This window comes from Bacillales bacterium, assembly GCA_035700025.1.
In the GTDB taxonomy this organism is placed as follows: domain Bacteria; phylum Bacillota; class Bacilli; order Bacillales; family DASSOY01; genus DASSOY01.
In genome coordinates this window covers 1-57,671 of sequence record DASSOY010000063.1, presented here as the reverse complement: position 1 = coordinate 57,671, position 57,671 = coordinate 1, and the positions used below count along the sequence as shown (strand labels likewise).

Genomic DNA, 57,671 nt, shown 5'->3' with positions numbered 1-57,671 from the left:
CGAAGAAGAACTTGAAGCGTTGTGCAACGAACTGTCGCAAATTATTGCTTTCGCGGTTTCCCCGAAAATCAAAGTGCCGACGGGGAATCCGTTTTTCGACAACATGCGTTGCAGCGGGGGATGCGGTGCAGGCGGTAAATGCAATTGTCGTTAAATCCATGTTATACTGACAATAGAAACATTCAGTAAGGGGAAGTCGTATGTTTAAGGAGCGAGTCGGATTAATCGTTTGGATCCGTTCATTAAAGCCGTCAAGATCGCTGCGGAAGTACGGAAATGTTCATTACGTTTCGAAACGTCTGAAATATGCCGTGCTCTACTGCGATGCCGACAATTGCGAACAAACCGCAGAGCGTTTGAACGCGCTTCCTTATGTGAAGGACGTCCAACTCTCGCAGCGTCCGTTTTTGAAAACGGAATTTGAGCAACCGAGTTCAGACAAAGCGAAAGAATATGATTACAAGTTGAAAATTTGAGTCGAACTGCCCCCGAGTTGGGGGGCAGTTTTTTTCGTCAACATAAAAATACCCACAGGAATCGACCTGTGGGTGCCTTTACAACCTTATTCAGGTCAAAGGCAATGGGAGAGGAGAAACCGGAGGAAGAACTTATGGGGAAACGTAAGCCTTCTCCGCGGTTGGCAACAACATGATTCAATAACCATGCTGTTGTCCCTAGTATGAACGGGGATGTTGTCGTTTATACATGAACTTGAAAAAACCATCTTCCGTTTGGTGTCGAATTCTTTTTATGATAGGATAGATCTGAAATCGCATACACAAGCACTGTCCATCGGCACTCGGATGGACGTTTGGGCAGCAGCCGATTGTACTTGAGCATCTTGACACGAGCGTATTCGGATCGAGAGGCCTAGGACGTTGTGCGACTAACGAAGAAGGTGAGCGTCATGAGAGTCATCGCCGGGGTTTGCAAAGGCCGACCGTTAAAGGCGGTTCCGGGAAAGAAGACGCGGCCGACGACAGACAAAGTGAAAGAATCGATTTTTAACAGGATCGGCCCTTATTTCGACGGGGGAAGCGGGCTTGATTTGTACAGTGGAAGCGGCGGCTTGGGCATTGAGGCGTTGAGCCGCGGCATCGACGAAATGATCTTTGTCGACCGCGATCCGAAAGCAATCGCAGTCGTGAAGGAGAATGTGGAGCGCTGCGGTTTCCAGGACAAAAGCGAAATTTATCGAAACGCGGCGAAGACGGCGCTGAAAGCGATTGTAAAACGAGGCTTGAAGTTCCGCGTCATCTTTTTGGACCCTCCGTACATGAGGCAAAACCTTGTCGAAGAGTTGGAACAGATTGATCGCGACCGTTTGTCAGAACCGGACGGATTGATCGTCGTCGAGCATCACGAAAGCGTTCGACTGAACCGTACATATGGGGAGCTCAAGCTTGATCGATCGGAAACGTACGGCGGGACGACAGTCGTTTCCGTTTACAGAAATGCGGCCAATGAGTGAAACGAGGGGGGATTTTCATGGACAGAATTGCCGTGTGCCCGGGGAGTTTTGATCCGGTCACGTATGGTCATTTGGATATTATTAAGCGAGGAGCGAAAGTGTTTGACCGCGTGTATGTCGCCGTCTTGAATAATCGGAACAAACACCCGTTGTTTTCCGTGAATGAAAGAGTCGGCTTGCTCGAGCAGGTAACCAACGAATTCGACAATGTTTCGGTCGAATCGTTCAACGGACTTTTGGTTGAATATGCGAAATCGAAAAAAGCGAACGTCATTTTGCGCGGACTGCGGGCCATTTCCGATTTTGAATACGAGATGCAAATTACATCGATGAATAAGATTTTGAACGAGGACATTGACACTTTTTTTATGATGACGAACAGTCAATATTCATTTCTCAGTTCCAGCATCGTTAAAGAAATCGCTAAATATCACGCACCGGTGTCGGAACTCGTGCCGGGACCGGTTGAAAAGGCGCTCCGCGAAAAGTTCCAAGCATGAAATGAACGCCTCACCCGGTTTCGATTCCCCGCCGTTATGTCAGGGGATTTTTTTTCATCTTTCCGATTGTGATCGCCATATACGCTAATAGAGCAACGAACGAAACCAAGGCGCCGTAATGAAGCAAGTGTTCCCACGCCGATTGCAAAACCGGGAATGCGGTTTTCGTTTCGAATGTATCGACGGTAACGGTCGATTTTCCCGCCGTGCGTTCGACAAATAGTGGATTCCAAAGGATAAGCGTAAATAAGGACGCAAAAATTCCGTGCAATCCTCTTGCAAGGAAAAAAGGTTTGAACCGAATATCGGTGTCGGCGAGAATGCTGGCGACTTGCGCCTGTACGGAAAACCCGCAAAAAGCGAGAATGAAACTAGTGACCATGATTTGGTAAAACAGAAACGTATCGGTTTGGCTCGCCGTTTGGGCGCCGAGCGTAATCTCAAACAAGCCGGAAACGAGCGCATGACTTAATTCGGGAGGAATGTGCAGTTGGTTCAAAATGAACGAAACGATCGCTGCCAGGCCGTCGGTAATGTGTAAAAGTTCAAACACTCGATTGATGACGGAAAATAGAATAACGAATCCACCGATCGTCAACAAAGTCGAGACCGATGAAGAAACGGCGTCGCCCAACAGCTTACCGAGCGGGCGGCGATCGCGTTGGCGTTCATGATGGATGAGATCGATCGCTTTTCGGATCGAAGCTTTGCGATATCCCTTGAAGGCATAGACGCGTTCTTCGCCTTTTCCGTAAAAACGCATGACGAGGCCGACGCAAAAGTTTCCGAGATAATGGCTCGCCGCGAGAATAAGACCGAGTGAGGCATTATGAAAAAAACCGACCGCGACAGCTCCGAACATAAATAAAGGATTGGAGAAGTTCGTGAAAGAGGCGAGTCTTTCTGCTTCAAGTTTCGTCAGCTGGCCTTCCTGACGCAAGCGGGCGGTCAGTTTCGCACCGGCGGGGTAGCCGGAGGCAATTCCCATCGCCCACACGAATCCGCCGGCACCAGGCACACGAAACAAAGGGCGCATGAACGGCTCGAAGACGGCCCCAAGCAAATGTACGACGCCGAAGCCGATCAACAATTCGGACATGATGAAAAAGGGCAACAAGGATGGAAACACAACGTCCCACCACATCTCCAATCCACGCAATGATGCTTCGTAAGCTGCCTTCGGAAAAATCATCAAGGAAGCGGCGATGGTGAGTGCGCATGTTGTCATGAACAATGTTTTCCATTGGGCAGTATGGCTCCACACGATGTTTTGGCCTCCTCGTGCAACGCGGTTAACCGAGTTTCGGCGGATGCTCAAATCAAGATCAAATGGTTACGTGTCGTTTCTTTAAGCTTTGAAAAGGGAAAACAAGAACAAGCCCTCTTGCTAAATTATACGTATCGAGACGCCTTTTAGACCATAAAGTGAAGGAGTCAAGGGAAACACTCCGGAAGGAAGGGAAGCATGTGAGACCGAAAGTTGGTTTGGCGCTCGGATCGGGCGGCGCCAAAGGGTTTGCCCATGTCGGGGTGTTGAAGGTGCTTGAGGAAGCCAACATTCCGATCGATTATATTGCCGGCAGCAGTATGGGAGCGTTGACGGCGGCATTGTACGGGGCAGGACACAACGTGGAAAGCCTGTTTAAAATGGCGACGACGTTTCGGCGCAAATATTACCTCGATTTCATTGTACCGAAGATGGGGTTTATCGCTGGCGAGAAAGTGACGGAACTGTTGAAAGTGATTACTTTCGGAAAAAGAATCGAACAGTTGACGCCGAAGACGGCGATCATTGCGACGGATTTGATCGCGGGTGAACGAGTGGTGTTTACGGAAGGTTCTGCCGCGGAAGCGGTGCGGGCAAGCATTTCGATTCCCGGCATTGTCGTTCCAGCGAAAATTGACGGAAAACTGCTCGTGGACGGCGGAGTGATCGATCGTGTTCCCGTTTCCGCAGCGAAACAGATGGGCGCCGATGTCGTGATTGCCGTGGATGTCTCCTCTTTTAAAGGATCTTCAGAAGTTCATTCGATTTTCGACGTAATCATGCAGACCATCGACATTATGCAAGAGGAAATGGTTCGCCTGCATGAAATGGAGGCGGACGTCATGATAAAGCCGCCGTTAGGTTCTTATAATTCTCGTACATTTACGAACGTCGCGGAAATGATTAAACTTGGGGAAGAAGAAGCGAGGAAACATTTACCTGAAATCGAAGCCGCACTTTCGAAACGGAGGATATGAATGATGGATGGGAGAAAGAAAACGTTCGGTTATCTAGGGTTCGTGATTGTTATGGCGCTCGTGGTTTTTTCAATTTTTTACCGTTTACCGTACGAAGTGATGAAACCGGGTAGTGCTCATAACCTCGATCCAGTCATTGACGTAGAAGGAGAACATGAATATAAACACGGTCAATTTTTGTTCATGACGGTTCGGCTTGTTCAACCGAATATCTATCAATATGCACTTGCCAAAGTATTGAAATACCATGAACTCATTCCAATGGATCGGTTGCTGCAAAAAGGTGAGTCGCAGCAAGAATACGAAACGTATCAGCTCCATTTGATGGACACATCCCAGTTCGCAGCGACGTATATTGCCTACAAACATGCCGGAAAACGTCCGGAAATTCATCATAAAGGATTGATCGTCATCCGAGTCATCGATGGGATGCCGGCGGCGAAAAAGTTGAAACCAGGTGATTTGATCGTGGCTGCCGAAGGAAAGGAAATTCATACGTACAAAGATCTTTCTTCGGTTATGAAGGGGAAAACAAAAGGGGACAAAGTGTCGCTGACGGTAAAACGGAACGGAAACAAGAAAACGTTGACCGTGGCCATCGGGAAATTTCCGGATCGCATTATAAATCAAGATCCCGACGGCACGAAATACGGCATTGGGATCATGCAAGTTCCGAACCTTGAGTTAAAGGTAAAGCCGAACATTCATTTTCATACAGAGAACATTGGCGGTCCGTCCGGCGGTTTAATGTTTACGCTCGGCATCTTTAATCGGTTAACGGAAAAAAACTGGACGAAAGGGTATAAAATCGCAGGAACGGGCACGATGAACATGAAAGGTGAAGTCGGTCCGATCGGAGGCATTAAAGAAAAAGTCGTCGCTGCCGACGAACAAAACGTGGAAATTTTCTTCGCGCCGGCCAAAGACAACAATTACCGGAACGCGGCGGAAACGGCGAAGGACATTGGAACGGATATGAAAATTGTCAAAGTAGACACGTTTGAAGACGCGCTTGATTATTTGAAAAAGCTGCAGCCGAAAGCCGGCAGCGAGCAGGAAAAAAGCAAAGCGTCGTAATGCGCTTTGCTTTCATTACGAAGTCGGTGTCCATTGAATCGGAGGTGTGGCGTACTCGGCCGCCAACAGTTCCGTTTGCGCCGCACCGCTGTACCCGAGTGCATAACAATCGGAGGCGCGTATGTCGAGCTCGAGAAGCGGGTTTTCGAAGCGGGACACTGTCGAGACAAGCGGAATTCGCAAGTCTTTCTTGATCGCGTTCAAATAATCGCGTCCTTTATCGGACATGCCGAGCAGTCGGATGTATGTCGCCCGCGGCTTGTTGATGATGTTCTCCATGTCCGTTTTCGTCGTTGCCGTCAATAGATGCACGCAAAACCGCTGCAATCGCGTCCACGTGTATCGTTTCGTTTTCACTCGGTTCATGAACTCGTCGAACGTTTCGGCTTGTTTACTGTGCGACTGCAATCGATGTTCCAATCCTTCTTCCGCCTCGTAAAGAGCGGCAAGCTCATGCGGGCGGCTCGTCAACAAACGGAATTTCAAGTACGGAAACAACTGCTCCCAACTGTTGAAATGGCGATGCCGGTTTCGGAATTCTTCTAATATCTGATAAGTGAAATCGGGAACGAACCGCTTCACCGATTCGAGCGGTTTGCCTTCTTCGACGATGGCTGTGCGAATTCCCGTTGCGCTGGCAATCGGTCGCATGCCGAGTTCACGGTCATGGTAATCGGCACCGGTTCTCGCGATTGTTTGCGGCCGAATCGGGCTGTTTTGGTCTTTGATTGCCTTAACGTAATGAAATCCGAGAATGTTGTTCGGTTTTGACAAATCTACGAGTTGCGAATGATCCGGTGTGAGCTTCTGGAAGGCAAGCGATGCAGCTTTCGGGTAGCTGCAGCCTTCGGCAAGATAGGTTTTCAACGTTTCGTTATAGGCCTGTTCATGGTTGTCGAGAAATTCGATCGTTGTTTCAAACGGTTCGATTGAACCGTTTTCACTGCCGAAACTGACGATGTCGGCACCGAGTTCGGTCAATAAGGATATCGCGCCGTTTGCAAAGATTTCCGCTTTCCCGGTGGAAAACGCATAAGGTAATTCGACGACCACATCGACTCCGCCGGCCAACGCCATTTTCGTTCGCTGCCATTTTGATACGAGCGCCGGTTCGCCGCGCTGCAAGAAAGAACCGCTCATGACAGCGATGACGACATTCGCGTCGGATTTTTGCACCGATTGTTGCAAATGATAATAATGTCCATTGTGAAAAGGGTTGTATTCCACGATGACACCGACAGCCTTCATCCATTTGCATCCTTTCCGTGTCACTGGATTTCTTTTATCATAGGCGGTTTTAACGTTGAAGTAAAGCGGGCGAAAGAAACGATCGGATTTGACATTCACGGATAGGAAGACTATAATAACATTTGTTGTTTTGAGGTGATCTCATGAAATGGACCTTGCAACAATTGGAGGCTGAAAAGGAAACCGGACTGTCGTTTGAAGAGACCGTTGACGTCTCGGATCTGAGAGAAGCGGATCCGGAAATTCGTGAGATTTCTCCGGTTCAGGTGACCGGGCATGCTTGGTTCGAGGATCGCAAAATCATTTTTGCGCTTCAGATTTTCGGGAAGATGGTGTTGCCAAGCTCAAAGACGCTTGAAGACGTCGATTATCCGATTCATCTGCAAGCGACGGAAGTGTTTCGACTCGATTCCGGCGTGGAAGAAGACGGGGAAGAAGAAATTCTTCACGACATTGAGCATGATACGGTAGATCTGCTTCCGTTCGTCAAAGAAGCGATTTTGGCAGACAAACCGATACGGGTCGCAAACGAGGATGAAAAGCCGTTGGCTTCCGGAAACGGATGGACGCTCGTTTCCGAATCCGAACGGCAAAACCGTGTCGATCCGAGATTGGCAAAACTGGCCGAATTCCTGGAAGAAAACAATGATTAGGGGAGGTGTCGCACATGGCAGTGCCGAAGAGAAGAACATCCACCACTCGCAAGAAAAAGCGCCGCACGCATTACAAATTGAGCGTGCCGGGCATGGTGAAATGCGACAATTGCGGAGAATATAAACTTTCACACCGTGTTTGCCCGGAATGTGGAAACTATAACGGGAAAAACGTCGTAGACAAGTAAGAACAGAGACCTCATCGAGTGTCTCTGTTTTTTTGTGTTTTGATCAGGAAATGGCGGAAGCTTGGCGTACGGCCGGGCTTCTTTTTTTTGTCGATAGGTTCGTTTGTTCGTCAGCAAGTCTATCTTTTCTAGCAGAGGCATAAGGTTGTAAGAAGGGCGAAACGTTTTCAATGCGAAAACGTTCGAACGTCAATTGCCGAGAGGAGGGGTACGTCGTGACAAAGTCGCGGCAAGATGCGTGGAGCAAGGAAGAAGATGTGAAATTGGCGGAAGTCGTATTGCGCCATATCCGGGAAGGAGGGACACAACTCGCCGCCTTTGAAGAGGTGGGAAAACGATTAAACCGTACCGCTGCCGCCTGTGGATTTCGTTGGAACTCCCAAGTGCGGAAACAATATGAATCGGCGATCGCGCTTGCGAAAAAACAAAGAAAGCTGCCGGAGCCCTCGACGGAATCTGAACAGTTGGCTAAGGCGAAAGACAAGGTTGTCGCATGGGACGACGCCATTACTTATTTGGAGACGCTTCGGACAAAAAGTGAAACAGCCGAACAATTGTTGAAGGAGAACGAACGATTAAAACGAATGATTGACGAGTTGAAAAACGAAAATCATAAACTCGTCGATGAAATGGAAAAAATCCGCAAAGAGAAGCTTTCGCTTCAATCCGATTACAAAGTTTTGATGGACATCATGGAACGGGCCCGAAAAAACGTTGATGAGGAAGCAGGGCAAAAATAACCAGAACCCCGTCGTGCGACGGGGTTCTGTCAATCGGAACTTTAATGGTCTTTTTGTTCGGAAACGCCTTTCGGATACCATACATAAGGATTTTCTCCGCGATCGCGTTCAGGATTGTACGTGACCGCTTCAAACCCTTGATTTTCCCAAAAACCGTTTGAACCGGTTCGTCCGTTCGTTTTAATCGGCAAGTCGAAGGATTTCGCGAAGTTGACGAGTGCGCTGCCGTAACCTTTTCCTCTGTAATCGGGCAGCACCTCGAGCTTCCATAGTTCTAAGTAGTCTTGCGGAGGATCAAAATAACGGTCGTATTTCCCGCTGATTCGGTACAAACTCATTCGAGCGACAAGTTTATCAGCATAATAAATGCCGTAGAATGGCGATTCGCTGTTGTCTTCGATCATGTTTTCCCGAAAGTCTTGCAGCATCGAAAGTTCCTGCAATCCGTACTCTTGAAATTTCTTGAACTCCTCCAACGTTTTATAATTGATCAACAATCTTTGTACTACCGGCTGATTCATGTTCGAATTCCCCCTCAAAACTTCATTAATTATATTATAATATATTTGGGTGATGTTTTCCCAATGCGAAAAGAGCACCCGCGGCCAAAGGACACAATTGTGAGACGGATTGGTGCAGTAAGGCCCCGCGGGTGCACGATCTTCGTCCATACGAAAAATGAAGGAGGGCAACAGATGCGGAAAATTTTGATCGCCAACCGCGGCGAAATTGCACGACGGATTTTGCAAACCTGTGATAAACTAGGATTGGAGTCCGTTGCTGTGTACTCGGAAGCCGACAAGGATATGGGTTACGTGAAACAAGCCACGTCGGCCCATTGCATCGGAGAGGCGCCTGCGGCGAAATCGTATTTGAACAAGGAAAAGATCATTGAAGCGGCTCTTAAAGAGCAGGTGGATGCGATCCATCCCGGATACGGCTTCTTGTCGGAAAACGCGGCATTTGCAAGGAAGGTCGAAGAGGCGGGGATTACCTTTATCGGCCCGGAAGCCAATGTTATCGAGATGATGGGCGATAAAGTGCGCGCACGACAGACAATGAAGCAAGCAAACGTTCCGGTTGTTCCGGGAAGTGACGGGGAAGTCGCCGATGTCGAAGAGGCTGCACAGATTGCCGCCGAGATCGGCTATCCGGTGATGTTGAAAGCGAGCGCCGGCGGAGGCGGCATTGGAATGCAGCGGTGCGAAGATGAGGAACAACTAAGGAAAAGTTTTGCGTCTAACCAAAAGCGTGCGGGAGCGTATTTCGGCAACCCGGCGATGTTCATTGAAAAATGCATCGACGGCGGCCGCCACATTGAAGTACAAGTTATTGCTGACGCCCATGGGAATGCGGTTCATTTGTTCGAACGCGACTGTTCGGTTCAACGCCGGCATCAAAAGGTAATTGAGGAAACCCCTTCGCCGTTCTTGTCGGAAAAGACGAAGGAAAAAATGTTTGCCGCCGCTTTGCGTGCGGTGCAACAAGTGGAGTATCGTAACGCGGGCACGATCGAATTTATTGTCGGCGAGGACGAAAGCTTTTATTTCCTTGAGATGAACACGCGTTTGCAAGTAGAACATCCGATTACCGAGGAAGTGACGGGAATTGATCTCGTTGAATGGCAATTGAAAGTCGCAGCCGGTGAAAAGCTGCCTCTTCAGCAGCAGGACATTACAAGGGACGGGCATGCGATCGAGTTTCGTTTGTATGCCGAAGATCCTGAAAAGTTCTTGCCATCGCCGGGAACGATCGACGTGTTTACTTATCCTGAATGTGAGGGGGTCCGTCTCGATACCGCCGTCGAAAGCGGGTCGGCTGTGACGCCGTACTATGATCCGATGATCGCAAAAATTGTTGTAAGCGGTTTCTCGCGGGAGGACACGCTTGAAAAGGCGCGGAAGTTTTTTGATGAAATGACGCTCACCGGAATTAAACATAACGGTCCGTTGTTTCAAAAGGTATTGCGAGAAGAATCATTCATCAAAGGCATCTATACAACCCATTATTTACAAGAGGTGATCTGAACATGAAGGAAATGAAAGCTTCAATGGCTGGAACGGTGTTGAACGTCCTTGTAAGCAAAGGGGACAAAGTTGCGGCCGGTCAGGAAATCGCGAAACTGGAATCGATGAAAATGGAAATCCCGATTGAGAGTGAAGGCGAAGGGGAAGTGGCGGAAGTCAAAGTGAGCGAAGGAGATTTCGTTAACGAAGGCGACGTGTTGATTGTTTTTAAATAAGCGTATCTGAGCGAGCGCTCGGTCTGATTCGCGAACGATGGGAAGAAAAACGAGAAACAGGAGGAGTTCCATGGCAACGAAAGCGGAAAAGCAGTTACGCGAAGCCGTCGGCAAAATTGAATCCGGCGGCGCGGAAAAATACCATGAAAAATTGAAGCAGCAAAACAAAATGTTCGTGCGCGACCGTTTGCAGCGATTGTTCGATGACGGTTCCTACACCGTCGAAGATGGACGCTTTGCAAATTTTGAAGCCGGGAACCTTCCGGCAGACGGAGTCGTAACGGCGATCGGCAAAGTCGACGGGCGAACGGTTTGCGTGATGGCTAACGACTCCACCGTGAAAGCTGGTTCGTGGGGGGCGCGGACGGTCGAAAAGATCATTCGCATTCAAGAAACGGCCGAACGATTGAAGGTGCCGATGTTTTATCTCGTCGATTCTGCCGGAGCGCGCATAACGGACCAGATCGATATGTTTCCGAACCGGCGCGGGGCGGGAAAGATTTTTTACAATGAGGTCAAACTTTCCGGCATGATTCCGCAAGTGTGCGTGTTGTTCGGTCCATCGGCCGCAGGGGGCGCCTACATCCCGGCTTTCTGCGACATTAACATCATGGTCGACGGCAATGCCTCGATGTATCTCGGGTCGCCGCGCATGGCGGAAAAGGTGATCGGTGAAAAGGTTACGCTTGAAGAAATGGGCGGAGCGAAGATGCATTGCACCGTGAGCGGCGTCGGCGATTATTTGGCCGCTGATGAAACTGAAGCGATCGAGGCCGCGAAACGCTATATCCGTTATTTTCCGCAAAACTACAAGGAGCGTCCGAAAACCGCAGATCCGGCGGCACCGAAGGCGGGAAGAAGTGTTTCAGAAATCGTTCCCGAGCACCAAAACGCGCCTTTTGATGTTAAGGAATTGATCGAAGCCATTATTGACGAGGGCAGTTTCTTTGAAATCAAGAAGCGTTTCGCCCCCGAAATTGTGACGGGTTTGGCGCGCATGGACGGAAAAGCGGTCGGGATTATCGCGAATCAACCGAAGGTGAAAGGCGGCGTCTTATTCGTCGATTCCGCCGATAAAGCGGCGAAATTCATTCAGCTTTGCGACGCATTTTCGATACCGCTTTTGTTCTTGGCTGACGTACCGGGATTCATGATCGGAACGAAAGTGGAGCAAGCGGGCATTATTCGTCACGGGGCAAAGCTAGTCGCCGCTGTGAGCGAAGCGACAGTACCGAAAATTTCGGTCGTTGTCAGAAAAGCGTACGGAGCAGGGTTGTATGCCATGGCCGGTCCGGCGTTCGAACCGGATTGCTGCATCGCACTTCCAACGGCGCAAATCGCCGTTATGGGACCGGAAGCGGCCGTCAATGCGGTCTATTCGAATAAAATCAATGAAATTGAAGACCCGAAAGAACGATTGGCGTACGTTCAAGAGAAACAGCAAGAATACAAAGAACATATCGACATTTACAAACTTGCTTCTGAACAAATTGTAGACGACATCGTAGCGGGGTCGGATTTGCGAGATGTGTTGATTCATCGCTTCGGCATGTATGAATCGAAAGACATGAAGTTCAGCGAAAGAAAGCATCCGGTTTATCCCGTATAAACAACTTGCAGATTGTCTCTTTTTGAGAGGCAATCTTTTTATGACCTAATAGCTGTGTTTTTTTGTTCGAAACGTAATTTTGACTAATGCTCGTTATGGGAAGTGTCGGCCCGCGTCGATTGGCATGTCTCGATTTTCGGGTTAGAATGTAGAGAGAAAAGCCGGAAGGGGAACATCGCAATGCGAATCGCCGTCATTGGGGGCGGAGCGGTCGGTCTGTTCATCGCCGCCTATGCAGCCAAAGCTGCGCAGAGCGTGACGTTGTATGTGAGAAGGAGCGAACAGGCGAAATTACTTACGGATAACGGGATAAAATGGGCGTGTGGTGACACGGAGGACGTTACGAGGGTAACGGCTGTTCCGATCGATCAGGCCGATGTCATCGAAGCGGATTTCGTCATCGTCGCGGTAAAGCAGTATCATCTGCCTTCGCTGAAACAAACATTATGCGAGCGCGTACATCTAGACGTACCGTTGCTTTTTATACAAAACGGCATGGGACATGTCGATTTCATGAGAGCTTTGCCGCATCGAAACGTGGGCGTTGGTGTCGTTGAACATGGCGTGTTGAAGCGAAAAGACCATGAAGTGATTCACTGTGGGGCGGGAAGAATCAAAATCGCTTCTTTTCACGGATCTGTGGAGGCGGCGGAGGTTCTCGCCGATATCGACCCCGAATCGTTTCCCGTTTGTTTCGTTAATGATTGGTACCGGTTATTGGCGGAAAAACTCGTCGTCAATGCGACTATTAACCCGCTTACCGCCATGCATCGGGTAAAAAACGGCAAACTGCTCTCGAATGCGAACCATCGGAAGGAAATGCGCCGCTTGTTTGAGGAAGCCGTTTGCGCGTTAGGCTTAAACGAAGACGATCTATTATGGGAACACGTTCTCGAAGTATGCCGGAATACGGCCGAAAACCGTTCATCGATGCTTCGCGATATCGAATCGGGAACGACAACGGAAATCGAGGCAATCAGCGGCTATTTGCTGAAAATCGCCTGCAAAAAAAACATTCGGCTTCCGTTTACAGAACAAGTTTACCTTCAGATCAAAAGGAATGCTTGACAATCAAAAGTGCGTGCCAACGTTGCAGGCACTTTTTTTGGTTGGGACATCCGTTTTTTGCTATACTCATGAAGGTTTCATCCGATACGGAAAGGACGTGGGTACGATGGAAATTACGCAATTGAAGCTGCCGCAGACGAATCCGCTTGCTTCCGATTACATGAACGGCGATGAGAAAGTCCTTTCTTTTTTTGATTACGATTATCGCGATCCTTCTTGTTTTGAATCGCGTTTACAAGAATTGCAGCAAACCTCGTTTCCGAGAGAATCTCTAGCAGAAGTGCTTCGTGCGTTTCAATCGCGTTACGGAGCCGATCAAAAGGCTTTTGACAACATAGAAAAACTGGAACATCGGAAGGCCGTAACAGTGGTTGGCGGCCAACAAGCCGGCGTACTCACAGGACCGTTCTATACGATACATAAATGTCTCTCGATTTTGAAGCTCGCCGAACAGTTGGAGGATCGCCTCCATGTGCCGGTTGTGCCGATTTTTTGGATTGCCGGCGAAGACCATGATTTCGAGGAAATCAACCATACGTATGTTTTGGAAGATTCCGGCGTTAAGAAAATGAGCGTACCCGGGGCCGTGCCGCAAAAACAATCCGCTTCTGAGACGAACTTGGATAACAAACGGTTAAAATCTTGGGTGAAAGAAGTGGTTCGCTGCTTTGGCGAAAGCGAGCATACAAACGACCTGCTCCAGCTGTTAGAAGATACGCTAAATCGGTCGAAGACGTATGTCGATTGGTTCGCGCATTTGTTAACGCACTTGTTCAGCAAACGCGGACTTGTGATGATGGATTCCGGCGATCCGAGGTTGCGATCGATCGAGAAACCTTTCTTTCGGCACATGATTCAGGAAAACGAAGCGTTGAACGAAAGGGTCATCGTTCAGATGGAGCGGCTGCAAACCGCCGGCTACGTTCCGACCGTCGACGTGAACGAAAGAAGCGCCCATTTGTTTTATTTGCTGAAAGGCAGGCGCGTTTTGCTCGAAAGGGACGAACGCGGCTTGTTTCGCGGAAAAAACGGCGAATGTTCGTTCACCGAACAACAAATGCTGAAGCTGTTGGAAGACGAAAACGTTCCGTTCAGCAATAATGTCATTACCCGCCCGCTCATGCAGGAACAATTGCTGCCGACGATCGCTTTTATTGCAGGTCCGGGTGAAATTTCTTACTGGAGCACGCTGCAAGGAGCTTTTCGGCAAATCGATCGCCGCGTTCCGCCGATCGTGCCGCGCTTAACGATCACACTCGTCGATCGAAAGAGCAAAAAGTGGCTGGCGGAGCACGGATTGAGCGTAGAAGACGTGATGTACGGCAAGCTGCAAGCGATGAAGGCGAGATGGCTGGAACGCCGGCGATCATGGGATTTGCAAAGCACATCTCGACAGGTAAAGAAAGAATTGGATGACGTGCATGCGCAGCTTCGGGCGCTCGCCGATCAAGTCGATCCGAAAGGTTTGACACCGATCGCCAACAAAAACCGGGAACATCTGTTTAAGCAGATCGATTATTTCGCCTGGCAAATCGAGCGGGCATTTCGCGGCCGTCACGAAAAGGTTTTGAAACATTTCGACCGCATCGAAGCGTGTTTAACGCCAAAAGAAACGCCGCAGGAAAGAGTGTGGAACGTATTCGCTTTCATGAATGAGTACGGACTCGATCTCGTTGACCGGCTTGTTGAACAGCCATACGAGTTTGACGGTACCCATAAAGTGATTTATTTATAAGTCGGAACCTTGCCTGAGACGGCAAGGTTTTTTTATTTCTTCAATGCATGTTGGATCTTTCGTTCGTGCTTCGGAATCCCATTGGGACACGCAAAAACGGGACTATTTTCGCGGTTAGAAATTTTTTTCAAATATATGTGGTGAAAAGTGGGGGGATGTGGTACACTGGGGTGGAGAAATGAGGGATTCGCCATGTTCATGGGGGAGTACCGGCACAATTTCGATCAAAAAGGACGTATCATCATCCCGTCCAAGTTCCGCGAGGAACTCGGTCCTAGTTTCGTATTGACTCGAGGCCTGGATCAGTGTGTGTTCGGTTACCCGCATGATGAATGGAAGCAGCTTGAACAAAAGCTGAAGGCGCTCCCTTTTACGAAAAAAGATGCACGTGCGTTCACGAGGTTTTTCTTTTCTGGTGCGGTCGAATGTGAATTGGACAAGCAAGGGCGCGTCAATGTCGCCTCGCCGCTTCGCACCTATGCCAAATTGGAAAAAGAATGCGTTATTATCGGCGTTTCCAACCGTATTGAGTTATGGAGCGAGCCGATTTGGGAACAATACTTCGAAGAGTCGGAAGACTCGTTCGGTGAAATTGCCGAGAGTATCATGGATTTTGACTTGTAAGGAGAAAGGGATCACTGGCGATGTTCGAACATACAACCGTATTGAAACAACAAGCGGTGGAGGCATTGAAAGTCATTCCCGGCGGAACTTATGTCGATTGTACGCTCGGAGGAGGCGGTCACAGCGAAGCGATTGCGCAGCGTTTGTCTCCGGAGGGGCGTTTGATGGCGATTGATCAAGATGAAAATGCGATCGAAGCGGCCAAGCAAAGGCTCGATGCTTACCAACGGCAAATCGTGTACGTCCATGGAAATTTTCGGGAATTGAAACGACTGTTACATAACAATGGCGTGGAAAAAGTCAACGGTGTCCTGTTTGATCTCGGGGTTTCGTCGCCTCAATTCGACGAAGCTGATAGAGGGTTCAGTTACAAGGAAGATGCACCGCTCGACATGCGAATGAATCGCCGTGCTCGTCTTACGGCGCGTGAAATCGTGAACGATTGGGAATATGAAGCGCTTGTAAAACTTTTGTTTCGTTACGGCGAGGAGAAGTTTTCGAAGCGAATCGCGAGGCAAATTGAACAAGAACGAAACCGCAAGCCGATTGAGACGACATGGGAACTCGTGGATATTGTTAAAAAGGCGATCCCTGCGGCCGCGAGAAGAAAAGGCGGCCATCCGGCGAAAAGAACGTTTCAAGCGATCCGTATCGCAGTGAACGATGAACTGAACGCATTTGAAACGGCGTTGCTTGAGGCCATGGAGATGTTGGTTCCCGGCGGACGCACAGCGGTGATAACGTTTCACTCTTTGGAAGACCGAATTTGCAAAAACATATTCAAAGAAGCGTCAACGCCGCCTGAGTTGCCGCGCGGCTTGCCGGTTGTGCCGGAAGGGTACGATCCGGATTATCGCATCATCACAAAGAAACCGATCATTCCGACGGCTGAAGAGTTGGAAAACAATCGAAGGGCACGTTCAGCCAAGCTGAGAGTGATCGAGAAAAAAGAGCGTTAGGGGGAACGGCAGATGAGCAATCTTGCGTACAAAGTACAGCAGCAAAGAACGTTCGTTGAACAACCGAAACCGACAGAGGACCGCTTATTTAAGCGTAAGATTACGAAAGGCGAAAAGTTTTTGTGGACGCTCGCCGTCTGCGGGCTGTTTCTTGCCAGCGTTTATCTCGTTTCGACCTACGCGACGGTTTTTACGCTCAATGAAGAGATCGAGCAGTTGCAAAGCGATTTGAAGACGCAGGAGAAAGTGAATGGCGAATTGGAACAGCAAGTCGCGAAATTGAGCCGTCCCGAACGCATTTTCAGCATCGCCAAGAACGAACTTGGCATGACGTTCAAGGAGAATTCCGTCAAAGTGATCGGGAAATAGGTGATCGCTATGAATGCCAGAAAAAATAAAAACATTAACAGGGGAGCAGCGTTTTTTTCCATCGTATTCGTGCTGCTCTTTTTTGTATTAATTGCTAGATTCGGTTACATAGAAGTCACGCAAAGCGTTCAAGGGAAATCGTTGACGAATATGGCAAAAGACCGATGGATGAGTCTGCAACGATTGGAAGCGGAACGAGGAACGATTTATGACCGGAAAGGGCAACCGCTTGCTGAAGATGTCCCGGCGTACAATGTATACGCCGTATTAAGTGAAACGACGGAACATGTAAAAAATATAGAAAAAACGGCGGGAGCACTTGCCCCGATTTTGGACATGAAGGAGAGCAGGATTCGGGAGCTGCTCAGCAGGGATGCCTTTCAAGTGGAACTCGGTCCGGGCGGCCGGCGGATCAGTTATGAAAAAATGATGAAAATCAAAAAACTCGATTTACCGGGCATTGGATTTTTGCCGACCTCGAAACGGTATTATCCAAACCAGGAGTTCGCATCTTACGTTGTCGGCTTTACGACGCGCGATCCGGAAACGGAGCTGCTGCGCGGGGTGATGGGCGTCGAAAAAAGCATGAATTCCAAACTGCAAGGCAAAGGCGGCTATTTGAAGTCGATGACGGCGCCGGGAGGGACGACGATTCCGGGATCGGAAAAGGAAGTGAAACCGCCGAAAGACGGAGCGAACGTCTATTTAACGATTGACAGTCATATTCAAACGTTTCTCGAAACGGCTTTGTCCAAGGCGGAGGAACAATACCATCCGAAGCGGATGATGGGGGTCGTCATTGACCCGAACACCGGGAAAATTTTGGCGATGGCGAACCGGCCGACGTTTAATCCGAACACTCGAAAATTATCCGATTATACGAACGACATCATTTCCTCGCGGTTCGAACCGGGATCGGTCATGAAAATTTTTACGCTTGCGGCTGCGGTGGACGCTGGCGTGTACGACGGAGACGCGACTTACCAATCGGGCGTCATTCATTACGGTCCGTCCACCATTCACGATTGGAATTACCGAGGATGGGGAGAAATTACGTTCAACGAGGCCGTTCGCCGCTCTTCTAACGTAGGTTTTGCTATTTTGGCGCAAGACTATATCGGATTTGATCGATTATATGATTACTTGATGAAGTTCGATTTCAAGCAACGAACAGGAATCGCATTGCCGAATGAAGGGAACAGCCATTTTCAATATGATGTTCCCGTTGAGAAAGCGACGACGGCTTTCGGGCAAGGAACGGCGGTAACCGCGATTCAAATGGTGAAAGCGGCTACGGCGATTGCGAATGACGGCAAGATGATGAAACCGTACATGATCGACAAAGTTGTCGATCCAAACTCTAACGAAGTAGTGATCGATCACGAGCCGAAAGTGGTCGGCCGCCCGATTTCCGAACGTTCAGCGAAAAAAGTTCGCGATTTGTTGAGGACGGTCGTTTCGGGTGAGCATGGAACTGGACGTGACTTTGCGATCGAAGGGTACGAGGTCGCCGGTAAAACCGGAACCGCCCAAATTCCGAATGAGAACGGTGTCGGATACATGAGCGGTAAATACATTCACTCTTTCATGGGGATGGCGCCAATGGATGATCCACAACTGCTCGTCTATGTAGCCGTGGACCGTCCCGAGGTGAAAACAATGTTTGCCGGCGAAAAACCGGTCGCGGATATTTTTAAATTTGTCATGAAAAACAGTTTGCAATACTTGAATGTGCAACCGGAAGAAACCGACGATACAAATGAAACGAAATCTTCCTCGGTTGCGATCGGCGATTACGAAGGCAAGCCGGTAACCGCGGCTAAGCAGGAATTGCAAGACAAAGGGCTGCAAGTCGTTGTGCTCGGCGGCGGCGATAAAGTCAAGGCACAAATGCCTTTTTCCGGAGAACAAGTTCTCCCGGGTGCGAAAGTATTGCTGAAAACGGAAGGAACGTCGAAAATGCCTAACATTATCGGCTGGTCGCTTGCGGATGTAATGAAGTTGGCTCATTTGCTTCAGTTGGATCCGGAGATCAAAGGAGCAGGTTTTGTCACGGGCCAAAGCATTCCCCCCGGGAGAAAGGTAAAACAAGGAGATGCTGTCACCGTGGAACTGCAAGCGCCGAAACCAGTGGAAGCGGCGGATTCCGGCCGGTCGGGGGAGGATGACAAGTCATAACGATAACCGTACAAGCATAATAGTGAAACGAGAAGACAAAGGGGAGGGACCTTTGTGCGCGTTTCCAATGTTACGGTACGAAAAAGACTTGTCATCATCTTCCTTGCGGGACTCGTCGTATTTGCGTCTTTCATCGGAAGGCTGGCTTACGTTCAATTTTTTCAAGGGGATTGGCTTTATGAGAAAGCGAGAGACTCGTGGAGTCGGAACATCCCTTATCAAGGGGAAAGAGGGAAGATCGTCGACCGCCGCGGAATCGTGCTCGCCGACAACAGGAGCGCCCCTTCCGTCGTCATCGTTCCCAAACAAGTGAAAAATCCCGCAGAAGAAGCACGCAAGCTGGCGTCCGTTTTGAATATGCGGGAAAAGAAAGTTTACGAGAAGTTGACAAAGAAAGCGTCGACCGTTGAACTTCGCCCGGAAGGTAAGAAGATCAGCGATAAGAAGGCTGACCAAATCAGCGAAATGCGCCTGCCCGGCGTATACATTGCCGAAGATTATCGAAGAAATTATCCGTTCGGGCGTTTTTTGTCCCATGTGCTCGGCTTCGCGGGGATTGACAATCAAGGATTGGTCGGGTTGGAGAAACAATACGACGATCTTTTGAAAGGCACGAAAGGGTTTCTAGCATTTTATTCCGACGCCCGCGGGGAAAGGATGCCGTTTTTATCTGATGAATATACGCCGCCGAAAAGCGGTATGAACTTGCAATTGACGATCAATGCGAAGATTCAAGCGATTCTTGAACGGGAACTGAATGATGCTGAAGTCAAATACGACCCTGACCAAGCGATGGCCATCGCCGTCAACCCGAATACAGGAGAAATTCTTGGCATGGCCAGCCGGCCGAATTTCAATCCGGAACATTATCAAGATGTGCCGACGGAAGTCTACAATCGCAATTTGCCGATTTGGAGCACGTATGAACCGGGTTCGACGTTCAAAATCATTACGCTCTCGGCAGCACTCAACGAAGGACTCGTCAACTTGAAAAAGGACAACTTCCACGATCCCGGTTATATTGAAGTAGCCGGCACGAAGCTGCATTGTTGGAAACGGGGCGGTCATGGATCAGAAACGTTTTTAGAAGTCGTGCAAAATTCGTGCAACCCCGGATTTGTTGCGCTCGGAGAAAAACTCGGCAAGAAAAAATTATTTTCCTACATTCACGCGTTCGGATTCGGCAAGAAAACGGGTATCGACTTGCAGGGGGAAGGGAAAGGCATTTTGTTCAAGCCGGAAAACATCGGCCCGCTGGAATTAGCGACGACTGCTTTCGGGCAAGGGGTTTCCGTCACGCCGATTCAACAAGTGATGGCCGTGTCAGCGGCGATCAACGGCGGTTTTTTGTATGAACCCTACATCGCAAAGGGATGGATTGACCCTGTAACAGGAACCGTGATCGCGCGACAGGCGCCGACGATGAAAAGACGCGTCATTTCAGGGGAAACTTCAAAAAAAGTGCGACACGCTTTGGAAAGTGTCGTTGCAAAAGGAACCGGACGGGCGGCCTATCACGAAGGCTGGCGAATCGGCGGGAAGACGGGTACGGCGCAAAAAGCGAAAAATGGGCGCTATCTGGAAAATAATTATATTTTATCGTTCATTGGATTTGCACCAGCTGACGATCCGCAAATCGTCGTCTATTTGGCGATTGATAACGCGAAGGACGCTCCTCAGTTTGGCGGGCAAGTGGCTGCGCCGATCGCCGGCGACATCATTGCCGATAGTTTACGAGTGATGGGCGTGCCAAAACGGAAAAACGGGCTGGAAAAAGAACGCAAATGGAACGATCCGCGCATCGTAAAAGTTCCGGATCTCGTCGGCCTTTCGAAAAAAGACATTCGTTCCTCCTTGTTCAGCGGATTGAAAATCGAAGCAGAAGGGAATGGAAAGGTCGTGATCGCCCAATCTCCGCAAGCCGGTGCGAAGCTTGAGGAAGGTTCGACCATCCGAATATACCTTGGTGACAAAATCGAAAAAGAGGATTAGAATGTAAAAGGATTCAGTTTGCTGTGCTCCTGCGGACTTTTCACTTGTTCGCAGGCAGCCAATTGGTTTGTCGAAGAAAGGAACGGATACAGATGAAATTAAAAACGCTGCTGCAACCGATTGTCGGATGCCGTGCGGCATTCAACGAAAATCCAGAAATCACTTCGGTTGAGACCGACTCGCGGACGGTTACAGACGGAAGTTTGTTCGTGTGCATTAAAGGGTATAGCGCAGACAGGCACGATTACATTGATCAAGCGGTTGACGCGGGAGCGGCAGCGGTCGTGGCGGATCATCCCGTCACGGCGTCGGTTCCCGTCGCCGTGGTACCGAATACGAACCGTGCCGCATCGCTGCTGATCGATACCTTTTACGATCACCCGACGAGCAAGCTCCACTTGATCGGCGTTACCGGCACGAACGGAAAAACAACGACCACCCATTTGATCGAGAACATGTTTGTCCGCGCAGGACAAAAAACCGGGCTGATCGGAACGATCGGCATGACATTCGACCGCCGGCCGCTCGGGCTGAAAGCGGAAGCCCCGACGACGCCGGATGCCGTTACGTTGCAAAAAGGGTTCGCGACAATGGTAGATAAAGGTGCGGACACCGCTATTATGGAAGTATCTTCCCACGCCCTCGACATGGGCCGCGTCCATGGCTGCGATTTTAACATAGCCGTATTCACGAACCTTTCGCAAGATCATCTCGAATACCATAAAACGATGGACGACTATTTCCGGGCAAAAAGTCTTCTTTTTTCACAATTGGGAAATACATATAGTAAAAATCCATTGAAGTTGGCGGTCATTAACGGGGATGACGAACGGGCGCCCGAACTGTACAAAGCGACTGCCGTGCAATTCCTCGTTTACGGGATCACCTGCAAAGACGCCGATGTTCGGGCGGAGAATGTCGTTTTGACGGAAAAAGGGACGACTTTCACGCTTTGTACGCCGTACGGAGACGTACCGGTGCATTTGCCGCTTGTTGGCATGTTCAATGTCTATAACGCTTTGGCGGCGGCCAGTGCGGCATTATTTTCCGGCCTTTCTTTGGATACGATCAAAGCCAGTTTGGAAAACGAAAGAGGAGTGCCGGGACGCTTCGAGTTGGTCGAAGAAGGGCAGTCTTATGCGGTTATTGTGGATTACGCCCATACCCCCGACAGCCTTGAAAATGTATTGAAAACGGCAAAGGCGTTTGCTTCTGGGCGCATCATTGTCGTCGTCGGCTGCGGCGGCGATCGCGATCCGTCGAAACGGCCGTTGATGGCACGCATTGCCGTCAAATACGGAGATATGGCCGTGTTCACATCGGACAATCCGCGAACGGAAGATCCGCAAGCGATCTTGAAAGACATGGAACGCGGCGTCAAAGACAATTCATACGTCTCGATTGTGAACCGAAAAGAAGCGATCGAGTATGCGATTCGGCAAGCGTCGGGGAAAGATCTCGTGTTGATCGCAGGAAAAGGCCATGAGACGTATCAAATCATCGGCGAAGACGTGATCGATTTCGATGATCGCGAAGTTGCTCGGGAAGCGATTAAGGGCAAAAGGGGTTAACCAGTATGAAATGGACAAGAAAAGATTTGTTGTCGCTGTTTCCGTCACATCGCGGCGCCGAACATGAAATTTCCATAAACGAAGTGTTCATCGACAGCCGGAAATCGGCACGGCACGCCCTTTTTGTTCCGATCGTCGGCGAAACCTTTGACGGTCACGATTTTTTGCTCGATGCCATTCAACGCGGCGCCGTTGCCGCGCTTTGGCAAAAAAACCGTGACGTTCCCGGCGAAGTGCCGCTTGATTTCCCGCTGTTTTTTGTCGATGATACGTTGGAAGGGCTTCAACGATTCGCTCGGCAATATTTGCGACGAGTGCATCCGAAGGTGATCGCGGTTACGGGAAGCAACGGGAAAACGACAACGAAGGATATGATCGAATGCGTCGCTGCCACGCGCTTCTTGACGCATAAAACGAAAGGCAACTTTAATAATCATATCGGCATGCCGTTGACGATTCTCGAGATGCCGGAAAACTGCGAGATGCTCATTCTCGAAATGGGGATGAACCATTTCGGCGAAATTTCGTTTCTCTCGCAGCTGGCCGAACCGGATTTGGCCGTTATTACAAACATCGGTGAGTCGCACATCGAGTTTTTGGGCAGTCGCGAAGGAATCGCGAAAGCGAAAATGGAGATTGCCGATGGATTAAAGGCGGACGGAAAACTCATCTTTGACGGTGACGAACCGTTGCTCGATTCTTTGAGAAGCCGTCCTTCGCTTTCATGCGGTTTCACGGAACGAAACGACCTTCAAGTTACCTTGTTGGAATCGAAAGATACGTCGATGCGTTTTACGTTAAATGACGAGAATTGCGTGTTCGAGTTGCCGGTTTTCGGTAAACATAATGTAAAAAACGCGGCTTATGCCATTGCCGTCGGACGCGAGGCAGGCGTTTCCGACGCTGAAATGGCGAAGGCGATAAAAACCGTGAAGCTAACGGCGATGCGATTTCAACAAGTCCAGGGAGAAAAAGGCACGCTGTTAATCAATGACGCTTACAATGCCAGTCCGACTTCGATGAAAGCGTCGATTCAAGCGGTGAAAGCTTTGCCGCGGTTTCGTCGGCGGGTGCTTGTGCTCGGCGATATGCACGAGCTCGGTGCGGAGGAACGATCGTTGCACGAGAGCGTGGCCGATTCGATTGAAGCACCGATTACCGACGTGGTGACAATTGGCAGCCGAGCTCGCTGGATCGCGGAAGCGGTAAAAAACGTGCGCGTTCAATCGGTTGACGACAAGGAAGCGGCCGCGGAAGTCATCGAACCGATGCTTTCGAACGATACCGTCATCTTGTTCAAAGCATCACGCGCCGTCAGCCTTGAAGCGCTCGTGGAACGTTTCAGCGTTTGACGCCGTACGGAATGGAAGGAGTTTATCCGATGTTTGGCAAAGTATTGATTCTTACGATCATCGCTTCCTTTATCGTTGCGGTCTTGTTGTCTCCTTTGATGATCCCGATACTAAGGAAGTTCAAATTCGGTCAATTCATTCGCGAGGAAGGGCCGAAATCCCACCAACAAAAATCCGGAACGCCGACGATGGGCGGAATCATCATTATCGTTGCGCTTGTCGTTGCCGCGCTCGTTTCAAGCGTGAAGTATGCAGGTATTTCCTTGCAATTGTATTTGTTATTATTCGTTACGCTCGGTTATGGATTTCTCGGGTTTTTGGACGATTACATCAAAGTAGCGAAGAAACGCAATCTTGGATTGACATCAAAGCAAAAGCTGATCGGCCAGCTCGTCATCGCCGCAATTTTTTATCTCGGACTCGTAAAGACGAACCTTTCGACTGTCGTTTCGATTCCGGGCACTGATCTCGCCTACGACCTGCATTCCTTTTATTTCTTACTCGTCATATTTATGTTGATCGGCGCTTCCAACGGCACCAACTTAACCGACGGTTTGGACGGGTTGCTGCCGGGAACGGCTGCCATCGCCTTCGGTGCTTTCGCAGTGCTTGCATGGAACACTTTGGATCTAGACATGGCGATTTTTTCGTCTGCCGTCGTCGGGGCTTTGCTCGGCTTCCTCGTTTTCAATGCGCACCCGGCGAAAGTGTTCATGGGCGATACAGGATCGCTCGCGCTTGGCGGAGGGGTCGCCGCTTTGGCGGTATTGACGAAAATGGAACTCATTCTCGTCGTTATCGGGGGGATTTTCGTCATTGAGACGTTATCCGTCATTATTCAAGTCGCTTCCTTCAAGACGACGGGAAAACGAGTGTTTAAAATAAGCCCGCTTCACCACCATTATGAAATGTCCGGTTGGTCGGAGTGGCGGATCGTCACGACCTTTTGGCTCGTCGGTTTTTTGTTTGCGGCACTCGGAATCTACATAGAGGTGTGGTTATAAGTGAAAAACGGTGATTATTTCGCGGGAAAGCATTGCTTGATTCTCGGTTTGGCGAAAAGCGGTTTCGCTGCCGCGGTTCTTTTGCATCGCCTCGGCGCGAAAATTGTCGTTAACGATCGGCAACCGTTGGATGATGACCCGCATGCTTCGCAATTGAGAAAGCTCGGGATCGAGGTGATCGGAGGCAGTCATCCGGATCATTTGCTCGACCAGAAACCGTTCGATCTCGTTATTAAAAACCCCGGCATTCCGTACCGCAATCGCGTCGTTGCCGAGGCGGAGAAAAGAGGGATTCCGATCTGGACCGAGCCGGAAATCGCCGGTATTCTTTCTTCGGCTCCGTTCATCGCCATCACCGGTTCGAATGGAAAGACGACCACAACAACGTTGATTGGCGAAATTTTGCGTGCCGCCGGCAAAAATCCGAATGTGGCCGGGAACATCGGTACGGTTGTTTGCGAAGTGGCTGCTGAAGCTGATCCCGATCAGGTGATCGTGACGGAACTTTCAAGCTTTCAATTGCTCGGGATGGAACGTTTTCGAGCGCAAATCGCCGTGTTGCTTAACGTCTACGATGCTCATCTCGATTATCACGGGTCGCGCGAAGCGTACGAACAAGCAAAAGCGAAAATATTCGCAAACCAAACCGCGGAAGATTTCGCGGTCATCAACGGCGACGACGAAACGGTCAGGCGTCTTGCGGAGCGAACACCGGCGACGAAAGTAGCCTTTTCGCACAGCGATCGGACGGCATCAGTGAACGTATGCGACGGTATGATCCGCTATGAGGGGGAATCGATCATAAAAAAAACGGAATTGCTGCTTCCCGGCGACCATAACCTGGAAAATGTAATGGCTGCGGTGGCTGTATGCAAGCTGTATGGCGTTGAAAACGAAGTGTTGGCTTCGGTGTTGCGCACGTTCCGCGGCATTCGTCACCGGCTGCAATTCGTGAAAACCGTTTCCGGGCGAAAATTTTATAATGATTCGAAAGCAACGAACACACTTGCCACGCAAAAAGCGCTGGCTGCCTTCAGCCAACCGGTCGTGTTGATCGCTGGCGGGCTGGACCGGGGGAATGACTTCGACGACATGGTCGACGCCTTCAAAAAATTGAAAGCTCTCGTGACGTACGGAGAAACGGGCGAAAAATTTACGGCTCTGGCAAAGAGGGCGGGAATGGATCGCGTCAAACATGTCGATGATTTAGAAGAGGCCGTTCCTGCCGCTTACGAATTGTCTTCGCCGGGAGACGTTGTTTTGTTGTCGCCCGCGTGCGCAAGTTGGGATCAATTTCGCACGTTCGAGGAACGCGGGGACATGTTTATCGATTGCGTGCATAAACTTAGGTAACGGTAAAAAGACGGTCGAAGTCTTTTTAAAGTGAAAGGCAGGAGGCGACGATTTTTTCTCAAAACCTCCCTTCACTTCCCGCATCTCATTTTCAGGATGGTGTTTTTGTTGCCTAACACGAAATCGACAACGCCGGACTTCTTGCTGGTCCTCGTCACGTTGACTTTGCTGTCGATCGGCTTGATCATGGTATACAGCGCCAGCGCCGTATGGGCGTCATACAATTATGGAGATTCCTTTTATTTTGCCAAACGGCAGCTGTTGTTTGCCGGGTTGGGGGTCGTCGCCATGTTTTTCGTCATGAACATCGAGTATTGGACGTGGCGAAAATGGTCGAAAATCGGACTGGCCGTTTGTTTCCTCCTTTTGATTCTTGTCCTCATTCCCGGTGTCGGGGAAGTTCACGGCGGCGCGCGAAGCTGGCTCGGCGTAGGCGCCTTCTCGGTGCAGCCATCGGAATTCACCAAGATTGCTTTGATTCTATTTCTTGCGAAATTTTTATCGGAAAACCAAAGAAACATCACTTCTTTTCGAAAAGGAATGCTTCCTTCTTTGGCGCTCGTCGTGCTCGCTTTCGGTATTATTATGCTGCAACCGGACTTTGGCACCGGCGTCGTTCTTGTCGGCACATGCACCATCATGATTTACACTTCCGGCGCGAGAATGGCCCATTTTGCCGGTTTAGGTCTGCTTGGGCTTGCCGGATTTGCCGCGTTGATCTTATCTGCGCCGTATCGTTTGAAAAGGATTACTTCCTTTCTTGATCCGTGGAGTGATCCGCTCGGCGCCGGCTTTCAAATCATTCAATCGTTATATGCGATCGGGCCTGGCGGGCTGCTCGGGTTCGGTCTCGGGCACAGCCGGCAAAAGTTCCAGTATTTGCCTGAGCCGCAAACGGATTTTATTTTTGCCATTTTGGCCGAGGAACTCGGTTTCATCGGTGCGTCCCTCGTTCTCTTATTGTTTTGTCTCCTCCTTTGGAGAGGCATACGGATCGCACTCGGCGCACCGGATCTGTATGGAAGTTTGCTCGCTGTCGGCATTATCGCGATGGTTGCCGTTCAAGTGATGATCAACATCGCGGTCGTGACAGGCATGATGCCCGTCACGGGAATTACGTTGCCGTTCCTGAGCTACGGAGGCTCGTCATTGACACTCACTCTCGTGTCCGTTGGAATCTTGCTGAATGTGAGTCGATACGCAAAATATTAACGTTGAACAAAATGCGGCGAACCCATACAATGAATTTAGATTGATCTAAGCCCTGTCGTCGGACAGGGTTTTGTCCCGTAAAGGGATGCAGGACATTCACCGTTGAAGTGGAAGACGGGACGAAAAATACGGTTGTACACATCGGAAGGCGCCTCTTTCTTCCAACTTCTTACTTCTACCATCGAGGAGAATTGATATGCTGGATAAATTGAAAGAACAATTGGCGGCAACGGGGGCGGGAAAAGTGAGCACCCGGGAACCGCTTGAAAAACATACGACGATGAAGGTGGGCGGACCCGCGGATGTTTTCGTCGAGCCGGCAAGCATAGAAGGATTGAAACAAATCGTGGAAATCGTCAGAACAGCCGGGGTTCCGTGGCGCGTCATCGGCAGAGGCTCGAACCTTCTCGTCGACGACGACGGAATTGCCGGCGTCGTAATTAAACTTGGCCGCGGGTTGGACGATATAACGATTGAAGGTGAGGAGGTGACCGTCGGCGGCGGGTATTCGCTCGTCGCGCTTTCGGCGATCATCAGCCGCAAAGGGTTGTCCGGGCTTGAATTTGCCGGCGGCATCCCGGGCTCTGTCGGCGGAGCCGTGTACATGAATGCAGGCGCACATGGATCGGACATTTCGAACATCTTCAAAAAGGCGCAAATTTTGTTTGAAGATGGTTCGTTGGAATGGTTGACAAAAGAACAGATGGATTTTAGTTACCGTACATCGGTCTTACAACGACGGCCAGGCATATGTGTGCGCGCGGTTTTCGAGTTGAAGGAAGGGGACCGCGACGAAATTTTCGGCGAAATGAAACGTCACAAAGCGTATCGAAGAAAAACGCAGCCAATCGATCGCTGCTGCGGCAGTGTATTCCGTAATCCATTGCCGGAACACGCCGGCCATTTGATTGAATCCGCCGGGTTGAAAGGTTATCAAATCGGCGGTGCCCAAGTGTCCGAACTTCATGCCAATTTTATCGTCAATGCGTGCAATGCAAAGGCACAGGACGTTTTGCGGTTGATTGATTACGTTCAAAGAGAAGTTCACGACAAATTTGCGGTTGAATTGCAGACGGAAGTTGAAATCATTCACAGAAACGAAGATTGATTGTGTTATAATGGAACGAATAAACGGTGTACAATTGATGCTGCCGTTTGTGCGGAATTTTCTTCTTCGGAAACAGTGATACGGGGGAGAGTAATGAGGAAAAGAAATAATGTCATAACTTTGGAAGATCGCATTCCAAAATTGAAGGAACAAAGAAAACAGAAAGCAAACCGGCGCATGATTTTGTATGTGTCCATGTTTTTCGTGCTCGTACTCGTTATCGTATATTTCGTTTCTCCGTTGGGTCACGTTGGAAAAATCGCGGTCAGCGGCAATCATTTCGTTAGCCGCGAAGAAATTCTCGAAGCGTCCGGTTTGTCGGCAAACGCCGGATTTTGGGAAATGGACGCCGATACGATTGCGAATCACATTGAGCAAATGAAACAAATCAAATTGGCGGAAGTCGAACGGCGGTTTCCGAACCGGTTTTCGATAAAAGTGACGGAATATCACCGTGTCGCCTATTTGGAAGCAAACGGACATTTTTATCCGATTCTCGGAAACGGGGCTCGTCTGTCAGCGCTCGACGAAAGTGAAATTCCTGCCGATGCCCCCGTTCTGGCCGGTTGGGAAGAAGGGAAAATGCTTTCAGCGATGGCAGCGCAGCTGACAAAATTACCGATGCCGATTGTTCGCGGCATCTCGGAAATTCATTGGACACCGACTGAACATTTCCCTAAAGCGATAACGGCATACATGAACGATGGGTTTGTAGTAAAAGCGTTGATTCAAGACTTTGCGGATAAGATGGAGCAATACCCGCGGATCATCAGTGAACTTGATCCGAATACAAAAGGCGTCATCCATATGAGAGTCGGCACGTATTTCGTGAAATACGCAGACGAGGAGGAATCCTCGGATGATAACTAAACGTTTTTCCGTTATGCTTGCATCGTCTTCACTTGTTGCCGGTTTTCTCGTTTCTTATTTTTATCCATATGCGGGGGCTGCCGGGAACATGTCACAAGCTTCCTCTCCCGTAGAACAGTGGAAAAAGAACGACGAACTGCAATCGGAAGTGTTGGAGCAACAACAAACGAACCGCCGCTTGTGGAAAGACATTCAAAACAAACGTAAGCGCATTGATGCGCTGGAAAGCCAATTTGCGACGCAAAAGAGCGAGATGTCCCATCTCGTGCACCAGTTGCAAAAATACCGCAAAATCCTTGGGAAAGTGGCAGTGAAAGGTCCGGGTATTACTGTGACTTTGTCGGATAACGAGCACATTCCAGACGGCTCGAATCCGAACAATTACATCGTACACGAACGACATATTCGGGCAGTCGTTCATGAGCTGATCGTGAGCGGTGCCGAAGCGGTGGCTGTTAACGGGCAGCGCATTTCCGATTATTCGTATATTAAATGCGTCGGGCCGGTCGTAAAGGTAGACGGGAACAAATACCCCGCCCCTTTCGTAATATCCGCTGTCGGCGATCCCGAAAAGATGTACAAATCGTTGTTTCTTACGGGAAACACGGTGGATCAGCTTACGAACGACAACATCACGGTGAAAGTGAAAAAGATGAGGCTGTTGACCATCCCTCCTTATCATTCGCAGAAAGGGAGATAGGGGTTGTTGAAAAGAAAGAATGTTATGTTTGCCGCTCTATCATGTGTACTCGGCTTCGCGATCGTCGTCGGGTTCGGAAAACATGACGCGGTGCAGCATGAGTTCCGAGAAGCGTGGAAATTCAGAAACCAATTGACGCAGGAGAAGGAACTCACCGTGAAACTAAACCGGGAACGACGACAAGTCGAACAATTGTTAAACCAATACGAAAATAATGAAAAAGAAAACCGCGTCGAAACGATGATCGCGCTTCTTGCAAAATATAAAGCAGAGGCAGGGTTAACCGAAGTGAGCGGACAAGGAATTGTCATTCATATCGAACCATTAGTTAGCGGCACTTTGATCGGGAAGACGTACCATTCGTTAACCGCGGAATTGTTGAGAGAGTTGCTGAATGATTTGAATATGAGCGGAGCGAAGCAAATCGCTATTGCCGGACAACGAGTGGTTGCCATGTCGCCGATTCGAAATGTAAACGGACGAGTGTATGTGAACGATCATCCGATTCCCGACATTCCCATCGATATAAAAGTATTGACGGACAATGCGCAACAAATGAAAGAGGCGTTGGCCGTTTCGGAATCGGCACGCGATTTGGCGATCCATCGGCTCAATCTTTCAATTGAAATCAAAGATCGGATTGTGCTGGAGCCGTTCGATCAACCGATTGCCGTCCATTTCATGAAACCGGTGAAGGAGGATTCGTAATGTGGTTGTCCCTCATCGGGCTGCTTCTCGGGGGCGCGCTCGGGATGCTCGCGAACGTCGACATATCCAACGATTTCTCTCCATATGTCACAACGTTTGTCCTTGCCGGTTTCGACACGTTATTCGGCGGCATCCGCGCGAGTCTCAATGAGACGTTCTCCGAACGGTCGTTTTTGTTCGATTTGGTATTAAATATTGCTGCAGCTTCAGGTCTTACTTTTCTCGGGCAACAACTTGGTGTAGACTTGTATTTGGCCGTCGTCCTTGTTTTCGGCGTGCGCTTGTTCAGCCATCTCGCCTGGATTCGCGAATTTCTCGTCGAAAGGTGGACGTCCAGTAAGAGCGGCGAAAATTGAAAAAAATTATCGGCAAAAAAAGAGGTAATCATTTAAACGTGTTGAATACATTCCTTAGCGGGTTTTATGGACGCAAAATAAGACGAAACAGCCATATACGGGAGAAGGAGGTGCCAAGGAATGAACAACAACGAAATTTACGTAAGTTTGGACATCGGTACGTCTAACGTCAAAGTGATCATCGGTGAAATGTCGGGTGACGCTTTGAACATTATCGGTGTCGGAATCGAGAAATCCGAAGGCATCAAAAAAGGTTCCATTGTCGATATAGATGAAACTGTTCGTTCCATTCAAAAGGCCGTAGAAAAAGCTGAAAGAATGGTAGGATTATCGATCAACAGCGTGATTGTCGGCGTAACCGGAAATCATGTGGAGCTGCAGCCTTGTCACGGCATTGTCGCCGTATCGAGTGAAAATCGGGAAATCGGGAACGAAGACATTGCTCGGGTCATGGATGCTGCACAAGTCATTCCTTTGCCGCCGGAAAGAGAAATCATTGATGTCATTCCACGGCAATTTATCGTGGACGGGCTAGACGAAATCAACGATCCGCGCGGAATGATCGGTGTACGTTTGGAAATGGAAGGCACGATCATTACAGGTTCGAAAACGATATTACATAACTTGCTGCGTTGCGTGGAAAAAGCAGGATTACAAATCGCGGACATTTGTTTGCAACCGCTCGCAGCCGGATCGATCGCTTTGTCGCGGGACGAAAAAAACCTCGGCGTTGCATTGATCGACATCGGCGGCGGATCGACAACGCTTTCTGTTTTCAAAGAAGGCGCATTGCAAGCGACGTCCGTAATTCCTGTAGGCGGGGACCATATTACGAAAGATATTTCTATTGGTTTGCGTACGACGACGGAAGAAGCGGAAAAGGTGAAAATGAAACACGGACATGCCTTCATCGATTTCGCTTCTGAAGACGAAACGTTCATCGTAACGAGAATCGGCGGCTCCAATCAGCAAGAATACAATCAGGTCGATCTTGCGGCGATCATCGAACCACGGGTGGAAGAAGTTTTGGAACTTGCGGCCAAAGAGCTGTACCGCGGTGGATTTAAAGATCTTCCGGGCGGTTTCGTGTTGACCGGCGGAATCGTCGCGATGCCCGGCGTCCTCGAGTTGGCCGAAGACATGTTAAACCAAAACGTCAGGGTCGCAGTCCCCGATTACATCGGCGTTCGCGAACCGAAATATACGACGGCCGTAGGGTTGATTGAATTCACATACCGCAACGTCAAAGTGCAGGGGAAGGAAGTGGCGGCTGCGGTCGTGCCGGAATACGCGGATCATCAATCGAAAAAACAGCAAAAACGCCAAAAAGATCCGGATAGTCCCGGCATGGGCAAAAAGGTGAAAGACTGGTTCAGCGTATTTTTCGAATGACCGACCCGATTCACATGAAAAGGATAATCATAACTAATAGGGGGATCTGAGATGTTAGACTTTGAGATGGACACGGAACAATTGGCGCAAATCAAAGTGATCGGCGTCGGAGGCGGCGGGAGCAACGCTGTCAACCGAATGATAGAGCACGGCGTGCAAGGCGTTGAATTCATCGCCGTGAATACGGACGCGCAAGCTTTGAATCTCTCAAAAGCGGAGACGAAACTGCAAATCGGCACGAAATTGACCCGCGGCCTAGGCGCTGGAGCCAATCCCGAAGTCGGCAAAAAAGCGGCGGAGGAAAGCAAAGAGCAGTTGGAAGAAGCGCTTGCTGGCGCTGACATGGTTTTCGTCACCGCCGGAATGGGCGGAGGAACGGGAACTGGCGCGGCGCCTGTGATCGCTGAAGTTTCTAAAGAGATCGGCGCGCTCACGGTCGGTATTGTGACGCGTCCTTTCACGTTCGAGGGAAGAAAACGGCAATCGCAGGCGATGAACGGCATTGACATATTTAAGGAAAAAGTTGATACGTTGATCGTCATTCCGAACGACCGGTTGTTGGAAATCGTCGATAAAAACACCCCTATGCTCGAAGCTTTCCGAGAGGCCGACAACGTTCTGCGCCAAGGTGTACAAGGCATATCCGAATTGATTGCCGTCCCCGGCTTGATTAATCTCGACTTTGCCGACGTCAAAACCGTCATGACGGAAAAAGGCTCGGCGCTTATGGGGATCGGCATCGCCCAAGGGGAAAACCGCGCGACCGAAGCCGCGAAAAAAGCCATTTCTTCTCCGCTTCTGGAAACGTCGATTGACGGAGCGAAAGGCGTCTTGATGAACATTACCGGCGGAAGCAACCTCAGCCTTTATGAGGTAAACGAGGCCGCCGATATCGTTGCGACCGCGTCTGATCCGGAAGTGAACATGATCTTCGGTTCGGTCATTAATGAGGAATTGAAAGAGGAAATCGTCGTTACGGTCATCGCGACCGGATTCGACGAGAAAGAGAATAAACAAAGTTCGGCTAACGGCCGTGCGAGACAGCATCTTGGAACGTCCGGGCCGGGAAGTTCCCTCCTGTCCGGGCAACGAGAACCATCGTCTTCGCAGCCACAACAAAATACGCCGGCGTTTGACGAGGAACAACAGGACGAGCTCGACATTCCGACGTTTCTTCGCAATCGCAATCGCCGGCGCAACAGAGACTAACAGTGACAAAGTCCCCTCAGCGGGGTCTTTTTTTTGTCTTTTTTCCTTGCTTGGCATTTGGCGGAAACGGTCCATTTTTTTCACGACAAAAGGTGCGAAAATGTCCCAAAATTTCTTGGTTCGCCGCAACATAAACTGACAGACTTTTTTATAGAATGGAAGTATACTAAACCCGTGCATCCGTCAAATGATGTTCGCCAGTTCTCATATAGGTGAATTCGGAAAGGAGGCAGGACCTCGCCTTGAAAGGGGGCGCGATCGGTTGACCGTCTATTTGGACGTCGTATGGTTGTTGAATTTTCTTATCGACTTGCTGTTGTTGATTTTAACGGCGCACGTTTTGCGCAGGGACGTCGGAAAACTGAGAATGTTGGCGGGCGCGTTCATCGCATCCGTTTTTATTTTTTTTCTGTTCTCGCCTTACACGGCATTCCTTTATGCGCCGGTTCCGAAATTTTTCTATTCGGTTTTCATCGTTTGGACGGTTTTCGGTTATCAACGATTTTATGCTTTTGTACAAGTTGTTTTCATGTTTTATTTCATTACTTTCGTCATCGGGGGCGGAATGTTCGCCTTTCATTACTTTATGCAAGGGAGCAGCACAATATTAAACACCGTTCTCTCCCATGCGACGCCGTTCGGGGACGTGTTCAGCTGGGCGTTCGTACTCATCGGCTTCCCGTGTTTTTGGTGGTTCTCGAAAAAACGCGTCGATGCGATCCGCGTCAAGAAAATTCACTACGATCAAATGGTGTCGGTCGAAATTTGCGTGGGAGATGCCCGTATCGAGGCGAAAGGGTTGATCGACAGCGGGAATCGGCTCCACGATCCGCTGACGCAAACTCCGGTGATGATCTTGCAACTCGATTCTTTTGAAAACGAGTTTCCGGACGCCTTGATTCGCAGGGCAAGAAATCCGGAAGCGATGTTTGACGACAGCGAAACGCTGCCCGAACAGTGGCAAAGCCGCATTCGGCTTATCCCCTACCGCGGAATCGGAAAAAACCGGGATTTTCTGCTCGCATTTAAACCGGATCACGTCAAACTGAAACAACAGAACGAGGAAATCGTTTGTAAAAAAGTTTTCGTCGGCTTGAACGAAGGAACCTTGTCGAGCGAAGGGGGGTTCAACGCGATCGTCCATCCGAAAATGATGGCCGCAAACGCAAAAGCGCAGCCTGCGTCGTGACTTTCTTTGGACGCCTGCAACATGTGGAAAGGATAGGAGGACAAACATGGTCAAGTTGAAGACGCGAATGACCTACTGGTGGTATAAGTTGTTGATGGCAATCGGCATCAAATCCGAGGAAATTTATTACATCGGGGGTAGTGAAGCATTGCCGCCGCCGTTGTCGAAAGACGAGGAAGCTCTCTTATTAAAAAAATTGCCGAAAGGCGACAAAGCGGCGCGGTCCGTATTGATCGAACGCAATCTTCGGCTTGTCGTCTACATCGCTCGCAAATTTGAAAATACGGGCATCAACATTGAAGATTTGATCAGCATCGGCACGATCGGTTTGATCAAAGCCGTCAATACGTTTAATCCGGAAAAGAAGATCAAGCTGGCCACGTATGCTTCTCGATGTATCGAAAACGAAATTTTGATGTATTTGCGGAGAAACAACAAGCGGCGTTCGGAAGTTTCTTTCGACGAACCGCTGAATGTCGATTGGGACGGAAACGAGTTGTTGTTGTCGGATGTTCTCGGAACGGACAACGACATCATCACGCGCCGCATCGAGGAACGAGTCGACCGGAAATTGTTGAAAAAAGCGCTGAAGTCGTTGAACGACCGGGAGAAACAAATTATGGAGCTTCGATTCGGCATTTCCGGCGGAAAAGAGAAGACGCAAAAAGACGTCGCCGACATGTTAGGCATTTCACAATCGTACATTTCCCGGCTTGAGAAACGAATCATTAAACGGTTGTCGAAAGAATTCGAAAAGATGATTTAAAAAAAATTGTTCCATCTGCGAAATCCGAAACGACCGCGAAATCACCGATGATTTGATCGAGTTGTGCCGTTTCGCTCCGGTTTCGACCTGCATATTTTTCCCTTCCTCGGAGATACTGACACTTGTACATATCTCCGGATGGGAGGGACTCGCGTGGCACGCAATAAAGTCGAAATTTGCGGAGTGGACACGTCGAAACTGCCAGTATTAACAAACAAAGAAATGCGCGTGTTGTTTAAACAAATGCAAAAAGGGGATGAATCCGCCAGAGAAAAACTCGTGAACGGCAACTTAAGGCTCGTGTTGAGCGTCATTCAACGGTTCAACAACAGAGGAGAATACGTGGACGATCTGTTTCAAGTCGGCTGCATCGGCTTGATGAAGTCGATCGACAACTTTGATCTCGACCAAAACGTGAAGTTTTCCACGTACGCCGTACCGATGATTATCGGCGAGATTCGCCGTTATTTGCGTGACAACAATCCCATTCGGGTCTCCCGCTCTTTGCGTGATATCGCCTACAAAGCTTTGCAAGTCCGTGACAAGATCACGCGTGAAGAAGCGAAGGAACCGACGGCACAGGAAATTGCGCGCCACCTTGATGTGACAGCGGAAGAAATTGTTTTCGCACTTGACGCGATTCAAGATCCGGTGTCACTGTTCGAACCGATCTACAATGACGGCGGCGATCCGATTTACGTGATGGACCAAATAAGCGACGATAAAGAAAAAGATGTGAAGTGGACGGAAGAAATCGCGCTTCGCGAAGCGATGGCGCAGTTGAACGACAGGGAAAAATCGATCCTGTCGCGAAGATTTTTCCAAGGAAAAACGCAAATGGAAGTTGCCGAAGAAATCGGGATCTCCCAGGCGCAAGTGTCGCGGCTCGAGAAAGCCGCTATCCAACAAATGAACAAGCATATCGAAAGTTAGTCCCGCTGCACAGCTCGGGACTTCTTTTTATGGCGTATTTTTCAAAGGTCGGTCATATAATGTAACGAGCCATGATGAGACATCCTAGAACGGAGGCTGTTTTATGAGTAAAATTTCGGAGTTTCAAGCAAAGGACGTCGTGAACGTTTCTGACGGAAAAGTGTTAGGTCATATCGGGGATCTCGAGATCAATACATCGACAGGAAAAATCGAATCGCTCGTCATTCCCGGCGCCGGAAAGATGATGGGGTTGTTCGGCAGAGAGAGCGATGTCGTCATTTCTTGGCGCAACATCGTGCGGATCGGCACGGATGTTATTCTCGTCCGGTTTCAAGATGGAGACTCGAATGAACACTATAAAAAGGATTCTTAATATGGTAAAATGACTTCATGTGAGAAAGGTCGAGGAGTGTCGGAATGAAGCATGATCCGTTTATGGAATATTCGGAGCCGGCGTTGAAGCTCCCTTTTTGCGACAATGAGGTGGCAGCAGGTTTCTCGACGAGGAACGGCGGCATAAGCACGCCGCCGTTTCACTCCTTGAATCTTGCGTTTCATGTCGGAGACGATGCCGGTAGGGTGCGCCGTAACCGGCAGCGATTGGCAACGGAGATCGGGTTTGCGCTTGACCGTTGGGTTTGTGCTGAACAAGTGCACGAGGCGGCCATCCGAAAGGTCGACGGGCAAGATGCCGGCAAAGGCAGCCAAGACTTGGCGTCGGCCATTGCTGGAACCGACGGGCTCTATACGTCTGAAAGCGGCTTGCTGCTCGCGCTTGCTTACGCCGATTGTGTCCCGTTATATTTTTATGCTCCAACCAAACGATTGGTCGGCATTGCCCATGCAGGGTGGCGGGGTACGGTGAAAATGATCGCAGCACGGATGGTGAAGGCGTGGAAGAATGTTGAGGGCGTCTCTGTCCAAGACATTCTCGTCGTCATCGGCCCGTCGATCGGCGCATGTTGTTATGAGGTTGATACGCGCGTCGCCGCTGCTGTGAACGAACGGCTCGGAACGGATGCCAAAGTCGTTTGTCGGCCGACGGGAAATGACCGGTATCATCTCGATTTAAAAGCGTGCAACCAGATGCTGCTCGTTCGCGAAGGGGTTTCCGAACATCATATCGAAACATCTTCGTATTGTACTTCGTGCCGAACGGACAAGTTTTATTCTCATCGCAAAGAGAACGGGAAAACTGGACGGATGCTCGCATTCATCGGCATGAGGAGTGCAGCGGTTGACCGAAGGCGGGGTGGTGACTGTTGACGATTGTCACAGCGAATTTACGGGAAATACAATCGAAAATCAACGACGCCTGCCAACGCTCGGGCAGGCGCAGCGAAGATGTACATATAATTGCCGTTACGAAGTACGTATCGGTGGAAACGGCGGGAGAGACTGTTCGTGCCGGCATTCGGCATTTAGGCGAAAGCCGGGACAGCGGGTTTCTTGAGAAGCGGAAAGCGATCGGCGATGAAGCGACATGGCATTTCATCGGGACGCTGCAATCGAGAAAAGTGAAAAATGTCATTGGCGGCGTCGATTATATTCATTCGCTCGACCGAATGTCGCTGGCGAAGGAGATCGAAAAACGGGCGGGGCGTGTCGTCGATTGCTTTGTTCAAGTGAATGCGGCTGGAGAAAGGACGAAACACGGGCTTTCCGTCGGCGAAACGATTTCGTTCGTGGAACAACTGTCGCGTTTTTCATCCATCCGCGTTGTCGGTCTCATGACGATGGCGCCTTTGACGGACAACGAAGAGGAAATTCGTGCCGTTTTTCGCAAGGTTAATGCGTTGAAAGATGAAATCTGCGCGAAACAATGGGACCATGCGCCTTGTACCGAATTGTCGATGGGCATGTCGAATGATTTCGCGATTGCCGTCGAGGAAGGTGCAACCTTTGTTCGTATAGGCACGGCACTCGTTGGCAAAGAATTTTAAGAGGAGCGAGCAAATGGGTTTAAAATCGAAAATCATGAGCTATTTTGATTTGAACGATGACGGGTCATTTCAAGAAGAGCCGAATTCGGACAGGCATAACGTCGTGAGCTTAAAAAGCGTTCATCGAAATTCACGAAATTCACGTCTTCTGTTGAAGGAGCCGAAAGCTTTTGCCGAGGTGCAGACGATCGCCGACGAATTGAAAAATCACCGCGCCGTCGTCATGAATTTTCAAAAAGCTGCGTCCTCGGAGGCGAAGCGGATGATCGATTTTTTAAGCGGGACCGTTTACGCTATCGACGGAACGATGCAAAAGCTCGGTCCGCTCACATTTTTATGCACGCCCGAAACCATCGACGTGTCCGGCGTCATTTCTGATTCTCTTGCGGAGAAGAAAGGTAGTGTGGTTGACAATGCTTAGTTCAATTGAAACGATCATTATGTGGGCGATCCAAATTTATACGTGGATCTTGATCATTTACATTTTGATGTCTTGGGTTCCAAACGCGCGGGATTCTTCGTTCGGGCGATTCATCGCTTCGCTTTCGGAGCCTTACTTGGAGCCGTTTAGACGGTTCATTCCTCCAGTCGGCATGATTGATTTCTCGCCGATCGTCGCTTTTATCGTCTTAAATTGGCTTGTGCCCCGCGGCGTTCATTTTCTGTTCACGTTTTTTTATTAAGGATGATGCCGCATGGACGTGTATCAGCATTTTCGAAGTGAGGAAAAGCCGTTTATTGACGAGGTGACGGATTGGAAAGCGGCGGTGAAAGAAACGTTCGTCCCGAAACGTACCGATTTTTTGAATCCGCGTGAACAAAGGATTGTCCAATCGTTGATCGGAAGCGATGATGATTTGGAACTCGATTGGAACGGCGGCGTTCCGAACAGTGAACGAAAACGGTTGCTCGTGCTCCCGCCTTACCATCCGCCTCAAGAACGGGATCATGGTCTTGTCCTGTTTTCTGTCGAATACCCCCGGAAATTCGCCTCCGTCAAGCATCGCGACCTTCTTGGCGCATTGATGAGCCTCGGCTTGAAGCGAAGCAAGTTCGGGGATCTTCTTTTTAAGGACGGCGATGTCCAGTTCGTTGCTGCAGAAGAAGTGGCTGCCTACATACGCATGAACTTGTCGGAAGTCGGCCGTTTTCCCGTCGAATTGAAAGAACAGTCGTTTGAACAAGGGCTGCGCGTGGAAAAACGGTGGAAAAAGAAAACCGGCACGGTTTCCTCGCTGCGCCTTGATACGGTGCTGGCTGAAATTTATCGATTGCCGCGATCAAAAGTCGCCCCGTTAATCGAAAAAGGGCGTGTGAAGGTCAATTGGAAGGTGACCGAACAAGCGTCGTTCCTGCTCGAAGAGGGGGACGAGCTTTCAGTACGCGGCCGCGGCAGAAGCAAACTTTTCGAGATCGAGGGAAGAACGAAAAAAGGGAAATGGAAAGTGGTTGTCGGGGAAGCGGAAGAAGATTCGGCGTAAAAGAAGGAATTCCCTCTAAGCATGTCGAACGTTAAACATAACAACAGTACGGAGGTGGAGAGCATGGCATTGACACCGCTCGACATTCACAATAAAGAATTTTCCAGAGGTTTTCGCGGCTTTGACGAAGACGAAGTGAACGATTTTCTGGATCAAGTCATCAAAGATTACGAAGGCGTCATTCGCGAGAAAAAGCAATTGGAACAAAAGGTGGACGAGCTTAACGCAAAGCTGAAGCATTTTTCGGACATCGAAAACACGTTGAACAAATCGATTCTTGTGGCGCAAGAAACGGCCGAAGAAGTGAAAAACAACGCGTCGAAGGAAGGCAAATTGATTATTAAAGAGGCTGAGAAGAACGCCGACCGAATTATTAACGAGGCGTTGGCGAAATCGAGGAAAATCGCGCTCGAAATCGAAGAGTTGAAAAAGCAGTCGAAAGTTTACCGCACCCGTTTCCGCATGCTCGTCGAAGCGCAATTGGAGATGCTGGATGACGGCGATTGGGACAAACTGGCCGAATCGATGAAGCAAGAAGATGTTGTCGGCAGCGATGAAAATTACGAAAGAATTGAATAGCATCGTCGAAGGCGGATTGATTTTTTTCGTTCGTTTTCATATAATAAAATTTAGTTATGACGTTGCAAAGACTGTGACAGGGACGCGTCCCCACGCCGCTCACTATCAGCGATCCGGGAAAGGGTGAAAGCCCGGAAGTCGATGCGTGCGGGAACATCACCCTCGAGTTCCGAACCGAAATACGTAGGCTTCGGCGGGTCGTTCACGTTACGAGCGAAAAGCGGGTAAACGTTCGTTTTACCTATCAGGGTGGTACCGCGGGTAACCTTCTCGTCCCTTTCGACGAGAAGGTTTTTTATATGCTGTATTTCACGGACCATGCCATGAACTAAGAAATAATCAGTAGGAGGCCGTCTGATGGACTATAAAAAAACGTTGTTGATGCCGAAAACGGATTTTCCGATGCGCGGCAATTTGCCAAACAAGGAACCGGAAATGCAGGCGCGCTGGGAAAAAGAACAGTTGTACGAAAAAGAGCTCCAGCGCACGAAAGAGCGGCCGATGTTCATTTTGCATGACGGACCGCCGTATGCGAACGGCGACATTCATATCGGTCATGCCGAAAACAAAATTTTGAAGGACATCATCGTCCGATTCAAATCGATGAGTGGTTATCACGCGCCGTATGTTCCCGGATGGGATACGCACGGGTTGCCGATTGAACAGCAGCTGGCGAAAAAAGGCGTGGACCGGAAATCGTTGAGCGTTGCCGAATTTCGCAAGATGTGCGCTGAATACGCGATCGAGCAAATCGACCGGCAGCGGACGCAATTTAAGCGGCTCGGGGTAAGAGGGGACTGGGAAAATCCTTATGTTACGCTGACGAACGATTACGAAGCCGAACAAATTAAAGTTTTCGGCGAGATGGCGAAAAAAGGCTACATTTATAAAGACAAAAAATCGATTTATTGGTCGCCGTCTTCGGAGTCGGCGCTTGCGGAAGCCGAGATTGAGTATAAAGACGTACGCTCGCCTTCGATTTATGTCGCTTTTGATGTCGTTGACGGAAATGGTGTCCTTGACGGGGATGAATCGATCATCATTTGGACGACGACGCCGTGGACGATTCCGGCAAACGTCGCGATCAGCGTGCACCCGGATTTCGAATACAGCGTCGTAGCGGTTGCCGGTAAAAAATATGTCGTCGCTTCCGAATTGTTGGAGCCTTTGCAAACCATGTTCGAGTGGGAAAACGCCACCGTTGAAAAAACAGTTAAAGGGAAAGAACTGGAATTCGTGACGACGAAACATCCGCTTTACGACCGTGAATCACTCGTCATTTTAGGTGAACACGTCACGTTGGATGCCGGAACCGGTGCGGTTCATACCGCGCCAGGTCACGGGGCCGATGACTTTATCGTCGGCAAAAAGTACAACTTGGAGGTCCTGTGTCCCGTTGATGAAAAAGGGATCATGACTGAAGAAGCGCCAGGCTTTGCCGGTTTGTTTTACGATAAAGCGAACAAGCCGATCACGGAAGCGCTTGACGAAAAAGGCGCGTTGTTGAAACTTGAATTCATTACACACTCGTACCCGCACGATTGGCGTACGAAAAAACCGGTTATTTTCCGCGCCACGGAACAATGGTTTGCTTCGATCAAAGATTTTCGCGAGCAAATTCTCAATGCAATCGAACGAGTCGAATGGCATCCGAAATGGGGCGAAATTCGCCTTCATAACATGGTGAAAGATCGCGAAGATTGGTGCATTTCCCGTCAACGCGTTTGGGGCGTGCCGATCCCTGCGTTTTACGGGGAAGACGGTGAACCGATCATTACGGACGAAACGATCGAACACGTATCCGAATTGTTCCGAAAGCACGGGTCGAACATTTGGTTTGAGTGGGACGCGAAAGATTTGCTTCCGGAAGGATTCGTGTCTGAACACAGTCCGAACGGAAAGTTTGCGAAAGAAGTCGACATCATGGATGTGTGGTTCGATTCCGGTTCTTCCCACCAAGCGGTGTTGAAGCAACGAGACGATTTAAGACGACCGGCGGACGTTTACTTGGAAGGTTCCGACCAATACCGCGGCTGGTTCAATTCGTCGTTGTCGACGTCCGTGGCTGTTACCGGCGAAGCGCCGTACAAGCAAATCATCAGTCACGGTTTTGCGCTTGACGGCGAAGGGCATAAAATGAGCAAATCGCTCGGCAACGTGATCGATCCGATCAAGGTAATGAAACAGCTCGGCGCCGATATTATCCGATTGTGGGTATCTTCCGTCGATTATCAAGCGGACGCCCGTGTGTCGGATGAAATTTTAAAGCAAGTTTCGGAAACGTACCGCAAGATTCGCAACACGTTCCGGTTCATGCTCGGCAATTTGCACGATTTCAATCCCGATAAAGATCGGGTTGCTGTCCGTGAGTTGAATGAATTCGACCGTTACATGCTCGTCAATTTAAATCGCTTGATCGAACGCGTCAAAAAAGGCTACAGCGAGTACCAGTTTTCAACCGTTTATAACGCGGCTCACAATTACTGCACGATCGAGATGAGTTCTTATTATCTTGATGTCGCGAAAGATACGCTTTATACAAAGCCGAAAAACGATCCGCGCCGCCGCGGCATGCAAACGGTCATTTACGAAACATTAGTGGCGATGACGAAAATGCTCGCGCCCATCATTCCGCACACGACCGAAGAAGTTTGGTCTTATCTCCCTGGAGACCGGGCGGAAAGCGTACATTTGACCGATTTTCCCGAACCGTTGGCCATTGACGGTGCTGAAGCATTAAAAGGGAAATGGGATCGATTTACGGAAGTAAGGGACGAAGTCCTTAAAGCGCTGGAAGAAGCGCGCAATGAAAAACGAATCGGCAAATCGCTGGAGGCGGCCGTGACCGTGTACCCCGACGAGGATACGCACCGCTTGCTTGAAACGGTGACCGGTTTGGAACAACTGTTTATCGTGTCGCAAGTGAACATCGACGGTAGAAAAAGTGAAGCTCCGGCTGAAGCGAAAACGTATCACCATACGGCTGTCTTAGTCGAAACCGCACAAGGGAAGACGTGCGAACGGTGCTGGAACATCAAGAAATCGGTCGGCAAAGATTCGAAACATCCGGAACTTTGCACGGATTGCGCAACAACCGTAGCTGCATATTATTAAGTCCGATAAGCGCTCGTCAAAGAACGGGCGCTTTCGCATGTGGAAAATGATTACTTGTCTAACTCCTTGTCTCGCGGGTGAAACTAAGCGTACGGCGGATGTCAAGGGAGGAATGTGCTAAATGGATCCTTATGAGTCCATCAGGCAGGATTTGTTGGAACGGAAACGCGAGTCGGAAAAACGCCTTCACGGCGGCGCCGATTTCGGCTTATCCGTTCCATTCGCATCGTCGCAATCATCCGGGGAATTATCGCAATACGACAATCATCCTGCTGACGAAGCAACCGCGGTTTTCGAAAGGGAAAAAGATTGGGCCTTGTTGAATCAAGTGCGGGAAGAACTGCGCGATGTCAATGTTGCGCTGAAAAAAATGGATGCCGGCACTTACGGGATATGCGAGGCAACTGGCAAACGCATCCCATTGGAACGTTTACAAGCGATCCCAACCGCACGAACGATTGTGGAGGCGGCTCCGAGCCTCGTGTCCGACTATCGTCCCGTTGAAGAAGACGTCTTGCGCAACATGGAAAAAGAGTATTATACCGGTAGCCGGGAAACGGAATACAATGAGCAAAACGCATATTTCCAAGCGGCACGCGCCAATGAGAACAGCATGACGTATGAAGATTCATCGCTGATCGATAATGAAGACGGACTCGGTTACGTGACGCCCGTCGAAGCGATTGGATCGACGGGCATCGACGGGTACAAAGGAGACGAAAACGTTCATTTTCAACGAAACATCCAGTATGACCAATGGATGAATCAGGAAAATGCGAACGAAGAGGACGAAAAGCTCGAAGACCGATAAGGAGGGCGCATGCTCTCCTTATTTTGTTCTCTCGTGTGCGCTGTGATAAAATTCATAGCGTACATCGAAGGAAATGGAGGAGAAAACGTGCGTTATTATATATTGGCCGTCGCGGTCATCCTTCTCGATCAATGGACGAAGTGGCTCGTCGCGGCGAAGATGGAAATCGGTGAAAGCATTCCGGTATGGACGGGTGTTTTGTCGATCACCTCGCATCGAAACCGGGGGGCCGCCTTCGGCATTTTGCAAGGACGAATGTGGTTATTTTATATCATTACCGTCGTGGTCGTTATTGGAGTCATTTATTATTTGCAAACGCAAGGCCGGAAACAGCCGCTTCTCGGCATTGCGCTCGGGCTGGTGCTCGGAGGGGCAGTCGGGAATTTTATCGATCGGCTCTGGCGCGGGGAAGTCGTCGATTTCATTTACGTTTCGATCATCAACTTTCCGATTTTCAATGTGGCCGATTCGAGCCTGTGTATCGGGGTTGCTTTAATTTTCATACATACGCTCGCGGATGCGAAGAAAGGGAGCACTCATGGAGATTCATACACGAACCGTTGATTTGCAACAAGACGGGACGAGGATTGACAAATGGCTCGCTGCCATCGAAGATTGGACACGTTCTCAAGTACAGCAATGGATCAAAGACGGGGCCGTGAAAGTGAACGGGAAGACGGTGAAAGCGAATTATAAAATTCAAGCAGAAGACGTCGTCGAAGTTTCTGTTCGCGATCCGGAACCGCTGGAAGTTGTTGCAGAACCGATACCGCTCGATATTGTATACGAAGACGAAGACGTCATCGTCGTCAACAAGCCGCAAGGCATGGTCGTTCATCCTGCTCCCGGACATGAAACGGGCACGCTCGTAAATGCGCTCCTGTACCATTGCCGCGATTTATCGGGCATAAACGGAACGATCCGACCAGGAATTGTTCACCGCATCGATAAAGACACGTCCGGCTTGTTGGTCGTTGCGAAGAATGACCGTGCTCACAAGTGTTTGTCAGAACAATTGAAAGCGAAAACGATCGAACGAACATACAAAGCAATTGTCCACGGCGTGTTGAAACACGATCATGGAAAAATCGACGCGCCGATCGGCAGGGATGAAAAGGACCGAAAAAAAATGGCGGTCACCGATAAAAACAGCGTTCAGGCAGTGACACATTTTACGGTGTTGGAACGCTTCGATCGCTATACGTTCGTTGAATGCAGGCTGGAAACCGGGCGGACGCACCAGATTCGGGTACATATGCACTTCATTGGCCATCCAGTGGCGGCGGATCCAAAATACGGACCCCGAAAATCGCTGCCGCTCCCGGGTCAGGCGTTGCATGCAGCAGTTCTTGGTTTCGAGCATCCGGCAACCGGGGAACAGATGCGATTTGAGGCGGAAATGCCGAAAACAATGACGGAAGCGCTGCGGCAATTATGAACGATTCGCGTAAAACTTGCGATTTTTACAAAACTTTACGTTATTTTCGGTTGTATTAATAGACTCATAAGATTATAATAGGAGTAACATCTTAGTACTTTCGTCGTAACTTTTTGGTAATATAAGGAGGATAGTCGAGGGAGCGATGAAACTGCGTCTTTATTTGGGCACTTACAGGGCGCATTGGAGCGAGTAGTGCAACCGGCCTCTTTCGATCACATTGAGAAAGAGGGGACTTTCATTGAAACGAAAACTGTTTTTTGTGTTGGCTGTGGTAACGGCGCTGGCGATTACCGGGATTAACTACGCGAGCACGCAAGCGACAAAGACGGTCACAGTGTCTTCAACAGGGTTTGCAGACGTTACACAAGCAGTCGCGGGCGCAGGTAACTACGGCACCGTAGATTTTTCTAGTTGGCAACCTGCCGTAAATACGTCCGGAACGACCGGATCCGGCGACTTGTACATCATTGACAGAAGCGCAGGGGCGACAGGCGATATTTACGGAACCCTTTATTTAAGCAACGCGGCCGCGCTTGCCAACGACTACAGCTATTTGAATCTGAAAATTAACATTTACGGGAAAAATACGGAAGACACGGTCTGGACAGATGTTTTGTCCGAACCGAGCGTCTTGACATTGGCCAACGGCTACGTTTCGTTCACGATCAATGACACGTATGATTTATACTCCATCAGCATCGACAGCGGCAGCTTCTACTGCATTTCTACAGCAACGACGGACGGATCGAGCTTGTCGCCTGAATATTACGTCGAAATTCGATAGGTGTTGAACGTAATGAAGGTGACGAAGAAAAAAATGTTTCTCCTGTCAGTCACCGCTGTATTCTCCTTATCGTTCGTCAGTTGGGCGTTCACATCTCAACTGTTGCAGCTGCACATTACGACGGACAGCGCGCTGCCTGGCGGCAAAGCGGCGGCGATCACTTCGATAGTCGACGGCAGCGCATTCGACGTTCATAAGGGGAGACCGCAGAAGATTGCCGGCATCCCGCTGTACAAAATCGAACTCGGCAATGAGCGTTACAGCGAATTGGCACAAATTTATTTGAGCGCGACTAATTTCGTTCAAGCTAACGGTGAGACGAACCTCGTGAAATCCAATTGGTGGATGGACGTCGGCGTCTATTATCCGATTGTCGACGCATCAGCGGCCGACCTTATTCTCGACGATGGAACGGCGCTGAAGAAGTTTACTGCGGACAAAGCGATGGTTCATTTGAATCGAACAAAAGCAACAGGCATTCTCATGCCTGGCAAAATTGTGCCTGGCAATACGACATTATACATCATTGCGTCCTATGTAAGTCCTGCCGGTTCGTTGCCTCCGGGGCAGCAAAAGCAATTGAACCAATTACAATTTCATTGTATGGTAAGAATGTAAAGAAGCGGCGACGATGGGATCGCCGCTTTTTTCCACGATCGGTATACAGGGGCTGTAGCGATGAAAGCGTTTGGAAGAATAACGACATTCTTGTTTTTGGCCGGTTGGGGAGCCGTCATCCTTTATTTTCAGTTCGGAACCCCGCCGTTCGCAGCGATTCCGAGCACGAGCATGATTCCGACTTTTCGCGTCGGTGATCTCGTTTGGGTCGAACCGGTTTCTCCTGAAAAGGTTCAAAAGGGTGACGTCATTGTCGTTCACGTTCCCGAATCCGTCAGAAATCGATTCAAAAGTTATCCAGAGACGATCATTCACCGGGTCGTAGAAAAGAAGCAAGTAAACGGACAGTTGCAATTTCGCATCAAGGGGGATCACAACGGCGGACAAGATCCGTTTACCGTTTTGCCGGAAGATATCATGGGCATCGCCGGAAAATCGTTCCACTGGCTCGGCTATCCGATTTTATTTTTAAGCAGCAAACAAGGGTTTTATTTTCTGCTTTCGTTTTGTTTGATTTACGTAGTGTTTATGCTGTATGACGAATACAAAAAAAGAGAGAAGCAGTTGCGGCGCGGATTCGCTTCGTTGTTTTTCGGGGAAATGTACGAAAAGACAGTGGAGATTGACGAAAACCAGCGGAAGCTTTTGCAATGGCTGGCGGGCAAGGAACTGGCTTCGTCATGCGAAGCCGACGGTTTTGCAGATCGGTCGATCGAAACAGACATTTCCTGCCTGCGCAAACGGATCGAACGCGAAGCGCTGCATCAGAAGGACGAAAAGAAATATGCACGTTTGCTTGAATTAGTGAAAGCGATTGAGCAACAAGTGGATCAAACAGGTGAACGTTCTACTGCCGTCGACGGCGGAGATACGGAAAAGGTGTCATTGCCGCCTCGAAGAGAGAAGAAAAAGCGAAAACGGTTCAAAAAAGGGTGATTGTCCCTTGACACTTGCGTCCAACTCTGTGATAATCAACAATAGAAATGGAATGAAATGAAAGATCCTTTAACTGCAGTCCCGTGAGGCTGAGAAGGAGCGACATATAGATGGTACACGTATGTCCAAATCCTTTCGCCTGCGGCGGGAGGATTTTTTGATCTTGTCTCGCAGTAGTCAAGCAACCGAATGGCGTCGGCGGCATGAAACCGTCGGCCGATAATGGAAACGAAGGCAAACGCCGCCAAATTGGATAGTGCATGAGCCGCGTTTCCCTTGATGGGGTGATCGTATTTCCAAGATCCTATTAGACGAACAAGCGATCCGACGAGCGCTGACGCGCATTTCACACGAGATTATCGAAAACAACCGCGGAATTGAGGACATTGTTCTCGTCGGTGTGAAAACACGCGGCATTTACTTGGCTCGGCGCATTGCGGACAAAATCGAACAAATTGAAGGTGCTGCTGTCTCCGTCGGAGAAATCGACATTACACTGTATCGTGACGATTTGACGAAGAAGTGGGATGAATCGGAACCAGAACTGAAAGGAACCGACATTCCGTTTGAAGTCGCTGACAAAAATGTCGTACTCGTCGACGACGTCTTGTTTACCGGCCGTACGGTTCGGGCTGCCCTCGACGCGCTCATCGACCGCGGCCGGCCGGCGAGAATTCAACTGGCCGTGCTCGTCGACCGCGGTCATCGCGAGTTGCCGATTCGCCCGGATTTCGTTGGAAAAAACGTACCGACATCGAAAGACGAAACCATCGTTGTAGAAGTAAAGGAAATGGATTCAATCGATCAAGTGAGCATTCGGAATAAATAGTCCTTTAAACCGGTCCTGTGAGGCTGGCAAGGCTTTGTACGCACGCGGTGTATGCAAATACAGGCGTCGTCTAACTCTTTGCCAGCAGGCAAAGAGTTTTTTTAGTAATAAGGAGGAATCGTCCGTGAATCATTTGTTGACAATGGATGAATTGCCGCTCGCAACCATAGAAAAACTGCTCAACAATGCTGAACAAATTTCGAAAGGCCGTTCGGTTGCCCTCAAGGAGCAAACCTTTGTCTGCAACATGTTTTTCGAACCAAGCACGCGAACGAAGTTAAGCTTCGAGGTTGCGGAGAAAAGACTCGGGCTTGAGGTGCTCAATCTCGATCAACAAACATCGAGCATCCAAAAAGGCGAAAGCTTATACGACACGATCCGGTTGCTTGAAGAGATTGGTGTAAAAGCGATCGTCATTCGCCACTCGCAAGATCGTTATTTCGACGACCTTGCGGACCGGGTCCACATTCCGATTTTGAATGCCGGTGACGGCTGCGGGAATCATCCTACGCAATCTTTGCTTGACGTCTTGACGATGCAGCAAGAGTTTCTCGTCTTGCAAGGGTTGAATGTGGTCATTGCCGGTGATGTAAGGCATAGCCGAGTGGCTCGTTCAAACGCCAGCGTCTTGAAAAGGATGGGAGCTAATGTCATCTTTTCCGGACCGGAAGCGTGGTTCGATGAATCGATTCCCGACGGTACTTTTGTTCCTTTTGATGAGGCCGTTGAACAAGCGGACGTGTTGATGATGCTCCGCATTCAACACGAGCGTCACGGCGAGAAAATGCAAATGACGAAAGAACAATATCACGAGACTTACGGATTGACGATCGAACGGGCAAAACGGATGAAATCGACGAGCATTATCATGCATCCGGCGCCTTTTAACAGAGATGTAGAAATTGCAAGTGAACTCGTAGAATGCGAACGCTCACGGATCTTTCATCAAATGAGAAACGGTGTAGCGGTGCGTATGGCTGTGCTCGAATGGGCACTTCAACAAGGAGAGGAGAGCTCGAATGGGATTGTTATTGAAAAACGGCAAGCGGTTCAATGAGCAAGGAGAAACTGTCAAAAGCGATGTGTTGTTGGAAGATGGAAAGATTGCGAGAATCGCAGACAACATCGACGCGAGTAACCATCAAGTCGTTGACTTAGAAGGCAAACGGATCGCCCCGGGATTTGTTGATGTCCATGTTCATTTAAGAGAGCCTGGCGGTGAACATAAGGAAACGATCGCGACCGGCACGCGGGCAGCGGCAAACGGCGGTTATACAACGATTATGCCGATGCCGAATACGAATCCGGTCCCTGACGATGTCGAAAAAATCACAGATTTGCAACAACGTATCGCGAAAGATGCCGTCATTCGTGTCCTGCCTTACGCTTCAATTTCTCAGGCGGAAAAAGGAAGCGAACTCGTCGACTTTGCTGCGCTCAGCGACAACGTATTCGCTTTTTCCGACGACGGTGTCGGTGTACAAGATGCCGGGATGATGCTGGAAGCGATGAAAAAAGCGGCTGCTGCAGGAAAAGCCATCGTCGCCCATTGCGAAGAAAACTCGCTCATTAACGGCGGATGTGTGCACGAAGGCACTTTTGCCGAAAAACACGGCTTGCGCGGCATACCATCCGTGTGCGAATCGGTGCACATCGCCCGCGATGTTTTACTTGCCGAAGCCGCCGGCGCACACTATCACGTATGTCACGTGAGCACAAAAGAATCTGTTCGCGTCATCCGCGATGCGAAGCGCGCCGGCATTCATGTCACGGCGGAAGTGACACCTCACCATTTGGTACTCAGTGACGACGAAATTCCGGGAACGGATCCAAACTTCAAAATGAATCCGCCGCTGAGAGCGAACGAGGACAAACAAGCGTTGATTGAAGGACTGCTTGATGGCACGATTGACTGTATCGCTACCGATCATGCGCCGCATACGGACGAGGAGAAGGCGGCAGGCATTGAAACATGTCCGTTCGGAATTGTCGGCCTGGAAACGTCGTTCCCGCTTTTATATACGCATCTTGTGGAAAAAGGCGTTCTTACCTTGAAACAGCTGATCGATTTTATGACGATCAAACCTTCCGAAGCATTCGGATTGCCTTACGGACGGCTGGAAGAAGGCGCGATCGCAGATCTTACGGTACTTGACTTAACTCTTGAAAAATCCATTAAGACGATCGACTTTCAATCGAAAGGTAAAAATACACCTTTTACCGGTTGGACATGTAAAGGCTGGCCGGTGATGACAATCTTAGAAGGCAACATCATTTCTGAAAAAGGGAGCGTCCGCGTATGAAACGGCAACTGATTTTGGAAGACGGCAGTGTATTTGTCGGCAATGGGTTTGGCAGCGAGAGAGATACGGAAGGCGAAGTTGTGTTTACGACCGGCATGACTGGTTATCAGGAAACTTTGTCAGATCCGTCCTACTGCGCACAAATCGTAACTTTTACTTATCCATTAATCGGAAACTATGGCATTAACCGCGACGACTTCGAGTCGATCGAACCAGCCATCCACGGTGTGATCGTGAAAGAAGCAGCGAAAAAGCCGAGCCATTGGCAAATGCAATCCACGCTCGATGAACTTTTAAAAGCGAAAGACATTCCCGGCCTTGAAGGCATCGATACAAGAATGTTAACGAGAAAGATTCGCATTCACGGCACGTTGAAAGGTAAAATTTGCTCCGCAGACGTCAACCCTGACGAAGTGATTCGCCATCTGCGGGAAACCGATTTTCCGCACGATCAAGTAAGCCGGGTCTCAACGAAAAACTCTTATGCCCTTCCGGGACGCGGAAAGCGTGTTGTGATGATCGACTTCGGTGCGAAAAACGGCATTATGCGTGAATGTATTCTTCGCGGATGCGACATGATCGTTGTTCCATATGATACGAAGCCGGAAGAAATTATCCGCTTAAATCCCGACGGTGTCTTGCTTTCCAACGGCCCCGGGGATCCGAAAGACGTCCCGCAGGCAATTGAAACGTTAAAAGCGATTCTCGGCAAATTCCCGGTATTCGGCATCTGTCTTGGGCATCAATTGCTTGCTCTGGCTTGCGGCGCGAATACGAGAAAAATGAAATTCGGTCATCGCGGGGTCAACCATCCGGTAAGAGACATTAAAGCCGGGACAATTGCAATCACTTCACAAAACCATGGCTACACGGTGGACGAAGAATCACTCATTGGCACGCGTCTGGAAGCGACTCACGAAGCGGTCAACGACGGCACGATCGAAGGCTTGCGCCACTTGGACTATCCGGCTTTCAGCATTCAATATCATCCGGAAGCATCTCCGGGGCCGGAAGACGCCAATCCTTTGTTTGAACAGTTCATGGAATTGATGGAAAACAGCAGGAAGGAAGGGTTGCAACATGCCTAAACGTACGGATCTTAATAAAATTTTGGTGATTGGCTCAGGACCGATTATCATCGGCCAAGCGGCGGAATTTGACTACGCGGGAACACAAGCGTGCCGCGCCTTGAAAGAAGAAGGGTATCACGTTGTATTAGTCAACTCGAATCCGGCGACAATTATGACCGATTCGGCGATGGCAGATGAAGTTTATATCGAACCGCTAACATTAGAATTTGTGACAAGAATCATCCGTAAAGAAAAACCGGAAGGTTTGCTTGCAACGCTCGGTGGACAAACCGGCCTAAACCTTGCAGTAGAGTTAGCCGAAAGCGGCGTCTTGGAAGAACACGGTGTCGAATTTCTCGGGTCGAACTTGAATTCGATTCAACAAGCGGAAGACCGCGAAGCTTTCCGTTCCCTCATGAACGAACTCGGTGAGCCGGTGTGCGAAAGCGACATCGTGCATAACTTAGAAGAGGCAAGACGGTTCGTTGATAAAATTGGCTATCCGGTGATCGTTCGTCCGGCTTACACGCTGGGAGGAACGGGAGGCGGAATCGTTTACGACGAAGACGATCTCGTAGAAATCGTGGCAAGCGGCTTGAAAAACAGCCCGGTCAATCAAGTGCTTCTTGAGAAAAGCATCGCCGGCTACAAAGAAATCGAATATGAAGTGATGCGGGATTCCAACGATCAGGCGATCGTTGTGTGTAACATGGAAAACATCGACCCTGTCGGCGTTCATACAGGAGATTCGATCGTCGTCGCTCCGAGTCAGACCCTTTCCGATCGCGACTATCAAATGCTTAGAAACTCGTCTTTGAGGGTCATTCGCGCGCTTGGTATCGAAGGCGGTTGTAACGTACAATTGGCGCTCGATCCTGACAGTTCGCAATACTACATCATCGAAGTGAATCCGCGGGTAAGCCGCTCTTCTGCACTCGCATCGAAAGCGACCGGTTATCCAATTGCGAAAATGGCGACGAAGATCGCCGTCGGCTATACGCTTGACGAAATAATCAACCCGATTACCGGTACGACGTATGCAAGCTTTGAACCTGCACTTGACTATGTTGTTTCGAAATTTCCGCGCTGGCCGTTTGACAAGTTTAATGCCGCGAACCGGAAGCTCGGAACACAAATGAAAGCCACGGGTGAAGTGATGGCGATCGGACGAAACTTCGAAGAATCGCTCTTGAAAGCGGTCCGTTCGCTTGAAGCGGGCGTCCATCACCTTGAACTTGAAGAAGCCAAAGACTTGTCCGATGCTGAATTGGAAACGGAAATTAAAAAGACCGACGACCAACGGTTGTTTATGATTGCCGAAGCCATGCGCCGCGGCACGAGCGTGGAAACGATTTGGGAATGGACGATGATTGATCGTTTCTTCTTAGATAAAATGCTTGACATCGTAAAGTTGGAAGAAGCGTTGAAAGCTTCGGTCGGTGATAAGGACTTGCTGCTGAATGCGAAACGTCTCGGCTTCTCCGATTCGAAACTGGCGGAATTGTGGGACTGGAGTATTCTCGAACTTGAAAACTTCCGTGTGGAAAACGACATTCAGCCGGTCTTCAAAATGGTAGATACGTGTGCAGCCGAATTCGAATCCGAAACCCCTTACTACTACGGAACGTATGAACAAGAAAATGAATCGGTCATTACGGATAAACCGAAAGTGCTTGTACTCGGTTCCGGCCCGATTCGCATCGGTCAAGGCATCGAATTCGACTATGCAACGGTGCACACGGTTTGGGCGATTAAAGAAGCCGGTTACGAATCGATCATCATTAACAACAACCCGGAGACGGTTTCGACGGACTTCAGTATTTCCGACAAACTGTATTTCGAACCGCTGACGATTGAAGATGTCATGAACGTCATTCGCCACGAAAATCCGCTCGGCGTTGTCGTGCAATTCGGCGGTCAAACAGCGATCAACTTAGCGGCCGATCTCGCGGCAAGAGGTGTAAAAATTCTCGGCACGAAGCTCGAGGACATGGACCGCGCGGAAAACCGCGACTTGTTCGAACAAACGTTGGAGCAGCTCGGGGTGCCGCAGCCGCTCGGAAGAACGGCAACTTCGCAAGAAGGCGCGCTGGCGATTGCTGAAGACATTGGCTACCCCGTGCTTGTAAGACCTTCTTACGTGCTCGGTGGACGGGCGATGGAAATCGTCTATCATGAAAATGACTTGAAGATGTACATGGAAAATGCGGTAAAGGTCAATCCGGAGCATCCGGTGCTCATTGACCGCTATTTGACAGGGAAAGAAATCGAAGTCGACGCGATCTGCGACGGGGAAACGGTCGTCATTCCGGGCATCATGGAACACATCGAACGCGCAGGCGTACACTCCGGTGACTCGATCGCGGTGTACCCGCCGCAAAGCTTGTCAGACAGTGTGAAGCAAAAATTAATTGACCATACGATCGCGCTTGCGAAAGGGTTGAACACGGTCGGATTGCTCAACATTCAGTTTGTCATCCATAAAGATGACGTCTATGTCCTTGAGGTCAACCCGCGTTCGAGCCGCACGGTGCCTTTCTTGAGTAAAATTACCGGCGTACCGATGGCGAGCTTGGCGACGAAAGCGATTCTCGGTGAAAAGTTAAAAGATTACGGCTATGAAACCGGTTGTCAGCCGGAAAGCGACGAAGTGTTTGTGAAAGTGCCGGTGTTTTCCTTCGCTAAACTGCGCAGCGTAGACATCACGCTTGGACCAGAGATGAAGTCGACCGGTGAAGTGATGGGCAGAGACTTAACGCTTGAAAAGGCGCTTTATAAAGGGTTGATTGCTTCAGGAATGAAGATCCCGACTTACGGCAACGTGTTGTTCACGGTCGCTGATAAAGACAAGCCGGAAGCGCTCGATCTCGTCAAACGATTTTATCAAATCGGTTACCGGATTCTTGCGACGGAAGGAACGGCAAGCTTTATCGAATCCCAAGGCATTCCGGTAACGACGGTCAACAAAATTGGCAATGAACAGCCGACCTTGCTTGAAACCATCCGCCAAGGTGATGCACAGTTCGTCGTCAACACGATGACGAAAGGAAAACGGACGGCCCGCGATGGATTCCGCATCCGCAGAGAGTCTGTCGAAAACGGTGTTGTCTGTCTCACATCGTTAGATACGGCTGACGCGTTGTTGAGCGTATTGGAATCGATGATGTTCCGCATGGAAAGCATGCCAAAGGTGGATCACAAGGAGAGAGTCAAATTATGAAAATTTCCGAGGTCCGTATCACCGGGCAGCGCGAAATCGCCAATCGCATCTATGAGTTGAAACTCCACGGGGAAGTTGTCGATGAAATGACAAACCCGGGACAATTTGTTCACTTGCGGACCGACGGAAGCTTTGAAACGCTCCTGAGAAGACCGATCAGCATCGCTGACGTTGATCGTAACAAACAGGAAGTGACGATCATTTACCGCGTCGAAGGTGCTGGGACGTCGAATTTAGCTGCCAAGCGGCCGGGGGACGTCGTGGATTTACTCGGTCCGCTCGGCAACGGCTTCTCGCTTGCGCCGGCGGAGCAACACCGCAAAGTGTTGCTCGTCGGCGGCGGGATCGGCGTGCCGCCGCTTTACTACTTGTCGCGGCAGCTCAAGTCACGCGGCGTCGAAGTGAAACACGTCCTCGGCTTTTCTTCAAAAGCGGAAGTTTTTTATGAAGAGAAATTTTCTGAGCTCGGCGAAACGTATGTCACGACGGTAGACGGTTCGCACGGGTTGAAAGGCTTTGTGACGGACGCGATCACCAAGTACGGATTCGATTATGATTTGCTGTACGCATGCGGACCAACACCGATGTTGAAGGCATTGGAGCAGGCTTCTGAAGGAAAAGAAGCGTACTTATCGCTTGAACAGCGGATGGGCTGCGCCGTTGGCGCGTGTCTGGCGTGTGTCGTTCACGTGCAAGGAGACGAAACTGGAGCGGATTACCGGAAAGTTTGCAAGGACGGACCGGTGTTTCCGGCCGGAGAGGTGGTTTTATGAATCGGTTAGCGGTTGAACTTCCAGGATTGAACATGAAAAATCCGGTCATGCCGGCCTCCGGTTGTTTCGGCTTCGGCCGCGAGTATGCGGAATTTTACGATCTGAACAAACTCGGGGCAATCGCGGTCAAAGCAGCGACGGCAGAGCCGCGGTTCGGCAATCCGACACCGCGCGTAGCAGAAACGGCTGCAGGCATGTTGAATGCGATCGGATTGCAAAATCCCGGCGTTGATAAAATTGTCTCCGAACAGCTCCCGTGGCTGGAAAAATACGACGTGCCGATCCTTGCGAATATCGCTGGCTCACAAATGGAAGATTACGTCGAAACGGCGAAAAAAATCAGCGAAGCGCCGAATGTGAACGCACTTGAGCTGAATATTTCCTGCCCGAACGTGAAAGAGGGCGGGATTGCCTTCGGAACGAAGCCGGAACTTGCAGCAGAGCTGACGGAACGAGTCAAGAAGGCGTCGCATTTGCCGCTTTATGTGAAATTGTCGCCAAACACCGACGACGTGAAAGCAGTGGCGCTGGCGGTCGAGCAAGCGGGCGCGGACGGCTTGTCGATGATCAATACGCTGCTCGGCATGCGTATTGATTTGAAAACAGGCAAACCGATTCTCGCGAACTTGAGCGGCGGTCTGTCAGGACCGGCGATCAAGCCGGTGGCGATCCGAATGATTTATGAGGTGAGCCAAGCAGTCTCCATCCCGATTATCGGCATGGGCGGGATTCAGTCGCCTGAGGATGTCATCGAATTTTTTATGGCGGGTGCAAGCGCGGTTGCTGTTGGAACGGCCAACTTCGTCAACCCGCTCGTCTGTCCGGAAATCATTGATGCTTTGCCTGGTTGGCTCGATCGCCTCGGTGTCGAGCACATCTCGGAATTGACGGGAAGGAGCTGGGGACAATCGAAAACCGCGTCTTTGTAGCCCTCGATTTTCCTCGGGCCCAACACGTTCGTACGTTTCTTCAGCCTTTTGAAAACCGTTCGTTGTCAGTGAAAGTCGGTATGGAGCTATTTTATCAAGCGGGTCCTTCGATCGTGACGGAATTGAAGGAGCAAGGGTACGGCGTTTTTCTTGATTTAAAATTGCATGACATTCCAAACACGGTGAAAAAAGCGATGAAAGGCTTGGCTGCGCTCGGGGC

General features: G+C 49.7%; 59 protein-coding genes, 1 riboswitch and 1 other annotated feature (1 of these 61 running past the window's edge). Of the genes, 56 read left to right on the top strand and 3 right to left on the bottom strand.

Annotated features, from left to right (window positions below; genetic code table 11):
- From VFK44_10540 to coaD, 4 genes are all read left to right on the top strand, one after another.
- Nucleotides 1-154: the 3' end of a YlbF family regulator gene (locus tag VFK44_10540; protein HET7628815.1), read on the top strand. 287 nt of this gene lie to the left of the window's left edge; only the last 154 of its 441 coding nucleotides appear in the window; its start codon lies off the left edge, out of view; it ends in the stop codon at nt 152-154.
- A gap of 46 nt (nt 155-200) precedes the next feature.
- Nucleotides 201-476, top strand: a complete 276-nt coding sequence (locus VFK44_10535; GenBank protein HET7628814.1) for a DUF2129 domain-containing protein — start codon at nt 201-203, stop codon at nt 474-476.
- Between the two features lie 431 nt (nt 477-907).
- Nucleotides 908-1,471, top strand: a complete 564-nt coding sequence (gene rsmD / locus VFK44_10530) for a 16S rRNA (guanine(966)-N(2))-methyltransferase RsmD (GenBank protein ID HET7628813.1) — start codon at nt 908-910, stop codon at nt 1,469-1,471.
- Nucleotides 1,472-1,488: 17 nt separating this feature from the next.
- On the top strand, nt 1,489-1,971 hold the full coding sequence (coaD, locus tag VFK44_10525) for a pantetheine-phosphate adenylyltransferase (protein HET7628812.1): 483 nt from the start codon (nt 1,489-1,491) through the stop codon (nt 1,969-1,971).
- A gap of 34 nt (nt 1,972-2,005) precedes the next feature.
- On the opposite strand, the gene ylbJ is transcribed toward coaD, so the two are convergent.
- Nucleotides 2,006-3,199: a sporulation integral membrane protein YlbJ gene (gene ylbJ / locus VFK44_10520; GenBank protein ID HET7628811.1), complete on the bottom strand. Its 1,194-nt coding sequence runs from the start codon at nt 3,197-3,199 to the stop codon at nt 2,006-2,008.
- Between the two features lie 239 nt (nt 3,200-3,438).
- Here ylbJ and VFK44_10515 point away from each other — a divergent pair, with 239 nt between their 5' ends.
- Both VFK44_10515 and VFK44_10510 read left to right on the top strand, forming a co-directional pair.
- Complete coding sequence (locus VFK44_10515) at nt 3,439-4,215, top strand: patatin-like phospholipase family protein (GenBank protein ID HET7628810.1); 777 nt, start codon at nt 3,439-3,441, stop codon at nt 4,213-4,215.
- A complete protein-coding gene (locus VFK44_10510) occupies nt 4,216-5,292 on the top strand; it encodes a SepM family pheromone-processing serine protease (GenBank protein HET7628809.1) in 1,077 nt (358 codons plus the stop codon). It abuts the gene before it with no gap.
- 15 nt (nt 5,293-5,307) lie between these two features.
- On the opposite strand, the gene VFK44_10505 is transcribed toward VFK44_10510, so the two are convergent.
- Nucleotides 5,308-6,540, bottom strand: coding sequence for a nucleotidyltransferase (locus VFK44_10505; GenBank protein HET7628808.1), 1,233 nt, complete (start codon nt 6,538-6,540; stop codon nt 5,308-5,310).
- Nucleotides 6,541-6,683: 143 nt separating this feature from the next.
- Here VFK44_10505 and VFK44_10500 point away from each other — a divergent pair, with 143 nt between their 5' ends.
- The 3 genes from VFK44_10500 (at nt 6,684) to VFK44_10490 (ending at nt 8,121) form a co-directional block, all read left to right on the top strand.
- On the top strand, nt 6,684-7,193 hold the full coding sequence (locus VFK44_10500) for a YceD family protein (GenBank protein ID HET7628807.1): 510 nt from the start codon (nt 6,684-6,686) through the stop codon (nt 7,191-7,193).
- 14 nt (nt 7,194-7,207) lie between these two features.
- Complete coding sequence (rpmF, locus tag VFK44_10495; GenBank protein HET7628806.1) at nt 7,208-7,381, top strand: 50S ribosomal protein L32; 174 nt, start codon at nt 7,208-7,210, stop codon at nt 7,379-7,381.
- A 215-nt stretch (nt 7,382-7,596) separates the two neighbouring features.
- Nucleotides 7,597-8,121 (top strand): RsfA family transcriptional regulator, encoded by a 525-nt coding sequence (locus tag VFK44_10490; GenBank protein HET7628805.1) that lies wholly within the window; start codon nt 7,597-7,599, stop codon nt 8,119-8,121.
- A 41-nt stretch (nt 8,122-8,162) separates the two neighbouring features.
- Here the strand turns inward: VFK44_10490 and VFK44_10485 are convergent, their stop codons facing one another.
- The gene (locus VFK44_10485) at nt 8,163-8,642 is read right to left on the bottom strand and encodes an N-acetyltransferase (GenBank protein HET7628804.1); all 480 of its coding nucleotides are present in this window, start codon (nt 8,640-8,642) and stop codon (nt 8,163-8,165) included.
- 174 nt (nt 8,643-8,816) lie between these two features.
- Between VFK44_10485 and VFK44_10480 the strand changes: the two genes are divergently transcribed.
- The 47 genes from VFK44_10480 to VFK44_10250 all read left to right on the top strand — a co-directional run.
- Nucleotides 8,817-10,148 (top strand): acetyl-CoA carboxylase biotin carboxylase subunit, encoded by a 1,332-nt coding sequence (locus tag VFK44_10480; protein ID HET7628803.1) that lies wholly within the window; start codon nt 8,817-8,819, stop codon nt 10,146-10,148.
- A 2-nt stretch (nt 10,149-10,150) separates the two neighbouring features.
- The gene (locus VFK44_10475; GenBank protein HET7628802.1) at nt 10,151-10,363 is read left to right on the top strand and encodes an acetyl-CoA carboxylase biotin carboxyl carrier protein subunit; all 213 of its coding nucleotides are present in this window, start codon (nt 10,151-10,153) and stop codon (nt 10,361-10,363) included.
- Between the two features lie 70 nt (nt 10,364-10,433).
- A complete protein-coding gene (locus VFK44_10470) occupies nt 10,434-11,972 on the top strand; it encodes an acyl-CoA carboxylase subunit beta (protein HET7628801.1) in 1,539 nt (512 codons plus the stop codon).
- 180 nt (nt 11,973-12,152) lie between these two features.
- On the top strand, nt 12,153-13,040 hold the full coding sequence (locus tag VFK44_10465; protein ID HET7628800.1) for a 2-dehydropantoate 2-reductase: 888 nt from the start codon (nt 12,153-12,155) through the stop codon (nt 13,038-13,040).
- A gap of 106 nt (nt 13,041-13,146) precedes the next feature.
- Nucleotides 13,147-14,775, top strand: a complete 1,629-nt coding sequence (gene bshC, locus VFK44_10460; protein ID HET7628799.1) for a bacillithiol biosynthesis cysteine-adding enzyme BshC — start codon at nt 13,147-13,149, stop codon at nt 14,773-14,775.
- A 192-nt stretch (nt 14,776-14,967) separates the two neighbouring features.
- On the top strand, nt 14,968-15,399 hold the full coding sequence (gene mraZ, locus VFK44_10455) for a division/cell wall cluster transcriptional repressor MraZ (GenBank protein HET7628798.1): 432 nt from the start codon (nt 14,968-14,970) through the stop codon (nt 15,397-15,399).
- 20 nt (nt 15,400-15,419) lie between these two features.
- Entirely contained in the window at nt 15,420-16,358 is a 939-nt protein-coding gene (gene rsmH, locus VFK44_10450) for a 16S rRNA (cytosine(1402)-N(4))-methyltransferase RsmH (GenBank protein ID HET7628797.1), read from the top strand.
- A gap of 12 nt (nt 16,359-16,370) precedes the next feature.
- Entirely contained in the window at nt 16,371-16,727 is a 357-nt protein-coding gene (gene ftsL / locus VFK44_10445) for a cell division protein FtsL (protein HET7628796.1), read from the top strand.
- Between the two features lie 9 nt (nt 16,728-16,736).
- Nucleotides 16,737-18,905 (top strand): penicillin-binding transpeptidase domain-containing protein, encoded by a 2,169-nt coding sequence (locus tag VFK44_10440; protein HET7628795.1) that lies wholly within the window; start codon nt 16,737-16,739, stop codon nt 18,903-18,905.
- A 54-nt stretch (nt 18,906-18,959) separates the two neighbouring features.
- Nucleotides 18,960-20,897: a stage V sporulation protein D gene (locus VFK44_10435; protein ID HET7628794.1), complete on the top strand. Its 1,938-nt coding sequence runs from the start codon at nt 18,960-18,962 to the stop codon at nt 20,895-20,897.
- Nucleotides 20,898-20,989: 92 nt separating this feature from the next.
- The gene (locus VFK44_10430) at nt 20,990-22,468 is read left to right on the top strand and encodes a UDP-N-acetylmuramoyl-L-alanyl-D-glutamate--2,6-diaminopimelate ligase (GenBank protein ID HET7628793.1); all 1,479 of its coding nucleotides are present in this window, start codon (nt 20,990-20,992) and stop codon (nt 22,466-22,468) included.
- A 5-nt stretch (nt 22,469-22,473) separates the two neighbouring features.
- Complete coding sequence (gene murF, locus VFK44_10425) at nt 22,474-23,820, top strand: UDP-N-acetylmuramoyl-tripeptide--D-alanyl-D-alanine ligase (protein HET7628792.1); 1,347 nt, start codon at nt 22,474-22,476, stop codon at nt 23,818-23,820.
- A 29-nt stretch (nt 23,821-23,849) separates the two neighbouring features.
- Complete coding sequence (gene mraY, locus VFK44_10420; GenBank protein HET7628791.1) at nt 23,850-24,824, top strand: phospho-N-acetylmuramoyl-pentapeptide-transferase; 975 nt, start codon at nt 23,850-23,852, stop codon at nt 24,822-24,824.
- Entirely contained in the window at nt 24,825-26,177 is a 1,353-nt protein-coding gene (gene murD / locus VFK44_10415) for a UDP-N-acetylmuramoyl-L-alanine--D-glutamate ligase (GenBank protein ID HET7628790.1), read from the top strand. It begins immediately after the preceding gene.
- A gap of 108 nt (nt 26,178-26,285) precedes the next feature.
- Nucleotides 26,286-27,389 carry a stage V sporulation protein E gene (gene spoVE, locus VFK44_10410; protein HET7628789.1) on the top strand — a complete coding sequence of 368 codons (1,104 nt, stop codon included), beginning with the start codon at nt 26,286-26,288 and terminating at the stop codon, nt 27,387-27,389.
- A 199-nt stretch (nt 27,390-27,588) separates the two neighbouring features.
- On the top strand, nt 27,589-28,497 hold the full coding sequence (gene murB, locus VFK44_10405) for a UDP-N-acetylmuramate dehydrogenase (GenBank protein ID HET7628788.1): 909 nt from the start codon (nt 27,589-27,591) through the stop codon (nt 28,495-28,497).
- 93 nt (nt 28,498-28,590) lie between these two features.
- Nucleotides 28,591-29,367, top strand: coding sequence for a cell division protein FtsQ/DivIB (locus VFK44_10400; GenBank protein ID HET7628787.1), 777 nt, complete (start codon nt 28,591-28,593; stop codon nt 29,365-29,367).
- Complete coding sequence (locus VFK44_10395) at nt 29,357-30,067, top strand: DUF881 domain-containing protein (protein HET7628786.1); 711 nt, start codon at nt 29,357-29,359, stop codon at nt 30,065-30,067. The genes VFK44_10400 and VFK44_10395 overlap by 11 nt, the downstream gene beginning before the upstream one ends.
- A gap of 6 nt (nt 30,068-30,073) precedes the next feature.
- Nucleotides 30,074-30,775, top strand: a complete 702-nt coding sequence (locus tag VFK44_10390; GenBank protein ID HET7628785.1) for a DUF881 domain-containing protein — start codon at nt 30,074-30,076, stop codon at nt 30,773-30,775.
- Nucleotides 30,775-31,131, top strand: a complete 357-nt coding sequence (locus VFK44_10385) for a small basic family protein (GenBank protein HET7628784.1) — start codon at nt 30,775-30,777, stop codon at nt 31,129-31,131. The genes VFK44_10390 and VFK44_10385 overlap by 1 nt, the downstream gene beginning before the upstream one ends.
- 120 nt (nt 31,132-31,251) lie before the next feature.
- On the top strand, nt 31,252-32,523 hold the full coding sequence (ftsA, locus tag VFK44_10380; GenBank protein ID HET7628783.1) for a cell division protein FtsA: 1,272 nt from the start codon (nt 31,252-31,254) through the stop codon (nt 32,521-32,523).
- Between the two features lie 51 nt (nt 32,524-32,574).
- A complete protein-coding gene (gene ftsZ, locus VFK44_10375; GenBank protein ID HET7628782.1) occupies nt 32,575-33,732 on the top strand; it encodes a cell division protein FtsZ in 1,158 nt (385 codons plus the stop codon).
- 262 nt (nt 33,733-33,994) lie between these two features.
- Nucleotides 33,995-34,921 carry a sigma-E processing peptidase SpoIIGA gene (gene spoIIGA / locus VFK44_10370; GenBank protein HET7628781.1) on the top strand — a complete coding sequence of 309 codons (927 nt, stop codon included), beginning with the start codon at nt 33,995-33,997 and terminating at the stop codon, nt 34,919-34,921.
- A gap of 46 nt (nt 34,922-34,967) precedes the next feature.
- Nucleotides 34,968-35,687 (top strand): RNA polymerase sporulation sigma factor SigE, encoded by a 720-nt coding sequence (gene sigE / locus VFK44_10365; protein ID HET7628780.1) that lies wholly within the window; start codon nt 34,968-34,970, stop codon nt 35,685-35,687.
- 153 nt (nt 35,688-35,840) lie between these two features.
- On the top strand, nt 35,841-36,620 hold the full coding sequence (gene sigG / locus VFK44_10360) for an RNA polymerase sporulation sigma factor SigG (protein ID HET7628779.1): 780 nt from the start codon (nt 35,841-35,843) through the stop codon (nt 36,618-36,620).
- A gap of 103 nt (nt 36,621-36,723) precedes the next feature.
- Nucleotides 36,724-36,993: a YlmC/YmxH family sporulation protein gene (locus VFK44_10355; protein ID HET7628778.1), complete on the top strand. Its 270-nt coding sequence runs from the start codon at nt 36,724-36,726 to the stop codon at nt 36,991-36,993.
- A gap of 44 nt (nt 36,994-37,037) precedes the next feature.
- The gene (gene pgeF, locus VFK44_10350) at nt 37,038-37,886 is read left to right on the top strand and encodes a peptidoglycan editing factor PgeF (GenBank protein ID HET7628777.1); all 849 of its coding nucleotides are present in this window, start codon (nt 37,038-37,040) and stop codon (nt 37,884-37,886) included.
- Nucleotides 37,880-38,563, top strand: a complete 684-nt coding sequence (locus tag VFK44_10345; GenBank protein HET7628776.1) for a YggS family pyridoxal phosphate-dependent enzyme — start codon at nt 37,880-37,882, stop codon at nt 38,561-38,563. The genes pgeF and VFK44_10345 overlap by 7 nt, the downstream gene beginning before the upstream one ends.
- Before the next feature lie 13 nt (nt 38,564-38,576).
- Nucleotides 38,577-38,984: a cell division protein SepF gene (sepF, locus tag VFK44_10340; protein ID HET7628775.1), complete on the top strand. Its 408-nt coding sequence runs from the start codon at nt 38,577-38,579 to the stop codon at nt 38,982-38,984.
- Entirely contained in the window at nt 38,977-39,246 is a 270-nt protein-coding gene (locus VFK44_10335) for a YggT family protein (GenBank protein HET7628774.1), read from the top strand. Before sepF ends, VFK44_10335 begins: the two co-directional genes overlap by 8 nt.
- A gap of 12 nt (nt 39,247-39,258) precedes the next feature.
- Nucleotides 39,259-40,044, top strand: coding sequence for an RNA-binding protein (locus VFK44_10330; protein HET7628773.1), 786 nt, complete (start codon nt 39,259-39,261; stop codon nt 40,042-40,044).
- Between the two features lie 63 nt (nt 40,045-40,107).
- Nucleotides 40,108-40,623: a DivIVA domain-containing protein gene (locus VFK44_10325; GenBank protein HET7628772.1), complete on the top strand. Its 516-nt coding sequence runs from the start codon at nt 40,108-40,110 to the stop codon at nt 40,621-40,623.
- Nucleotides 40,624-40,687: 64 nt separating this feature from the next.
- Nucleotides 40,688-40,904: a binding site (T-box leader), on the top strand.
- Between the two features lie 76 nt (nt 40,905-40,980).
- On the top strand, nt 40,981-43,737 hold the full coding sequence (ileS, locus tag VFK44_10320; GenBank protein HET7628771.1) for an isoleucine--tRNA ligase: 2,757 nt from the start codon (nt 40,981-40,983) through the stop codon (nt 43,735-43,737).
- A gap of 121 nt (nt 43,738-43,858) precedes the next feature.
- Nucleotides 43,859-44,548: a TraR/DksA C4-type zinc finger protein gene (locus tag VFK44_10315; protein ID HET7628770.1), complete on the top strand. Its 690-nt coding sequence runs from the start codon at nt 43,859-43,861 to the stop codon at nt 44,546-44,548.
- An 87-nt stretch (nt 44,549-44,635) separates the two neighbouring features.
- Nucleotides 44,636-45,112: a signal peptidase II gene (lspA, locus tag VFK44_10310; protein HET7628769.1), complete on the top strand. Its 477-nt coding sequence runs from the start codon at nt 44,636-44,638 to the stop codon at nt 45,110-45,112.
- Nucleotides 45,087-45,986 (top strand): RluA family pseudouridine synthase, encoded by a 900-nt coding sequence (locus tag VFK44_10305; GenBank protein HET7628768.1) that lies wholly within the window; start codon nt 45,087-45,089, stop codon nt 45,984-45,986. Before lspA ends, VFK44_10305 begins: the two co-directional genes overlap by 26 nt.
- A gap of 129 nt (nt 45,987-46,115) precedes the next feature.
- Nucleotides 46,116-46,199: riboswitch (cyclic di-GMP riboswitch) on the top strand.
- Between the two features lie 28 nt (nt 46,200-46,227).
- Complete coding sequence (locus tag VFK44_10300; GenBank protein ID HET7628767.1) at nt 46,228-46,773, top strand: hypothetical protein; 546 nt, start codon at nt 46,228-46,230, stop codon at nt 46,771-46,773.
- A 12-nt stretch (nt 46,774-46,785) separates the two neighbouring features.
- The gene (locus VFK44_10295; protein HET7628766.1) at nt 46,786-47,391 is read left to right on the top strand and encodes a hypothetical protein; all 606 of its coding nucleotides are present in this window, start codon (nt 46,786-46,788) and stop codon (nt 47,389-47,391) included.
- 60 nt (nt 47,392-47,451) lie between these two features.
- Entirely contained in the window at nt 47,452-48,327 is an 876-nt protein-coding gene (locus VFK44_10290; GenBank protein ID HET7628765.1) for a signal peptidase I, read from the top strand.
- A gap of 292 nt (nt 48,328-48,619) precedes the next feature.
- Nucleotides 48,620-49,156, top strand: coding sequence for a bifunctional pyr operon transcriptional regulator/uracil phosphoribosyltransferase PyrR (pyrR, locus tag VFK44_10285; GenBank protein ID HET7628764.1), 537 nt, complete (start codon nt 48,620-48,622; stop codon nt 49,154-49,156).
- A 124-nt stretch (nt 49,157-49,280) separates the two neighbouring features.
- Nucleotides 49,281-50,213, top strand: coding sequence for an aspartate carbamoyltransferase catalytic subunit (locus tag VFK44_10280; GenBank protein ID HET7628763.1), 933 nt, complete (start codon nt 49,281-49,283; stop codon nt 50,211-50,213).
- Nucleotides 50,176-51,459: a dihydroorotase gene (locus VFK44_10275; protein HET7628762.1), complete on the top strand. Its 1,284-nt coding sequence runs from the start codon at nt 50,176-50,178 to the stop codon at nt 51,457-51,459. The genes VFK44_10280 and VFK44_10275 overlap by 38 nt, the downstream gene beginning before the upstream one ends.
- Complete coding sequence (locus tag VFK44_10270) at nt 51,456-52,547, top strand: carbamoyl phosphate synthase small subunit (GenBank protein ID HET7628761.1); 1,092 nt, start codon at nt 51,456-51,458, stop codon at nt 52,545-52,547. Before VFK44_10275 ends, VFK44_10270 begins: the two co-directional genes overlap by 4 nt.
- The gene (carB, locus tag VFK44_10265) at nt 52,540-55,749 is read left to right on the top strand and encodes a carbamoyl-phosphate synthase large subunit (protein HET7628760.1); all 3,210 of its coding nucleotides are present in this window, start codon (nt 52,540-52,542) and stop codon (nt 55,747-55,749) included. Before VFK44_10270 ends, carB begins: the two co-directional genes overlap by 8 nt.
- Entirely contained in the window at nt 55,746-56,522 is a 777-nt protein-coding gene (locus tag VFK44_10260) for a dihydroorotate dehydrogenase electron transfer subunit (protein HET7628759.1), read from the top strand. Before carB ends, VFK44_10260 begins: the two co-directional genes overlap by 4 nt.
- Nucleotides 56,519-57,451 (top strand): dihydroorotate dehydrogenase, encoded by a 933-nt coding sequence (locus tag VFK44_10255; GenBank protein ID HET7628758.1) that lies wholly within the window; start codon nt 56,519-56,521, stop codon nt 57,449-57,451. The genes VFK44_10260 and VFK44_10255 overlap by 4 nt, the downstream gene beginning before the upstream one ends.
- Nucleotides 57,430-57,671, top strand: a 242-nt coding sequence (locus tag VFK44_10250) for an orotidine 5'-phosphate decarboxylase / HUMPS family protein (GenBank protein HET7628757.1), incomplete at its 3' end; no start/stop codon positions are given. The genes VFK44_10255 and VFK44_10250, both read left to right, overlap by 22 nt.

What these genes read in the sequence shown, in the direction of transcription:
- VFK44_10535 (HET7628814.1), top strand. Translation starts at nt 201, where the DNA reads ATGTTTAAGGAGCGAGTCGGATTAATCGTTTGGATCCGTTCATTAAAG.
- rsmD (HET7628813.1), top strand. Translation starts at nt 908, where the DNA reads ATGAGAGTCATCGCCGGGGTTTGCAAAGGCCGACCGTTAAAGGCGGTT.
- coaD (HET7628812.1), top strand. Translation starts at nt 1,489, where the DNA reads ATGGACAGAATTGCCGTGTGCCCGGGGAGTTTTGATCCGGTCACGTAT.
- ylbJ (HET7628811.1), bottom strand. Translation starts at nt 3,199, where the DNA reads ATGACAACATGCGCACTCACCATCGCCGCTTCCTTGATGATTTTTCCG.
- VFK44_10510 (HET7628809.1), top strand. Translation starts at nt 4,216, where the DNA reads ATGATGGATGGGAGAAAGAAAACGTTCGGTTATCTAGGGTTCGTGATT.
- VFK44_10505 (HET7628808.1), bottom strand. Translation starts at nt 6,540, where the DNA reads ATGAAGGCTGTCGGTGTCATCGTGGAATACAACCCTTTTCACAATGGA.
- VFK44_10500 (HET7628807.1), top strand. Translation starts at nt 6,684, where the DNA reads ATGAAATGGACCTTGCAACAATTGGAGGCTGAAAAGGAAACCGGACTG.
- rpmF (HET7628806.1), top strand. Translation starts at nt 7,208, where the DNA reads ATGGCAGTGCCGAAGAGAAGAACATCCACCACTCGCAAGAAAAAGCGC.
- VFK44_10485 (HET7628804.1), bottom strand. Translation starts at nt 8,642, where the DNA reads ATGAATCAGCCGGTAGTACAAAGATTGTTGATCAATTATAAAACGTTG.
- VFK44_10480 (HET7628803.1), top strand. Translation starts at nt 8,817, where the DNA reads ATGCGGAAAATTTTGATCGCCAACCGCGGCGAAATTGCACGACGGATT.
- VFK44_10475 (HET7628802.1), top strand. Translation starts at nt 10,151, where the DNA reads ATGAAGGAAATGAAAGCTTCAATGGCTGGAACGGTGTTGAACGTCCTT.
- VFK44_10470 (HET7628801.1), top strand. Translation starts at nt 10,434, where the DNA reads ATGGCAACGAAAGCGGAAAAGCAGTTACGCGAAGCCGTCGGCAAAATT.
- VFK44_10465 (HET7628800.1), top strand. Translation starts at nt 12,153, where the DNA reads ATGCGAATCGCCGTCATTGGGGGCGGAGCGGTCGGTCTGTTCATCGCC.
- bshC (HET7628799.1), top strand. Translation starts at nt 13,147, where the DNA reads ATGGAAATTACGCAATTGAAGCTGCCGCAGACGAATCCGCTTGCTTCC.
- mraZ (HET7628798.1), top strand. Translation starts at nt 14,968, where the DNA reads ATGTTCATGGGGGAGTACCGGCACAATTTCGATCAAAAAGGACGTATC.
- rsmH (HET7628797.1), top strand. Translation starts at nt 15,420, where the DNA reads ATGTTCGAACATACAACCGTATTGAAACAACAAGCGGTGGAGGCATTG.
- ftsL (HET7628796.1), top strand. Translation starts at nt 16,371, where the DNA reads ATGAGCAATCTTGCGTACAAAGTACAGCAGCAAAGAACGTTCGTTGAA.
- VFK44_10440 (HET7628795.1), top strand. Translation starts at nt 16,737, where the DNA reads ATGAATGCCAGAAAAAATAAAAACATTAACAGGGGAGCAGCGTTTTTT.
- VFK44_10430 (HET7628793.1), top strand. Translation starts at nt 20,990, where the DNA reads ATGAAATTAAAAACGCTGCTGCAACCGATTGTCGGATGCCGTGCGGCA.
- murF (HET7628792.1), top strand. Translation starts at nt 22,474, where the DNA reads ATGAAATGGACAAGAAAAGATTTGTTGTCGCTGTTTCCGTCACATCGC.
- mraY (HET7628791.1), top strand. Translation starts at nt 23,850, where the DNA reads ATGTTTGGCAAAGTATTGATTCTTACGATCATCGCTTCCTTTATCGTT.
- VFK44_10400 (HET7628787.1), top strand. Translation starts at nt 28,591, where the DNA reads ATGAGGAAAAGAAATAATGTCATAACTTTGGAAGATCGCATTCCAAAA.
- VFK44_10395 (HET7628786.1), top strand. Translation starts at nt 29,357, where the DNA reads ATGATAACTAAACGTTTTTCCGTTATGCTTGCATCGTCTTCACTTGTT.
- VFK44_10385 (HET7628784.1), top strand. Translation starts at nt 30,775, where the DNA reads ATGTGGTTGTCCCTCATCGGGCTGCTTCTCGGGGGCGCGCTCGGGATG.
- ftsA (HET7628783.1), top strand. Translation starts at nt 31,252, where the DNA reads ATGAACAACAACGAAATTTACGTAAGTTTGGACATCGGTACGTCTAAC.
- ftsZ (HET7628782.1), top strand. Translation starts at nt 32,575, where the DNA reads ATGTTAGACTTTGAGATGGACACGGAACAATTGGCGCAAATCAAAGTG.
- sigE (HET7628780.1), top strand. Translation starts at nt 34,968, where the DNA reads ATGGTCAAGTTGAAGACGCGAATGACCTACTGGTGGTATAAGTTGTTG.
- VFK44_10355 (HET7628778.1), top strand. Translation starts at nt 36,724, where the DNA reads ATGAGTAAAATTTCGGAGTTTCAAGCAAAGGACGTCGTGAACGTTTCT.
- pgeF (HET7628777.1), top strand. Translation starts at nt 37,038, where the DNA reads ATGAAGCATGATCCGTTTATGGAATATTCGGAGCCGGCGTTGAAGCTC.
- sepF (HET7628775.1), top strand. Translation starts at nt 38,577, where the DNA reads ATGGGTTTAAAATCGAAAATCATGAGCTATTTTGATTTGAACGATGAC.
- VFK44_10335 (HET7628774.1), top strand. Translation starts at nt 38,977, where the DNA reads ATGCTTAGTTCAATTGAAACGATCATTATGTGGGCGATCCAAATTTAT.
- VFK44_10330 (HET7628773.1), top strand. Translation starts at nt 39,259, where the DNA reads ATGGACGTGTATCAGCATTTTCGAAGTGAGGAAAAGCCGTTTATTGAC.
- VFK44_10325 (HET7628772.1), top strand. Translation starts at nt 40,108, where the DNA reads ATGGCATTGACACCGCTCGACATTCACAATAAAGAATTTTCCAGAGGT.
- ileS (HET7628771.1), top strand. Translation starts at nt 40,981, where the DNA reads ATGGACTATAAAAAAACGTTGTTGATGCCGAAAACGGATTTTCCGATG.
- VFK44_10315 (HET7628770.1), top strand. Translation starts at nt 43,859, where the DNA reads ATGGATCCTTATGAGTCCATCAGGCAGGATTTGTTGGAACGGAAACGC.
- VFK44_10305 (HET7628768.1), top strand. Translation starts at nt 45,087, where the DNA reads ATGGAGATTCATACACGAACCGTTGATTTGCAACAAGACGGGACGAGG.
- VFK44_10295 (HET7628766.1), top strand. Translation starts at nt 46,786, where the DNA reads ATGAAGGTGACGAAGAAAAAAATGTTTCTCCTGTCAGTCACCGCTGTA.
- VFK44_10290 (HET7628765.1), top strand. Translation starts at nt 47,452, where the DNA reads ATGAAAGCGTTTGGAAGAATAACGACATTCTTGTTTTTGGCCGGTTGG.
- VFK44_10275 (HET7628762.1), top strand. Translation starts at nt 50,176, where the DNA reads ATGGGATTGTTATTGAAAAACGGCAAGCGGTTCAATGAGCAAGGAGAA.
- VFK44_10270 (HET7628761.1), top strand. Translation starts at nt 51,456, where the DNA reads ATGAAACGGCAACTGATTTTGGAAGACGGCAGTGTATTTGTCGGCAAT.
- carB (HET7628760.1), top strand. Translation starts at nt 52,540, where the DNA reads ATGCCTAAACGTACGGATCTTAATAAAATTTTGGTGATTGGCTCAGGA.
- VFK44_10260 (HET7628759.1), top strand. Translation starts at nt 55,746, where the DNA reads ATGAAAATTTCCGAGGTCCGTATCACCGGGCAGCGCGAAATCGCCAAT.
- VFK44_10255 (HET7628758.1), top strand. Translation starts at nt 56,519, where the DNA reads ATGAATCGGTTAGCGGTTGAACTTCCAGGATTGAACATGAAAAATCCG.